The following is a 57,671-nucleotide window of genomic DNA, read 5'->3' on the forward strand; positions in this document are numbered from 1 at the left end:
GCGGGTGATAAAGATTGCCGTGAACAGAGATGACAAGATACCGATGATCAACGTGGTCGCGAATCCTTTGATAGGACCTTCTCCGAAATAGTACAGGATAAATCCGGTGATCAACGTGGTCAACTGACCGTCGATGATAGCGGAGTACGCGTTACTGTAACCCTCCTTGATAGCGAGTTTCAAGCCTTTGCCGGCTCTTAACTCTTCTTGGATACGTTCGTAAATCAACACGTTGGCATCAACCGCCATACCCATGGTCAACACGATACCGGCGATACCGGGCAGTGTCAACACGGCTCCGATGGATGCCAGAATACCGAACAAGAAGAACAAGTTGGCAAGCAACGCGATATCGGCAGCCAATCCGGCGCTCTTGCTATAGAAGAATAGCATGTAAGCCAATACCAGCACGAAGGCGATGATGAATGACCACATACCGGATTGAATAGCTTCTTGTCCCAAAGATGCTCCTACAACCTCGTCAGCGATGATGCGTGCGGGTGCGGGCAATTTACCGGATTTCAATATGTTGGCAAGGTCACCTGCTTCTTTCACGTCGAAACGACCGGAGATTTGAGAGCTACCGCCCTTGATTTCGTTCATCACGTTGGGTGAAGAGGCTACCACTCCGTCAATAACGATAGCGATGCTACGGTTTACATTATCTTTGGTCAAGCGAGCCCAAGTTTTGGCTCCCTCGCTGTTCATGCTCATGGAAACAACCGGTTTTCCCTGTTGGTCGTAATCTTGACGGGCGTCTACAACCGCATCTCCTTCAAGAGGAGCCTTTCCGTTACGGGTCGTGATTTTAATCGCGTGCAACCCGATTAATCCCTCGGGAGTAGCTTTCATTTCCCACAACAAACGGGAGTTGCGCGGGAATAACGCTCTTACTTGCGGCATACGCAAATAAGCGTTGATAGTCCCGGTATCTTTCGCGAAAGCGTAACCGACACATGAACCGGTTCCCAAACCTTCGCGTGTCATGTTAGGTTGCAATAAAGCGAATAACGGGTGTTCTTTCGCGATATCGTTTCGGCTTAAATTTTTCAATGAATCGGCTTCACCCTTGATAGCGTCCAAGATGGCGGATTCTTTATTCTCTTCTTGTTTTACACCCGCTTGACTCGCTGTGTCAGTCACAACCTCAGTTTTGGCTTGTGCTTGCAACACTTCAGCTAACTTCTGGTCTGCTTGGGCAAGGTAGTTGTAAAATGCTTGGTCGCCGGCATCGAATGCTCTGCCGTTATCGTATGTTTCGTAAAATTCCAATGCAGCCGTTCCTTGCAACAACTCTCTTACACGTTGCGGTTCTTTGATACCCGGCAACTCGATGATAATTCTTCCGGAAATATCTGCTTTACGGATGTTGGGTTGTGCCACACCGAAACGGTCGATACGGGTACGGAGAATATTAAACGTGTTGTCGATAGCTCCTTCCGCTTCTTTTCTAACCACGTCGAGAACTTCCTTGTTGGTCGCGCCCACTTTGATTTTTTCTCTCATCTCGTGAGTACCGAAGATTGCCGGAGAAGCTAACTGTGCTCCCGGGGCTATTTTTTCAAAAGCCTCACCGAAAAGGGTAACAAAGTCTTTCGGGCTGGAAACTCTCATTTTAACGGCTTCCTCTATCGCTTGGTTGAAAGCGGGGTCAGTACTATGGTTGGCAAGGCTTTTTACCACGTCAACCACGTCAACTTCCATGGTTACGTTCATACCGCCTTTCAAGTCCAAACCGAGGTTCAACTCTAATTCCTTACATTCCTTGTAAGTGAATTTGGCCAATCCGAGGAAATTGTAAACCGTTTGATTTGCGATTGAATCCAAATATTGCTTTTCTTTAGCCGGATCGCCGTTCGCAAATGCGCTTGCTGCTCTCTCTACCTGGTTCGTTTTATAAGTAAAAAACAACTGATAAAGACTCACCAATGCTAGTGCAACAGCGAGTAGTGTAATCGCTCCTTTATTCTGCATCTGTTAAATAATTTATAATATACTATGTTTCAATTCTTCGCTTTAACACATATTTTAGTGCGCAAAAGTATAACATTTTTTTCAAAATAGCTATACAATTAGGCAGATACTTTTAATGTTAACTCCTTATTTCTATAATCAATGACGGCTTCGTGCTTCACGAGAAAATCACTTCCCAACAATCCGGCAACCCGACGACGCAGGTGTTTGTCGTATAAAGAATTTACGTATTGCAAGTCTATGACTGCCGCGTGTACATTCTCTATCGTGTGTCCGCCGATATGTAAGGTTGTGATATTCACCAGCTCAACCTCATTGATTTCTCCGCACACACCCCCGGAGTTAATCTCGGAAACATCTTCCAGCGGTTCATAGGAAAACGGTGTCAGTTTGTCTATGACCGTCACGGATGCGCCCGTGTCTATAATAAAATCCCCCTCTATACTACCGATTTGCAGGGTGGCGATGATGTGGAAACTATTGTCTTCCAACTCAACGACCTCTATCGGAATCTTTATCTCCATACAATTTCGTTTGCACAAAACTAAACATTTTCGGTGAAATCCAAAAAACGGGGGTGTTAATTTCAAAAAGATTTTTTTCCGGTAAGGGGTGAAACCGGCATAGTCATGGCGGTGAGCTACCTTTTTCTAACCCCGTGGGGTGGTTGTAGGGAGGCTTTTAGGCGGTTGTCTAAAGGCATCGCCTACTGTTCGCCTGATGTTCGCCCACACTTAGCCCACGTTTTAGTGAAAAATATGTTCTTTTAACACGAGCGATAAATCCGTGCAGCCTGTTATCACTCGGGCAAGTGGTTTGCAAGGTATCGGTTTCGCGTGAGGTTATCCCTAGTTTTAGGGGTAGTTGTCGTTAAAAGAGGGTATGTCAAAAGTCATTAAACTCCTCCGTCTGCTTCGCATCCAAGTGAGCCCGGAAGCCGGTCTCGAACCGGCTCTCGCTCGGCAAACCGAGAGCAAGCTCTCTATCTGCCCTCGCTTCTTGATTGCCGAGCGTGAGTTGGTTCGAGTCCGCTTCGGACTCAATACCCCGAAGGGGGGGATGGAGTTTGAAAAATGACTTTTACCACATTCGTATAGTGAGTGCGAGATTAGTTATTATGCCAGTTTATTTTTTGCGAGAAATACATGACGATTGCCAAAATGACGAATAATCCGATGCTTCCGGCGAGTAGGGCATAGGTTTCCAGTTGGATCAGGAAGAATATGTAAGTGTACAGGCACACGAGCAATCCCCCGATCGTGAAGGCTGTTTTCTTGATTTTTAGAATTCCGACCATATAGAGCGAGATCAATGTCGTGGTCGCAAGGGCGGAAAGCAGGTATGCCCACGTGAAGCTGATGTGTTCCGAGGTGGAAACGAGTAACGTGTAAAAAAGACAAAGCGCCAAGCCGACCAGCAGGTATTGAAGCGGATAGATGTTCTTTTTCTGCACGATTTCCACGAAGAAGCAAACGACGAATGTCAAAACAATGATAAGGAACGCGTATTTGGCGGAACGCGTGGATTTTTGGTAATGGTCGACGGGGAATAGTAAATCTACGCCAAAGATGGAAGAGGAAACAATGGAGAGCTCCCCGGGACGGATTGGATTGGAGGGCGTGTAATTCGAGAGGTCGGGTTGGTAAGACCTTAGTACTTGAGAGAAATTCCGGTTTATTTCCAGTACTTTCCACTTGCTCGTGAAACCGTTCGGGGTTACTTCTCTCTCCGAGGGTAGGAAAGCTCCCGAGAAACTTGGTGTCGGGCAATTGGAGTTCAGTGCCACGTTTGTCGTTTTGCCTACCGGGGCGAAAAGTATGGATGCCGATCCTTTTGTTGTCAGTTTCACGGAGAAATCAATTGTCTTGTCCGGGGTGAGCAGGTCGCTGACGTTAAGATGAATGGATGTTCCCGTGTAAACGATACTGTTGGGGTTGACGCCCGGTTCCATGTTGTATTTTTGTCCGTTCCACGTGAGGGCAACTTGTTCGCAGATGCCTCGCAGGTCGCTTACTCCAAGATTGAGTGTCGCGTTTTCGTTCCACTTGATGTCTCGCGAGAGGTTTGTTTCCAAAAGATCTTTCGAGATGAATTTGCCTTTGAGTTCAAGCGAGGAATTGTAAACGATAATCTCATACAATCCTCGTTTGAGTTCTTGTGTTTCGATATCACCCGTGATGTCCAATTGATCCGGGAGATAGTTGATGTAGCCGGTTTTGTTTTTTCCCTTTTCGTCTTGATAAGTATAGCTTAGGGTAAGAACGGGACCGATGATTGTCTGCGGGCCGCTCCATTTTTGTTGCACCTCGGTTGTTGCTTCTTTCGCGGTGTTCTCTCGCTCGCTGATAAGGTTCTGGATCATAAACATGGGGATAATCAGGATAACGATGAGTACCCCGATAAGTAGGATTTTCAAGGTAATGGCGTCCCGGTTCTGTGTGTGTCTCTCTTTGTGCGGAAGGTTTGTTTGTTCGTTCATGGTGTTTTATTTTTAGTTGTTACTTGAAAAGAACTTTGAATTTCAAAGTAAATAAGGTAAAAAAAATTATATGTTTTGACTCTTTAGAAAATCTTCCAAGGCATTCAAGTGTTTGGTGAATGCTTCCCGTCCCTTTTCCGTCACCGCGAAGGTCGTGTTGGGACGCCGCCCGATAAATTGTTTTCTGCATTCGATGTACCCGAGTTCTTCAAGACTGCGGGTATGGCTGGCAAGGTTCCCGTCCGTGAGGTCGAGTAGGTTTTTCAGCGTGACAAAATCTACCGATTCGTTCACGATCAACACGGACATGATTCCCAGTCGTGCCTTGCTTTCGAAGGCCTTGTTTATATTTTCGAGTACTTCTTTCATTCGTTGAAGTTTGCTCTTTGTGGTTGCGATGTCTGGTGGCGTTCTACTTTATAATAAAAGTATATGCCTGCCAAAATATGGAGTAACCCGAACCCGATAACCCAAAACACGAGGGCATTGTTCACGACAAAGCTGTCAACGAGTCCCAACAGGATTTCCGCGTAACCCAAGTAGCGGATATCCGAGTAAGTGTACTTGGAGCAGTTGACAAGAGCCAGACCGTAGAATATGAGCATGATGGAAGAGGTCAGCCCGTAATAGTGTTGCCATATCAGGGAGATGCAGAAAACGCCCCCGGCGAATAACGGGAGAAAGAAATTCCAAAGCAGGCGATGAACCGATTTGTCCGTGAGGATGTTTCGGTTGGCTTTTTTTGCCTTGCAATAGCTCATGCAAAACACGGTGACAAGGGAGGTCAGTAATACGGCGATTGCGATAAGGCAGAGCAGCGTGAGGCGTTGGGACGCGTTGATTTGCTCGTGTGTGGTCAGAACTGAGTATGCCAGTCCCGTTGCAGTGCAAGCGTATATACCCACGAGTATGGATGATAAACCACTTATGGAGAGGAATTTCGTGGATTTTTCCATGAGATCCTTGATGTCGTGCAAGGTATCGAGTGCTTCGTTGTTTTTCATGTTTTAAAAGTTCTTTGTGATGCAAAGTTAAAGATAAATTTTGAATATCGTGTATGAAATGCGTGTATTTTTTATAGATTTGTATTAACCGGATAATTTATATGAAGTTATGAGAAAGTATATCGCGTTGATTTTTTTAGTTTGTTGCTTTTTGGAAGGAGTGGGGCAGAAGGCCGAGAAAATAACTCTTCCGGGGAGCGGGTTGGATAATTTTTATCGGGTTGACACGGGTGTCTACCGGGCAGACCAGCCTTCGGCGGCTGATTTTGTTTTACTCGAACGATACGGCATAAAGGAGATATTGAATTTGAGAAACTGGCACAGTGACGATGACGAGGCAAAAGGAACCGCTTTAAAGTTGCACCGCTTGAAGACACGTGCCTCGAAGATCGATGAGGAGGATATCGTGAAGGCGTTGCGAATTATAAAGAACCGGAAAGGGCCGATATTGATTCATTGCTGGCATGGTTCGGATCGGACGGGTGCCGTGATAGCGATGTACAGGATTGTTTTTCAAGGTTGGTCGAAAGAGAATGCCATAAAGGAAATGACGGAGGAGGGATTCGGTTTTCACAGGCAATTCAGCCAAATTATAGATATGATAAATCGTGCTGATATCGCGGCAATAAAACGGAAACTAGAGGCGAAACCCAAAATAAAAACCGTTCCGGCGCCCCGGAACGGTTCTCTAACAGAATGATCGTGAAGTACTATTGTTAGTTAAATAATTTCATGTCGTCGAGTACGTTCATTACCGTTTTTACTGCTTTTGCAGATTGTGCCAGTAATTCTTGCTCGTCTTTGTCGAGTTTAACCTCGATAATTTTCTCGATACCGTTTTTGCCCAAGATTACGGGAACTCCAAGGTAAATGTTGTTCATCCCGTATTCTCCGTTCAATAAAGCGCATACCGGGAATACTCTTCTGTGGTTGCATACGATAGCCTCAACCATTTGAGCGGCAGCGGCTCCCGGCGCGTACCAAGCGGAAGTACCCATTAATTTCACCAATTCGCCGCCACCTACTTTCGTTCTCTCGATGATAGCGTGCAGCGTGTCATGATCCATTAATTCCGTTACAGGGATACCGCCAACGGTGGTATATCTCGGAAGCGGAACCATGGTATCCCCGTGACCGCCTAATAACAATGCTTGGATGTCTTTCGGGGAAACATTCAATGCCTCGGCCAAGAATGCTCTGTAACGTGCGGTATCGAGGATACCTGCCATACCGAATACGCGGCTGGAATCGATCTTTGCCGTCAAGTAAGCGCAATAGCACATTACGTCGAGCGGGTTGGACACGATGATAATTTTAGCGTTCGGTGAATGCTTGATAATATTTTCGGTTACTGATTTTACGATGCCGGCGTTAGTTGCAATTAAGTCGTCGCGGCTCATTCCCGGTTTGCGGGGTAGTCCGGAAGTAATTACTACTACTTCAGAATTGTTGGTCGCTTCGTAATCGTTGGTCACACCTTTGATACGGGTATCATAAAGATTGATCGGGGCTGTTTGCCACATATCCAATGATTTTCCTTCTGCAACGCCTTCTTTGATGTCCAAAAGAACAACCTCATTCACGATGTCCTTTTCAGCGATGCAGTTCGCGCATGTTGCACCAACGTTTCCTGCTCCTACAACTGTTACTTTCATTTCTGTAATTTTTTATTGTTATACGTTTCGTTTTTTGGCTATTTGTTTGCTTTTTGCGCTGTCAAATGTAAGCCTTATTTTTTATTTCAACAATCTTTATGCCGAAAAATTACAGAATTTTTTCTGCAATGAAAAGAAGGTTTATAAAGTTCATAAAGTTTGTAAGGTTTATAAGGTTTGTAAAGTTTGTAAAGTAATAAAAAGGAGGGGTACTTCGTGAACCTTATGAACTTTATAAACTTTACAAACTTTATAAACTCAATGAAGTTGTTGCCATAGGCGGCTTGCAACAGCGTGCATTTGTCCTAAAATTCCGGTCGGTTTGTAACTTCCATTCTGTAATTTTTTCTGGAATGACAGGTACCAGAGGGTGAGTACGATTCCCTTGAGTACGCTGGAGATGGAGATGCTCCACCAGATACCGTTCAACCCCAGAATCGGGAAGGTCACGAGATAAAAGGCAAGCGGGATTCTTGCCCCGGTGAGCAGAATACCCACGATTGCCGGGGGTGTGGTACGCCCGCAACCATTGAAAGCTCCGGCCGTGACCTGTTCGATTGCCGAGAAAACTTGCGAAACGGCAAGGATTTTTAAATAGGCGCTTCCGGCAATTAGGGTTTGCGGTTCGTTGATGAAAATGCTGAAAATTTCTTTGCTTAGAAAGAGAAAAGCTGCCGTGGCAACGAGAGCGATTCCCCCGGCAAGTTTTAGCGTGTAGTGATACCCTTGACGTATCCTGACAAAGTCGCGTGCCCCGAAGTTCTGTCCGGTGAAGGCTGCCAGTGCCGTCGAGAATCCCGCGGCAGTCATCCACGTGATGGCCTCTATTTGTGCCCCGACACTTTGCACGGCAACCCCGATATGTCCCCATTGTGCCGCCACGGTGGCAAGCGTCAGCGAGAACATGGCAAACAAGGCGCTTTGCATACTGACGGGGAAACCCAGAGAAAATATCCGCTTCACGAAACGGGCACGCAAGCGGGTGAGATAATGGAGTTTGCCGATAGAGGATTCGCGGAAGTAAAGATTGCGTATAAAGATCGCGAACACGACCAGTTGCGAGAAGGTAGTGGCAACTGCCGCACCCGCCGAACCCATGGCGGGAATAAAGCCGCACCCGTATATGAGCAAGGGATCGAGTACAATATTAAACACCAAGCCCGTCGCGACGATTTTCAAGGGTGTTTTGCTATTGCCTTGCCCGTTGTACAGCCCGCTGTACGTGTTGTTGTTGAACGTGAAGAATAATCCCGGGGTGATCAATCGCATGTAATTGACCGCGAGCGAGGAAATATTTTCTTCCAGATGAAATAATCCCACTAGGGCAGGAGCCGCGATGAATATGAAACAAGCGTAGAATAAAGCGATAATTGACGAGAGCATGGCTGCCTGATTGGCGTATACGCGGGCTCTTTTGCCTGTACGTGCGCCAAGAGATTGAGAGATGGTAACCTCGACGCCGACTTTGCTGATAAACGAAAGTGCATTGCACAACCACGTGAAGAATCCGGCAACACCCACGGCTGCCACGCTTTCGCTTCCCAATCGCCCCAACCAGATCATGTCTGTCATGCTGTAGGCCATTTGGACGAAAGAGGCTGTGATCAAGGGAATTGCCATACTCCATATCCCTTTGCTGATGCTTCCGTGTGTCAGGTCGTTTACTTTTGTCATGCTCTTGTTTTTTGGCTTGCAAAAATATAAACCTTTTGGCAATTTCCTCTCACTTTTTTATACTTTTGCGGAAAGATGTAAAAATGATTAATATGAAAAATATCGCAATTATTGCAGGAGGAAATTCTTCGGAGTACGGGGTGTCGCTCCAGTCGGGAAACAATATTTATAACGAGGTGGATGAAACCCGTTATAATAAATACCTTGTTATATTAAAGGGGCGGGATTGGCACGTGAAGATTGGTGATGTGACTTACCCGGTGGACAAGAATGATTTTTCCTTCACGAAAGACGGGGAGAGGATTGCGTTTGATTTTGCCTATATCACGATTCATGGCAACCCCGGTGAAAACGGGTTGTTGCAGGGATACCTCGATATGATGGGCGTACCCTACGGGGGATGCAACGTGCTGGCTTCCGCGTTGACTTTTGATAAACACACGTGCAATGCTTATTTAAAGAGTTACGGGGTGAACGTGGCCAATTCCGTGATGCTGAAACGGGGGATGGCGTATGACGTGAACGAGATCATAGAGGAAGTCGGTCTGCCTTGTTTCGTGAAGCCGAATGCCGAGGGGTCCAGCTTCGGGGTATCGAAGGTGAAAGAGGCGGGACAGTTGGAGAAGGCGTTGCGGGAAGCATTCGCTCTTTGCCGGGAAGTGCTGATTGAAACGTTTATTGACGGGAAAGAGTTGACATGTGGTGTCGTGAAAGCCGGGGAGCTGGATTTTGCAATGCCCATAGCGGAAGTGATCCCGAAGAAAGAGTTTTTTGATTTCGAGGCAAAATACGATCCCAAGATGTCCGACGAGATTATTCCGGCACGTATTTCTCCCGAGTTGACCCATCGCATCAAGACGTTGTCGTCGATGATTTACGATATACTAAGGTGTGACGGTATCATCCGGGTGGATTATATCGTGCGTGATGACGAGATATTCATGCTTGAAGTGAACACCACGCCGGGAATGACTTCCAATAGTTTTGTGCCTAAAATGGTGCGGGCTATGGGCGGAACGTTGCGGGATGTGTTGACGAAGATTATTGAAGCCAAATTGAGTAATTGAATTTCCGCCTTAAATGATAATGCCTCCGCCCACGACATCCGTGCCCTCGTAGAGTACGGCACTCTGACCGGGAGTGATGGAATCCATGCCTTCGTGGAACTCTACCCGTAGCCCGCTCTCCTCGTGGTAGACGGATGCTTGGGCGCCCCGGTTGCGGTAACGGATTTTGGCATTCACCTCGAAGCCGTCCGGTAGAGAAGCGTATTTCATGAGGTTGATATCTTTTGCCCGGAAACCTTTACCTGTCAGTTCTTCACGGGTGCCTAGCACGACTTCGTTTTTCCGCGGGTCAATGGCCACGACGAACATGGGATGTCCGAGGGCAATGCCCAGCCCTTTGCGTTGCCCGATGGTGTAGTTGGGGAAACCCCGGTGCTCACCCAAGCGTTTGCCGGATGTATCGACAAATAGCCCGGGACCGTATTTCTCCGTGAAGTTATCCACGTTCTCGGCAAGGAAAGCGCGGTAATCGTTATCCGGGATAAAGCATATCTCTTGGCTTTCAGTTTTCTTGGAAAGTTTTTCATGGCCTTTGGCGAGAGCGATTTGCCGGACTTCCGGTTTTGTCAGTTCACCTAAAGGAAACAGCGTTCGGGCAAGATTCTCTTGTGTCAGTGTCCACAGGAAATAGGTCTGGTCTTTAGTTTCGTCCACTCCTTTGCGCAAGAAGTAACGTCCGTTCTGTTGACCGATGCGGGCGTAATGTCCGGTAGCGATGTAGTCACACCCGAGTTCGTCGGCCATTTCGATCAATTTGCCCCATTTGATCGTGGAATTGCAAAGTACGCAAGGATTGGGCGTGTGTCCTTGTAAATATTCGTCGATGAAATTCCGTATCACCAGATCTTTGAAATCCTGACGTATATCCAATATATGATGTTCAAAGCCCATTTGCTGTGCCATGTGTTTTGCCTCGAAGATCGCGTTTACGCTGCAACACCCTTTTTCCTTCTCCATGCAGGCTTGCGAGATTTGATCGTACACCCGGTAGGTAACCCCGACCAACTCGTATCCCTGATCTTGTAATAACATGGCGGCAACCGTGCTGTCAATCCCGCCGCTCATGGCCATTAAAACCCTCATAATTTTAGATTTAATGATTTTAGATTTTAGATTGCTTCTCCTTGTTCGTGCGCTCAACTACCACTGTATAGGTGAAGTGGAGGGGACATTTTCAATTATTTACTCATAAATCTTGCCTCGCTGTGGTAATCATCTTTTTCGATGTCGATATCGGGTTCGATGAGTTCGCCGGAGCCGGACAAGGTGAATTTCAAGTATTTGATCTGTTTCCCTCGGGATAACCATTGTTGTTCGTAGAATGTTTTGATACCTAGTATTTTATCATCCAGTTCGCTCGCGTAAAGGTCGTCCGTGTTGACAAAAGCGGTCAATCCGTTCAGGCGGATAAGTTCAGCCGTGTATTGATACAGGAAAGGACTATCCGTTTTGAGGTGGATGATTCCGTCTTCTTTCAGCATCTTTTTATAGAGCGAGAGGAAGCGGGTTCCCGTCAGGCGCTTGCGGGCCTTTGCCATTTGCGGGTCGGGGAACGTGATCCATATTTCGGAGATTTCCCCGGGGGCGAATACCGACTCAAGCATCTCGGCATGCGTGCGCAGGAATACCACGTTTTTCATGCCCTTTTCTTGGGCTATTTTAGCCCCGGTCCACATCCGGGCTCCTTTGATGTCCAACCCGATAAAATTCTTCTCCGGGTAGAGTTCTCCCAGTCCCACGGCGTACTCGCCTTTGCCGCATCCCACTTCCAGTACAATCGGGTGGGCGTTGCCGAACACTTGTTCTCCCCATTTCCCTTTTAGCTTGTAATCCGTGCGGAAAACCTCGTCATGTTTCGGTTGGAACACGTTATCCAGTGTTTCCATTTCCGCGAATTTTGCCAGCTTATTCTTCGCCATATCCCAATCGCTTAATTTTCTAATTTAGTTATCTTAACCCCTATATTTTTTATTCCTTTCAATTCCTTTTCTTTCATGCGGTGACCGATCTCTACCGTGTAGATACCCGCGGAATCCAAGTGAAGTATTTCTTCCGAGGTTTGGGTTACGGTTTTCAATCCTCCCAATCCTTGTCCCACCCATTCGCCGTCCTTATCCGCCAAAGTGATGTCCGAACTTAGGTTGATTGTTGTCAGGTGCGGGTGGGAGATGGTGAGCCAACAACTCAGACCATGTAGTTTATAATCCGTCGAGTGCCGTACGCATGTGCTTAACACGTAATCGCCCGGTCGCGTGATGTTGAATTCAAATTTGTAATTACTATCCCGGTTCCATGTCTCGCGGGCGATGGATTTGTAATTTCCCGCGTCGGGGGTAATGTTACAAGCCATGCAACACGATAAAATGAATAAAGTGTAAATACCAAGTTTCTTGCTCATCACGTTCGGTCGTTATTGCTCGTTTTTAATAGTGTTTCCAGTTCCGCGATCATCATTGCCGTGGCTCCCCAGATAAAATGATTATCAATCTTGTAGCCCGGTGCGACAATCTGTCGGTCGTTCCGGTAAAGCGAACGCGAAGTTTTATTCTTGTCGTCAAATAAATCATTTAACGGGATGACTATCACTTCCTCCACTTCATCTTCCGAGAGTACAAAATTAGGTATTTTCGGGATTGTTCCAACAATGGGTGTTATATTAAAGTTGCTTAACGGGATATACACGTCGCTCAAACTCCCGATAATCGTGACGTCTTCGGGGTTTACCCCGATCTCCTCGTGACACTCCCGCAAAGCGGTATCACGTGCATTCGTGTCTTCCGGCTCCGTCTTCCCACCCGGCAGGGCGATTTGTCCCCCGTGATATTTCCCCACCGAAGTACGTTGTATAAAAGGGATTGCCCAATCCTCCCGGTAAGGCATCAGCAGCATGAGCACGGCGCTATTCACGGGGGAATGCTGATGTATTTCTTCTATTCCCTTAACGTGATTAGGTTCGGGTGTCATGAGGGCGTGTGCCGCCGCTCCCGGTAATTCTCGTGCTAGAACTTTTTGAACTGTTTCAATTGTCACCGTTAATCTAAAATTTAAAATCTAAAATCAGTATGGTTTTTGTACCGCACTCAACACCCTTAAGATGTTATCTCCCCACAACTTGTGCAATTCTTCCGGCGTGTAGCCTTCGCGGAGGAGTTCCACGGTGAGGTTGATAACCTCGTTGGCGGCACGGCAGCCGATAAGTTTTTCCGTGTCGTCGCCGTCGAAGTCCGTGCCGATGCCCACGTGGTCGATGCCCACGAGGCGGACGATGTGGTTGATATGAGCCACGGTGTCCAGAATGGTCGGGTTGGGTTGCGCGCTCAGGAACGAGTTGTACAGGCACACCTGTACTACGCCTCCCTTGTCGGCGATGGCTCGAATCTGGTCATCTGTCAAATTGCGGGGGTGATCGCGTAACGCTCTCGCGGACGAGTGGGAAGCGATAATCGGGGCTTCGCTGGTTTCCAGCACATCCTGCACGGTTTTGGCGTTGGCATGCGAGATGTCCACGATAATTCCCAAGCGGTTCATCTCTTTCACGACTTGCCGTCCGAAATCACTCAACCCGTTGTGTTCCGGTTCGCCTTTTGCCGAGTCGCAAATGTCATTGCTGCCGTTATGGCACAGGGTGATATAAGTGACTCCCATTTTCTTGAACATCTCGAGGTTCGCGATATCCTTCCCGATAGCGTACCCGTTTTCGATGGCAAGGAATATCGCTTTCTTTCCGGCATTCTTCAGGTAAAGCAGGTCGTCCTCGTTATAGGCAATTCCCACTCGCGACTGGTTCAGTTTCACTTGTTCCGATATCTGGTACAGGATGTCGACAGCCTTTCGGGTGGCGGCACGCGAGGCTTCCTCGTCCCGGCTGTCTTGATGCAGGTAAGCTACCATGAAGACGGCGTCCTCTCTTCCTTCCTGCATTTTGGGGAGGTCTACTTTCACGTCCTCGTGGCGTTGTCCGAAGTTGAAACCCGGGGTGAATTTCATCGGGGTATCGCAGTGTGTATCGACAATCAAGCTGTTCCGGTGGATTTCTTTTGCCTTCTTGAACAGGGTGGCCTCGCTCACGAAATAGTGGAAAAGTTTCATCATCCGTTCGTCGGGGCGTACCGCCATTTTCTCCGGGTGCCATTGCACGCTGAAGACGCGGTGTCCCGGCATACCTTCCATCGCCTCGATAATCCCGTCGGCAGAGGTCGCCGTCACGCGGAATCCGGGGGCGATGTCCTTGATGGCCTGATGATGGTAAGAATTAACCGTGATGGAGTCTTCTCCCATGATTGAGTGGAGTATCGAGTTATTGATGATATTCACCCGGTGCGAGCCGTATTCCCGGCTGATTGTCTGGCTGTGTTTTAAAGCCGGTTGCTCGTGTTGCGAGTAGATATCCTGATAGTTGGTACCCCCGAAAGCCATGTTGATAATCTGGTGTCCGCGGCATATCCCGAAGATGGGGATTTGTCGGTCGGATGCCAGTTTTACCAGCGTCAGGTCGAATTGATCTCTCGCGGCATCCACGTCCCGCAGGGGAGGGATGGGGTCTTCGTTCCCGTACAGCGGGTTGATATCGCCCCCGCCCGTGAGCATAAGCCCGTCGAGCGTGTCTATCGTTGCCCGCAAGCTCTCGATGTCATTATGCACGGGTATTAGCACGGGAATACCGCCCGCTTGCAGGATGGAAATCACGTATGAATGTTCTATACAGGAGTTCCCGTTCTCGAAATTTGCCGTGATACCGATAACCGGTGCGTGGGCTTGTGTCTGGCGATCGTCTATCGCCTTGTATAAGGTATCCAGATTTGCCGGATAAATAATGTTATTCATAGAAATGCAAGTTACAATTGAAAATTGAAAATGGAGAATTGAAAATGTAAGTATTCGCCATAAATCTGAAATCATAAATCATAAATTATAAATCATCGGTCACGGGAATTTTAATTCGCCCCCGTTCGGTTGCACGATAAGTTCCGCGTTCGTTCCCAGTATCAACGGGTAATTGCCTCGGGTATGCCCTGCCGGTAGCCCGAAGCAAACCGGGTACGCGTAATCTTTCACGGCATCGTGAATGATGTGGTACACCCTTTCCTTAAATTCGGGGTCGTCATTCCGTCCGAATTCCCCGACCGCGAGTCCTGCCAGATGTTGGAACTTGCCCGCGTATTTCATGCATCGGATGCTTCGGTCAATCCGGTATATATCGTCTGTCGGGTCTTCAAGGAAAAGAATCGTGCCCCGCGTATCGCGTTCGATGCGCGTGTCGTGCAAGCTGTGAATCCATGTCAGCATTCCGCCGATAAGTTCCGCTTCCGCGAGTCCCGTGCGGTTCAGCGGGTGAGGTTTCGTGGCGTACGCCGAAATAATACCGAACAGGAAATTCCGGAGTTGTGTCAACGCTTCCGGTGTCGTTTCTTGGAGGTTCGAGGGCATGGAAGCGTGAAGGCTTTCGATGCCTAACGAGTGTAACTTCGAGTGCAGCACGGTAATGTCGTTCATGCCGATTACCCATTTCGGGTTTCCCTGAAACACGGAATAGTCGGCATCCTCGATGATGCGGAGTATCCCGTAATCTCCCGCCATGCACCAGATAGCCCTGATGTCCTCGGCGTCAAGCGCGGCTTGTAGGTCTGCCAAACGTTCTTCATCAGTCCCTGCCATTCGTCCGTCCCGCGCCAAGACGTGTTCCCCGGGAACGGGAATCAGTTCCCACGAGGCGAGTAATGCCGCGGCGGCGTCCAGTTGTTCTTTTGTCGTGATGCCCGAGGGGGAAACAAGCGCCACCTTATCCCCCGGCTGCAGGTATATAGGTCGTAACATAATAACGATAGTTTGTTTTATTGTACGAAGGTACGGTTTTAATTTGGAAATGTAATCATTTAGGAATTTGAAAATGGCAGGGATTTAGTGATTTCTTGTATAGCCGGCACTCTCTTCCCGCGGTATCGGGATGATTATTTCTGTAATCCAATATCGCGTGCCTGATCTGCAAGTGGTCTTTGTCACTTTTATTAACACTCTTCCTACTATTCATGTATTGCCGATGTATTGCGCCCTTTGGCAATAGATCGGCAATACATGTGCAATAGATCGGCAATAGATAAATGAGGTGATGAGTGCGGGAGAAGGCGTGGTTCAAGGGGTATGACGTGTGTTAAAATAAGTGAATAATAACGTAAACCGGGTAGTTTAACCTCGAATTGAATATATTTTAACAAATATTACGCCCGTTCGCGGTTGATATTTTCACTTAACGGCAAGATAATATAACTAAAATATAGGTTTATGTTGGAGTAATACTCTATTAATGGATTGTCTGGCGGGCGAAAAAACATTCAAAATGCCTGTTTAATCAATTTGTTTCCCATCCGGTGTAAGCTATCCCGTTTGGCGCGTTCGCTTTCGCGAAAAAGATTGCCCCGGTACGAAATTCACAATATTTTCGTAACTTTGCCACTTCGTAGAGTGAACGGTATTTTTTTACTTGGCTTTATGAACTTTATAAATGTTATAACTTTACAAACTTGAAATAGAAATATATGAGCAAGTTCAAGAGAAATTTGGTTACCACGGCGTTGCCTTACGCTAACGGTCCCGTGCATATCGGGCATCTGGCAGGTGTTTACGTGCCCGCTGATATTTACGTGCGTTACTTGAGAAAGAAGGGTGAGGAGGTTGCGTTTATCGGCGGCTCGGACGAGCACGGGGTACCTATCACGATCAAGGCGCAGAAGGAAGGGGTAACCCCGCAGGATATTGTTGATCGTTATCACAAGATTATTAAGGATTCATTTGCCGAGTTGGGGATCTCTTTTGATATATATTCCCGCACGAGTTCGAAGACGCATCACGAGTTGTCGTCGGCGTTTTTCAAGAAACTTTATGACGAGGGGAAGTTTATAGAGAAGACTTCCATGCAGTTCTATGACGAGAAAGCGGGGCAGTTTCTTGCCGACCGTTATATTATAGGTACATGCCCCCGTTGCGGGAACGAGCGGGCGTATGGCGACCAGTGCGAGGCATGCGGCACGAGCCTGAACGCTACCGATCTGATAAACCCGGTATCCGCTATCACGGGGAATAAACCGGAATTGAAGGAAACGAAACACTGGTATCTGCCTTTGGATCAATACGAGGGATGGTTGAAGGAGTGGATTCTGGAGGAGCACAAGGAATGGAAGCCGAACGTTTACGGGCAATGCAAATCGTGGTTGGATAGCGGTTTGCAGCCTCGCGCGGTGACCCGTGATTTGGATTGGGGTGTGCCTGTCCCGGTAGAGGGTGCCGAGGGGAAAGTGCTTTACGTGTGGTTTGACGCCCCTATCGGTTATATTTCCGCCACGAAAGATCTCACGCCGGAATGGGAAAAATACTGGAAAGACCCGGAAACGCGCATGATTCATTTTATCGGTAAGGATAATATCGTGTTCCATTGTATTATTTTCCCGGCGATGTTGAAAGCCGAGGGATCTTATATTTTGCCGGACAACGTGCCTGCCAACGAGTTCCTGAATCTGGAGGGAGATAAGATTTCCACGTCCCGCAACTGGGCGGTTTGGTTGCACGAGTATCTGGTGGATTTCCCCGGGAAACAGGACGTGTTGCGCTACGTGTTGACTGCCAATGCACCGGAAACGAAGGATAACGATTTCACGTGGAAGGATTTCCAAACCCGCAATAATAGCGAGTTGGTGGCTATCTACGGGAATTTCATCAACCGCACGCTGGTGCTAACGCAGAAGTATTTCGATAATATCGTGCCGGAACGGGGTGAATTGACGGATTACGACAGGGAGGTGCTTGCCGAGATACCGCGAATCATCGAACGCGTGGAGAAGAGTTTGGATACGTTCCATTTCCGCGACGCTTTGAAGGAAGCGATGAATCTTGCCCGTCTGGGTAATAAATATCTTGCCGATACCGAACCTTGGAAAGTGATCAAGACGGACGAGGCGCGGGTGAAAACCATTTTGAATATCTGTTTGCAGATTTCGGCTAATCTTTCCACTTTGATGGAACCGTTTATGCCGTTCTCTTCACGAAAGTTGCGCGAGTTCATGAATATCGACGCGATCGAGTGGAGCAAGATGGGGGACGGCGTGATCCAAGCGGGACACGAGTTGGGGCAGGCAGGATTGTTGTTCGACAAGATCGAGGACGACGTGATTCAAGCGCAGGTTGATAAACTGCTTGCCACGAAAAAAGCGAACGAGATGGCGTCTGCCACGGCTGCTCCCGCGAAGGAGAACATCAATTATGATGATTTTATGAAGATGGATATTCGTGTGGGTAAGATTATTGCCGCCGAGAAAGTGGCTAAGACGAAGAAGTTGATGAAATTGACTGTCGATACGGGTATCGATCAGCGGACTATCGTGTCGGGCATTGCCGAGCATTACGCGCCGGAGGAGGTGATCGGGCGGCAGGTGAGCGTGCTGGTGAATCTGGAGCCGAAACCGTTGAAGGGGATCGTGTCACAAGGCATGATACTGATGGCGGAGAATGTCGACGGGACTCTTTCTTTTGTTACTCCCGATAAGGAGGTGAAACCGGGATCGGAGATACGATAGTCGCCTTTGGCGAGTTGCAGGTTACAGGTTGCATTTGCCTTCGGCAAGTTGCAGGTTGCTCCTCTAGCGTTCAAGACTGTATTTTAGTTCTCCCTCTGTTTATAGAGGGAGTACCCCGAAGGGGGGAGGGAGTTTATTCATTTTAGATTGAATGATTTTAAGATTTTAGATTAACTCCTCCGTCACTTCGTGCCACCTCCTCTATAAACAGAGGAGGAGTTGGAATACAGTCTTGAACGCTAGAGGAGCAACTTGTAACTTGCCGAAGGCAAATGCAACCTGTAACCTGCAACTCGCCGAAGGCGATACTAATGTTATAAAATTTCAGAATAGGGAGGTGAATTAGGATTTTGTTAACTTCGGTTCACGAGGGGGTGTGATGGTGTTATGTGTTGATTATCAGTTGTATTTGTATTGAAATGTAATTCTTAAAAAAATAGTTGTCATTTTTAAGACTAACAAATATTTAACCTTACCTCAACTAAAGTATAACAGTAATAATCTCATTTTCATGGAGTAATGCCTTACCTTTGTATCGTAAGAAATTACAAAAGCCAATATGGCAAGAATGAATAAGAATAATAATTTAAAAAAATAATGATATGAAAAAGTATATTGTATTAGTTTGCATCGGAATGTTAGCATTGTTTGTAGGTGGAATCAGTTTAGCAAAAACTCAGACTAACGGAATCGAGTGTGCTTACGCTAAGCAACAGAATCTTAACGCTACTTCCAAGGTCGTGAAAGTACAGAAAGTGGGAAAAGATGTGATTTACGGTCCCGTGAGTTTGCCCGAGGTGGTTGTAAGCACGAAGAGGAAAGCTTGAAACGGCTTTTGTAAAGAATAGGAAAACGAGGCTTTTGACAGGCCTCGTTTTTTATTGCCCGAATATTTGCCTTGCGTGTATCGTTGCATTTATTTTGGATTGACAAAATAATCCTTATTTTTGTATCTGAATACTAGATGACGAACCGGATGCAGGCTATAAACATTCATTCAGAGGAGTTTTTGGAAGATTTGAAACAAGGAAGACAAGAGGCTTTCCAAGCTTTGTTCATGTCTTTTCATAAACCCTTGTGTTTTTTTGCCGCCCGTGTCGTGAGGGATGGCGAGGAGGCGGAGGATATCGTGCAGGAGGTGTTTCTCTCGTTTTGGAAAATGGAGCGGGAGAGTTTCCCCAATTTGAAAACGATTAAGACTTTTCTTTATAATAGCGTGCAGAATCGTTGTTTGAATTATTTACGGAATTTGGAGATTCGGGATCGGAATTACCGGAATCTGAACCGGGAGGAATTGGACGAGGATTATTTCCTGTGCCAGCAGATTCGTGCTGAAATTATCGCGGAGCTTTTCGGGGCAATAGACGAATTGCCGGAGAAGAGCAAGGAGATTTTCAAGAAATCGTATATCGACGGGCAGGAGGATAAGAAGATTGCCGAGGAGTTGGGAATTTCGTTGAACACGATTAAAACTCAAAAGCAACGGGCAAAGTCTTTTCTGAGGGTACGTTTGGGGGATTTATTCGTTTATGTAGGGATGTTCTTCCCGGGAATCTAAAATATTTTTTACTTCCGTGTCACCCATTTGCCGGACGAGTGTGTTTCTGGTGTAAATGAACGTGAAAGATGGGAATAGAAAAGGAAATACATGAATTGATTATTGCTTATCTGCGGGGAGATATTTCCACGGAGGAACAGGTTGTGTTGCGGGAATGGTTGGCGCGGGATCGTCGTCACGGAGAGTTGTTGGAGGAGTTGAAGAGTAAGGACGTGCTCCGGCGGGATGCGGTTATTTATGCCTCGTTCGATACGGCAGGACGATGGAAGAGGTTGCGGCAGGAGATGAATAAGGTGCCTCGCGGGAAATCCCGACTATTGCTTCGTTGGGTGGCGGTTGCCGCGGTGTTTGCTGTCGCGGTTTTGACCGGGGTGTTTTATTGGCAGGCGTATGACAGTCCGGGGGTGGAAGTGGCGGAGAGTGTACGGATTCTTCCCGGAAGCTCGCACGCCGTGTTGATCACGGAGAGCGGAAAACAAGTATCGCTTTTGGGAATGAAGGATACCACGCTTGTGTTTGCCGGAAATGAACGCGTGGAGATCAGTGAAGACGGTCGTTTGAAATATCATCTGACTACAGCTTCGACTGTACCGGAATGGCATACATTGAAGATCCCGCGGGGTGGTGAGTTCCAGATTACGTTGGATGACGGGACGGAGGTTTGGTTGAATAGTGATACCGAGTTAAGATACCCGTCTCATTTTGTCGGGACGGAAAGACGCGTGCAATTGACAGGAGAGGCTTATTTTAAAGTCGCACCGAACGAGGAGGCTCCTTTTATAGTAGATACGAGGGGAATGGATGTAAAGGTGTTGGGGACTTCTTTCAATTTATCCGTGTATCCGGATGAAAAGGTATGTCACGCTACTCTTGAGAAGGGGCGGATACAGGTAAACGATAAGGAGAACGGGAAGCAGGTGGTGTTGAGCCCGGGAGAGCAGGCGGTGTTGTCGGGAGAGATGTTGGAGGTGCGAACGGTGAACACGAGGTTGTACAGTTCATGGATAAAAGGACGTTTTTCGTTCGCGAGCGAGGATTTGGAAGGGGTTATGCGAACATTATCGCGTTGGTATAACGTGGAGTATGTTTTCTCGAATGTCTCGATGAAGGATAAACGTTTCACGGGAACTATACCGAAATACACGGAGATCTCTCAAGCGTTGAAGATGATAGAGATGACTTCCGACGTGCAATTCAAAATACGGGGAACGACGATTATTATACAATAAAAAACAGGAAGTGCGGCTAACACGTCCTGTCTTAAGTGAGAAATTGATTTTATCACAAACAATTTAACATTACAAAGTTATGAAAAAAAAACCGAATGTAAGAGCGGGGGAACCTGCTTTTAGGAAAATTTGTACAGTTATGAAACTATGTCTTGTTCTATCTTTACTGGCGGTATTGTCCGTGTCTGCACGCGGTGTGGCGCAGAACGTGAAACTGTCTATGGAGAAAAAGTCCGTGAGTTTATTGAATGTGTTGAATGAACTTGGGGAGAAGTCCGGTTATGAGTTTTTCTACAATGATGACGAAGTTACCGGGGTAAAGGTGTCCGTGTCCGCGAAGGACGCGACGGTGCAGGAGATTCTGGACCAAGTTTTGAAAGGAACGTCATTGACTTATCACATCGTGGATGACGTGTTTATTATTACCCCGAAGAAAGCCACGGATGAGAAAAAGAATGTATGGCGGATTTCCGGGGTGGTGAAGGATAATAAAGGTGAGCTTCTGCCCGGAGTGACGGTAGTGATAAAGGGTACACAGACCGGAACGGCGACAGACGCGAACGGAAAGTTCAAAATAGAGTTTTTGGATGCTGAAAAGAAATCCGTTACGCTGGTATTCTCTTTTATCGGAATGGTCACTCAGGAACGGGAGATAAAAGAGTACGTGAAGGAGGGACTTGAAATAGTCATGCAACCGGACGAGGAAGAACTGGAGGAAGTTATTATTACCGGTATGGGGAATAAGGCTAAAAGCAGTTTCACGGGTTCGGCAACTGTCGTTAGCCGTAAGCAGTTGATGAGCGTGGGGACAAAGAGTTTGTTACAGAGCTTGGCGGCTTTTGTTCCGGGGCTGCAAATCGTGAAGAATAATGATATGGGGTCAGACCCGAACACGAGACCGGAGATTCTGATTCGCGGTCGAAGCAGTTTCGAGGGCTCTTCCAATGTACCGACCTTTATCGTGGATGGGGCTGAGGTCGATTTGGATTATGTTTTCGATATGGATATGAATGACGTGGAAACGGTGACCGTGTTGAAAGATGCTTCGGCTTCCGCGTTATACGGTTCTAAAGCGGCAAAAGGCGTGGTGGTTATCACGACAAGACCTTTGCGTGCCGGAAAGTTGAGGGTTTCTTACAGCGGAACTTTACGGACTTCGATACCGGATGTGCGGGATTATGATTTGTTGAACGCGGCGGAAAAATTGGAGTACGAGCGTTTGGCAGGGGTGTATGATGATAGTGGAAAATCGCAATACGAGAAAGATATTGAGTATAATGAAAAATTCAAGCGGGTACGGGAAGGTGTGAATACGGACTGGTTGTCCAAGCCGTTACGTAATTCTGTTTCACAGAATCATAATTTGAATGTTGCCGGGGGGGATGATTATATCCGTTATACTCTGGGGGCCCGTTACGGTTCGGAACAGGGGGTGATGAAAAAATCAAAACGTGATCGTTATTCTTTGAACTTCAGGTTGTCGTATAATAAACAGGATAAGGTTTACGTGTCGAACACGACGACGATTACCTCGGTGAATAGCGAGGAATCACCTTACGGCACTTTTAATAAATATGTCGAGTTGAACCCGTATGATCGGGCTTATAATTTGGATGGAACGTTGAATAAGGTGTTGAGTTTTGGTGTTTCCAATCCGTTGTTCGAGGCGACGCTGGGTAGTTATGATCGAAGTGAACAATTTTATTTGAATAATGTGCTTGATTTGCGTGTAGAGGTGTTGCCGGGTTTTCGGGTGGAAGGTTTTTTCTCGCTGAATAAGTCAAAAGATGATACGGAGAAATTTACTTCTCCGGAGTCGTACGAGTTCAGGAATAAGGATGCTTCGGAATCCGGGAGAATAGAGGTGTCGAATAATAAAGCGATGACTTATGAAGGGCGTGTTACTCTGTCTTATAATAAGATGTTCGGGACGGGAACATTGTTGAACGCGATGGGGGGCGGGAATGTACAGTCCTCGGAAAGGAACGGTAATGGTTACGCGGGGGTGGGACTTTATTCGGATAAGCTGGGACATCCCGCTTTTGCCACAAGGTATCCGGAAGGTGCGACCCCGAGCGGAAGTCAGGATTTGGAACGTTCCATGGGATTGTTCCTGAACGCTAACGTGATTTATGATGACCGTTATTTTGCCGATGCTTCAATCCGGTATGAAGGGTCTTCCAAATTCGGCGAAGATCAGCGTTTTACGCCTTTCTGGAGTTTAGGGTTGGGGTGGAATATTCATAAAGAGAAATTTTTGAATATGTCTTCGACGGATAGGATTAAGTTGCGCGGGAGTTTGGGATACACGGGTAACGCTTCTTTTTCTCCCTATCAGGCAATGACAACGTATAAATATGATGCAGGTTTGGATTATGATAAGGGGATAGGGGCGATTCCCATGGCTATCGGCAATCCGGATTTGAAGTGGGAGAGGGCGTTGACTTATAATGTCGGGTTGGATGTCGTTTTGTTTAAGAACCGGTTGGATTTCACGTTGGAATATTATAGCAAGACAACGGATAATTTGCTGTTGGATGTGGCGAAAGCTCCTTCCGTGGGAACGACCACGGCAAAAGAGAATATGGGTAAATTGTTGAATACCGGTATCGAGTTCCAGACCCGGGTGGTTGCGGTTTCCAATAAAAGTTGGAATTGGTCGCTATCGTTGAATATGCAGCATAACGAGAATAAAATTAAAAAGATCAGTAATGCCTTGGAGAAGATGAACGAGGAGTTGAATACGGCGGAGGGGACGTTGTTGCCACCCCCTGTTTACGTGGAAGGAGAGTCATTGAGTGCCGTGAAGGCCGTGAAATCCGGGGGTATTGATCCGGCTACCGGGCAGGAGGTTTTTATTGATCGGTTTGGTGTCCCGACTTTTATTTATAATTATTGGGATAAGCGGACGTACGGGGATTCGGACCCAACGGTGTCCGGGACGTTGGGTACCTATTTGACGTTTAAAGGTTTCGCTTTGAATATGTTGTTTAATTACGAGTTGGGTGCGACGGTTTATAACCAGACGTTGGTGACTCGGGTTGAAGGTGCCAATCCGCGACGGAATGCAGATAAACGGGTATTCCAAAGTCGCTGGAAAGAGGTGGGGGACCGGGTGAAATATAAGAATATCGCGGAGCAGACAACTCCCGATATTACCAGTCGTTTCGTGCGGGACGAGTATATGATTAATATGCAGAGTTTGAGTCTTTCATATGATTTTACCCCGGAGATTTGTCAAAAACTTTATTTAAGCCGTTTGAGGGTGGAGTTTTTGATGAATGATGTGTTCCGGGCTTCAACGATCAAGCAGGAACGAGGGTTCTCGTACCCTTTTGCCCGGAGTTTCGAATTTTCGCTTAGTGCAGCATTTTGATACGAACTACTAAAACGAATAATATGAAAAATAGAAGATATATTTGGATGGCAATGCTGGTACTGTTCTCTTTGGGCAGTTGTAACAGCTTTTTGGATATCAAGCCGGAGGGTGAGCTAGTGCAGGATGAACAATTTAAAGATGTGCAGGGATACCGGGACGCAATGTACGGGATCTACGCGTCTATGGCACAGGGGGAGTTGTACGGGATGATGATGAATTGGGGATTGGCGGATGTTCTCGGTCAGCAATTCGGGGATGAATACGGACAATTTGCTGATGCAAGTGACGGGTGGGCTGGAAGTAAATATGCTTATATTAAATATGCCTCGATTTATGATTATAAGGATCAGCGGATGGAAAAGCAAATTGAATCTGTCTGGACGAAGTTGTACGAGTGTATTTCTTACGTGAATAATGTGATTGTCAACATAGATAGAGAGGATTTGAATAAAGATCCTGATCTGAAGTTAATCAAGGGAGAGGCATACGCGGTGAGAGCTTTTTTACATTTCGAGGTGATGCGTCTGTTCTGTGATAATTACCGGATGAATCCCGACGCGGGTGGTGTTCCTTATGCCTATACTTTTGATTTAAGTAGTAAAAAAGTATACACGTTGGCGCAATGTTATGACAATGTATTGGCGGATTTGAGTGAGGCTGCCCGTAGTTTAGCCGGGGATGGCGATATTTATAATACGACAACAGTAGATTCGTATCGTAGAAAACGTTATTCACATTGTAATTTGTACGCGGCGTGGGCAATTAAGGCCAGAGTATTTTATACCAGAGGGGATTTGGATAGTGCCGCTTATTATGCTGAAAAGGTGATTGCTTCCCCGGGAGTGGGCTTGACGGAACGACAGAACTTTGAGCATGTAAAACGCTACGGTACGCACACGGAATTAATTTGGGGGTTATTTACCAACAAGATGTACACGGATTATAAAGAATTGTTCTTGCAGAGTGCCGTTACCTTGAATGCAACGTTGCGGGCGGATATAAAGGCTTTATATGAGGTGTCGCAATTCACGGCAGATAGTAAGGATTTGCGTTACACGAGTTTTTTTCAGGATAAAGGGTACGAGGGGCATTTCTTTATTCGATTATTAAGCCCGACGGAAGGGGCGAGTAATAAGCCGACACAGTATTTTAACGGAACTTGTCTGGTACGTTTGCCTGAAATGTACTATATTTTAGCTGAGGCTAATTATTCGAAAGATAAAGAGAAGGCTCTTGGTTATTTGAACGCGGTTCGCGGTAGCCGGGGATTGGCTGACATTGAAGCTTCGTTGGTGGATTCTCAAGATAAATTTCTGAAGGAGATGACGAGGGAACGCACGAGGGAATTTTACGGGGAAGGGCAGATGTTCAGTTTTTACAAGTGTCATAATTTGGGTTTTCGAGATTTTCTGGATAAAGTGGATGTGGTTCCGTCTAAAGATGTATTCGTTCTCCCGTGGCCCAAGTCCGAACAGGAGTATGGAGTTACTAACCAATAAAATGTAAAGAGATGAGAAAGTTATATATATTGTTGATTGTGTTTACAGTCTCTCTGTTTATAGGGTGTGATGAAAATGGAGAGAGCGGGTATTATGAGGATAAAGACCGGATTTATTTTGTGAAGGACAGTCTTGTTTGCCGGTTGGGGGAGATGCAGATGGATGTGGAAACTTACACGGTGAAGGTTCCGGTGAAGGTGTTGGGGCAACCTCTCGGGGAGAATCGAATGTTTAAAATAAACGTGAATCAAGAGTTGACAACAGCCCCGGGAGATTCTTATACTTCATTGTCGACAGAATTTGTGGTGGACAAGGATTCCGTGAACGCGTATATCCCGATAGAATTGTTGAGGAGTAGGATAGACCCGATGGTGGACACGGTGTACCGGATCGTGTTGGATCTGGAGGCAAATGATATGTTTGGGTTAGGGGTACAGGAAAAATTACAAAGTAAGGTTGTGTTTAGTAATTATTTGCAGGAACCTGATTGGTGGTATGCTTTAGAGGCTATGTACTGGGGAGCTTATAGACCGGAGAAGTACCAGAAGATGATGGAGTTCTGGGGAGGAGCGATAAGTTTTGAAGACTACATGAATAGTATGATTAAAGTGATTCTGTGTGGGAAAAAGATGTATGATTACTTTAAGTTGCATCCCGAGTATGGCATGGAATTTCCCGAATCGGCACCATGGCCTTACGAGTAGTAGATTTTTAATGGATTAAAAAGCGAGATAGATGAAACAATTGATATTAATAGCAGGTGTGTTGTTTTCGTTGATAGGTTGTTTGGACGATCAGACGAAAATGGGTGAAAATGCCATTTCTTATTTGTCGTTTAAGACGGAGTTGGATACGTTGTATTACGCGGAAAGAAACGTGGAATTCGAAATTGAAGCCCCGGAAACGAAACAGGAAAGTCAGGATAAGGCTTTATCGTATGAATGGCAGATCAATTATGACGTGGTTTCCACGGAGAGAGTTTTGAAACATGCTTATGATAGTTGCGGACTTTTCCCTTGTCGATTGAAGGTGTATAATGAGGACGGGGCTATTTTCAAAGAATTTAAATTACGGGTACCTAATCCTTATGACGAGGGACTTTTACTGTTAAGTAAGTATGACGGGCGTTCCATGATTTCTTTCCGCAATGATAATTGGCCGGAAAGAGGGTTTGAAAAGGATGTGTACGCGTCGAATAATCCGGGAATACCTTTGGGTACTGAGCCGGTTGCCGTTGCTTGCTCTCCAACGGAATATTATACTCCCTATATTTACGTCGTGACCGAAAATCCTTTTCGCTTTTTGAAATTGGATTATTATACGATGGAGGTGTTGGATGAGGTATCTTACCCGGAGGAGCGGGTGGACCGGATGTTGGAAAAGGATCATTGTTTGTATATTATGACTGATGGAAAGACGTTGGATTATGATTGTCGTAACGCGTATTTCCGAAATAATCTTCAACAGGGATTAACAGGAAAGTACGGGAATTTTCCGGATGCGGAGTTATCCGATAAAGCTGTCGTTTATGGAGGAAAGTGGAATTGGTACTTGCTGGTATTCGATATGAAGAATCAGCTTTTGTTCAGCGCGAGGGATATCGAACCTTATCAGATCAAAGTGGGGGATGAAGTTGTTGAAGCGAGTGAAATATATGATATGCTTCTTGGTGTGAGCGAGGAGGATATACTTATTTTGTTGAAAGATAAGAACGGGGAAAATAAGGTGGTGTACCTGAATATTTCCTTGCAATACGTGGGTTGGTCGAAAGTGTCAGTTTGGGATTTTAAATCGATTTATCCGGCTGCGGCAGAAATAAATAAGCAGAGTGTGTTCGCATCAAGCACGAAGGAGAATATCTTGTATTATTCGGTCAGGAATGAAATTTACCGGTATAATTATTTGTCCTCGGGAAATTTCCCGACGAAATCGGATTATACGGTCGGAGTTTCCGGTAGTTTGATTAAAAAGATTATACTGAATGATGATAAATCCGAGATGTATGTGGCGGTGGATGCTCCGAGTGGGGAATATCAAGGTGCTGTTTATTGTTATGATATTGAAACGAAAGAGTTGAAATGGAAAGAAGAGAACGTTGCCGGAGAGATCGTGGAAATGTTGTATAAACCTAGAAATCGTAACTATAACGAGGACTGATTGTTAATTCTGAATTATTGAAAGGATGTTGACGAATAAATCTATTCGTCCGGTAAACTGTTATATAAATCATAGTATGGAAGAACCAATTTTGAAAGTGGAAAACCTGTCGCACCGTTACAGTGTGCAGTGGGCGATACGGGACATTAATTTTGAAATTACGCGGAATGGTGTTTATGGTTTGCTCGGCTCCAACGGAGCCGGCAAATCCACCACGATGAACATTATCTGCGGGGTGTTGAAACAAACCGAGGGTAACGTGTTTATCAAAGGGGTGAATATGCGGGAGAATCCGGTGGAGGCAAAAAGGCATATCGGGTTCTTGCCGCAGAAACCGCCTTTGCACACGGATCTGACGGTGGAAGAGTACTTGTTGTATAGTGCCCGGTTGCGCCAGATATCCAGAGCGGAAGAGGATAAAGCGGTTACGGAGGCATTGGAACGATGCGGAATCGGTCATTTCAGGAAACGGGTGATTCGGAATTTGTCCGGAGGGTATCAACAACGCGTGGGAATTGCACAGGCGATTATTCATCGTCCGGATTTCGTGGTATTGGATGAACCGACGAACGGTCTGGACCCGAATCAGATTCTTGAAATTCGTCATTTAATTAAAGAAATCGCGGAAGATTGTACCGTGATTTTATCTACGCACATTCTATCGGAAATTCAGGCAACTTGTAGCTATATTCGTATGATCGGGCAGGGGACATTGGTGTTTTCCGGGACAGTCGATGAATTTGATAATTATATCTCACCGAGTACGGTGTTCGTGACTTTGGTGGAAGCTCCGCCAATAGAGGAGTTGCAACAGATTCCGGGAGTGGTGGGAGTGGAAGAGTTGGGTGGACCGAATTATCGGTTGCGATTTAGTGATTTGCCACAGGAGGTCATCGAGAAAGTGGTAAAAACGAGTGTGGTTAAAGATTGGCGTTTGACAGAGATTCGGATGGAAAAGACGTCTTTGGATGATGTGTTTGCCGAATTGTCAAAAAAGAAGAATTAAAAATAGAATGTTATGAGAAATATATATGATATAGCGCGCGCTGAGTTGCAATCTTTATTCTATTCTCCCATCGCGTGGTTGATATTGATTATTTTCACTTTTCAGAGTGCCGGACTGTTTGGCGGGCATCTGGCAGGCGCGATTATGCCTAAAGAGTTGGGGTATTCGATTTCCGATCTTACGTTTAAGCTTTTCGTGGACCAATGGAGTGGTGGGATTTTCCCCGTGATACAGGGATACCTGTACCTGTATATTCCATTGTTGACCATGGGGCTGATGAGCAGGGAATTAAGCAGTGGTTCGATCAAGCTGTTATATTCTTCTCCCGTGACGAATTGGCAGATTATTTTAGGGAAATATCTGTCCATGATGATTTACGGGTTGGTGATGATGTTTGTTTTGGTAGTCTTTATTCTGATTGCTTATTTTTCAATCAAGGACTTTGATCTGCCTATGGTGCTCTCGGGGTTGCTCGGGTTGTATTTCTTGCTTTGCGTGTACGCGGCGGTAGGGCTTTTCATGTCTAGTTTAACTTCCTATCAAGTGGTGGCTGCCGTGTTGACGCTGACCGTGTTGGGATTGTTGAATTACGTGGGGAGAATGTGGCAGGATGTAGAGTTCGTGAGAGAGATTACCTACTGGCTTTCCATTTCGGGACGTGCGGATGAATTTATCCGGGGGTTGATTTGTAGTGAAGATTTTCTCTATTTTATTATTGTGACGATGATGTTTTTGACTTTGGCCACGATTCGTTTGCAAGCAGCCCGGCAGAAGCAGCGGTGGACAAAAACGGTAGGCAAATACGCTGGAGTTGTTTTAGTGGTGGTCGTGTTGGGGTATTTTACTTCCCGCCCCTCTTTGATGACTTATTATGATGCTTCCTCTACCAAAAGGAATACGTTGACGGAGCATAGTCAGGAAGTGATATCCAAGCTGGATGGGGGATTGACGATAACCACGTACGTGAATTTGTTGGATGGTAATAATCTTTATTACGGGGTTCCCGGGGCTGTCAAGTATGATCAACAGAATTTCCGTCATTATATTCGGTTTAAACCGGAAATCAAAATGAAGTATGTTTATTACTATGACACTCTTTTGGGGGTAGACCCGAGTCGGTACGCGGAAAGGAAAACATTGAAGGAGAGGGCGTATGAAACGATGAAGATTTACAATATAGATTCCACGAAAGTGTTAACCCCGAAAGAGATTAGGGCTAAGATTGATTTGGTAAAAGAAGATAATTGGTTCGTGCGGGAGTTGGAACGGGAGAGCGGGGAGAAGACTTTCTTGCGGATATTCCGGGGGATGGACAGGATGCCGAAAGAAGCGGAGATCACGGCTGCCATGAAACGAATCGCGATGAAACTGCCGACGGTCGGGGTGTTGACAGGACACGGAGAGCGGAATATACATCAGGCGGGAGATCGGAATTATACTTCTTTCGGGGAGGATAAACATTTCCGTTATGCCTTGATGAACCAAGGATTCGAGATGCAGGAGATTTCTTTGGAAAAAGAGATTCCGGAGGAAATTAATATTTTGATCGTGGCGGAGATGCGTAGTTCCTTTACCCCGGTAGAACGGGAGAATTGGGAAAAATATATCGCTCGCGGGGGGAATCTGATGATATTGAGTGAACCCGGACGAGGAAGTATCATGGGCGAGGTGTTGGCTGATTTTGGGGTGCGGTTGATACCGGGAACTTTGGTAAGACAGACGAAAGATTTTAGTCCGGATTTGATTGAAGCCCGTCCGACTCAAGCGGCTGCCGGGTTGGTTTATTATTTTGATGCCATGCGTGCGCAAGGTTACTCCGTGACGATGCCTTCGGTTTCAGCTTTGGCATATGATGGGAACATGGGATATAACGTGACACCGTTGTTTGAAACGGATTCTTTGGTATGGAACGAATTGCAGACGACGGATTTTATAGATGATTCCGTGACTTTCGATCCCGGAACCGGAGAGGCTCAACAGAAGTATGTAACTTCTGTCGCTTTAACCCGTCAGATATGGGGGCATGAGCAACGTATTATGATTTTCGGTGATGCCGATTGTATTAGTAACGCGGAGCTAAGCATGGGACGTCAGGGGATACGGTCCGCGAACTATACGGTAATCATGGGTGGCTTCTATTGGTTGTCCGACGGGGAAGTCCCGATTGACGTGCGCCGGGAGTCCCCGCGTGATAATGATTATAAGGTGAGCGGGGCTGTTGTCCGTTTCTGGGATATTTTCTTATCTTGGATTCTACCGGGCCTGATGCTTGTTACGGCTCTCTTTATTTGGTTGCGTCGAAGAGGAAGGTAGAAATGATGTAGTGTGCTATGATGGGTGACCGGGACAGTTTTTCTTGTCCCGGTCATTTTATTGATAAAAGTATTTTAATTATTTTCTCGTTTTAGGGAGAGGGGGGATAATGGTTTAAAAAATAAAACTCTCAAAAAAAACAATAAATGATATAAAATGCTTTTTTATCATTATCTTCGCCTTCAAATTAATGCTATGTAGTGAGGTATTAAAAGTGTTGTGATACAAGAGTAGTAATTCAAAAAAAGAATTTATGCGTAACGTATTATTGAAGGTGTTAGGTGTAGTCATTTGCCTGTTATGTATGTCGTGGGAAGTTGTGGCAGAGGGGATTGTCAAGGGAAAAATTGTTGATATGGAAACACGGCAGGCGCTTGTCGGTGCCACGGTTTACGTGGAGGGTGTTTCTGCCGGAACGGTGACGGACACGACCGGGTATTTTGAATTGAAGTTAAAAAAGACAGGGGAAGTCGTGTTGCGGTTCCGTAATGTGGGTTACACGGAATTGAAAAAGAAGGTCGTTGTCGGGGATAAAACAATCCATTTAGGTATTATCGAGATGGAGCCGGAAGTGATCGGCTTGTCCGACGTGGTGGTGACGGGCTCGTTGGCGATAGACCGGAAGACCCCGGTTGCCTTGTCCGTGATCACGGCTTCGGATATCGAGAACAAGTTGTCGACACAGGAGTTTCCGGAGATATTGAAAGCCACGCCGAGCGTGTATGCCACGAAGGAAGGTGGTGCTTTTGGTGACGGGCGTATTAATCTCCGGGGATTCGAGACGGAGAATATTGCCGTCATGGTGAATGGCGTACCGGTGAATGAAATGGAGTGGGGCGGGATTTATTGGTCCAACTGGTCAGGTTTGGCTGATGTAACCCGTATGATTCAAGTGCAACGGGGATTGGGAGCTTCCAAGGTATCCGTGCCGTCTGTCGGGGGATCTATTAATATCGTCACTAATTCAACCAACGCGAAGAGCGGGGCGTCTGTCGCGTATAGCGTGGGGAATGACGGGTACAATAAAGTAGCGTTCAGTGCTTCTACCGGGTTGAGCGAGAAGGGCTGGGCGATGTCTATACTGGGCTCAAGGACTTGGGGCGATGGTTATATACAAGGAACCGATTTCGTGGCTTATTCTTATTTCATTAATATTTCCAAGCGATTGGGGGATAATCACGAGTTGTCACTGACCGCGCTGGGTGCTCCCCAATGGCATAACCAGCGGAATAGGAATGATAAGATGAGTGTCGAGGCTTGGAAAGAATTGAATGATACGAAATATAACCCGAGTTACGGTTTCTCAACTTGGATGGAAAAGAAGGTACGGAAGGTATCCGCTTATAACAAGTATCACAAACCGCAGATTTCTTTGAATCACCTTTGGCAGATAAACGAGAAGTCAAGCCTTTCGAACGTGTTTTACGTGTCTTTGGGTAGAGGCGGCGGATATGGAGGGCGGGGTAATAAGGCTCATAAGAATGACTGGTATGGTACTTATGGCGGGAAGCCTACCACGAAGTTCCGGAATGCGGACGGCACGTTTAATTACACGGGTATCTATGAACTGAATGCGGCAAGTGTAACCGGTTCGGAGATGATTATGGCAATGAGTAAGAACGAGCATAATTGGTACGGTCTGATTTCTACCTATACGACAAAGTTAGGGCAGTATTTTGACGTGTATGGCGGTATAGATTTGCGCTATTACAAGGGGAAACACTATAATGAGATAGTGGATTTGTACGGCGGGAAATATTTTATTGACGATAGCCGTATGAATGTAAAATATAAGGCTGATGATTATTTATGGCAAAACGAGGAGTTGAAGAAGGGGGATATCGTTTACCGGAATTACGACGGGTATATGATGCAGGAAGGATTTTTCGCGCAAGGGGAATATAACCGGGACGCGTTGAGCGTGTTTGTCGCGGGTTCTCTTTCAAATATTACCTATTGGCGGAAAGACCATTTTTATTACTCGAAAGCCGATGCTAAGTCGGATAAGGAGAACTTCTTGGGATATACTATAAAAGGAGGGGCAAATTATAATCTGACGGAGAATCACAACGTGTTCGCGAATATCGGGTATTTCTCCCGGGCTCCTTATATGCAAGGAGGTGTGTTCTTGCAACAGGACGTGAGCAACGAAACTAATCCGGACGCGGTGAACGAGAAAGTGTTTACTTTTGAATTGGGGTATGGGTTCCGTTCCGTTTGGTTGGATGCTAACGTGAATTTGTACCGTACCTCGTGGATGGATAAGACGTTGGCTAATTTCTTTGAAAAGAATGGAGAACGTGTACGGGTGAATCTGACGGGATTGGATGCGTTGCATCAAGGGATTGAGTTGGATTTCGAGTTGCGTCCGCTGAAAGATTTGAAGATTACCGGAATGTTTTCTATCGGGGATTGGTATTGGAACGGTGACGGTAAAGGATATGCTTATAATTCGTCCGGACAGCCGGTGGATAAGAATGGTCAGCCGGTGAGTGAAATCGGGGGAAAGGATCATGCTCAAAATATAGTTAAATTGGATGATGTTCGGGTGGGAAATTCAGCACAGACTACTTTTGCCTTGGGGGGACAATACCAGTTCTTGAAGGGATTGCATGTCGGAGTGAATTATTCTCATTTTGCTAGAAATTACGCGAAGTTTACACCTTCTTTAGCGTATGACCTGGGAGCGGAGAAGGCATTCGAGTCACCTTGGAGAATGCCGTCTTACGGGGTATTGGATGCGAATATCAGTTATCGTTTTCCCGTGGGAAAACTGTTCGGGGTGATGATTTCCGGTAACCTGAATAATGTCTTGGACAAAGAGTATATTGCCGATGCCGAGGATGGTAAAGATCATGATGAGGCATCCGCGAAGGTGTTCTACGGTTTCGGACGTACGTTCTCGTTAAGATTGAAAATTACATTTTAGTTCCAAAGTCCGTAAGGTCTTTAAAGTCCATAAAGTCATAAAATGTTGAATTATTTTATAATTTTGTGGGCTTTAAAGACCTTATGAACTTTATGGACTTTATAAACTTTTGACTATTATGGCTTTCATGAGTATATTGCAGCGTTTTAGGGTGTATTTGCGTCAGATTCTTGATCCATCGGATGAGCAGGAGCGGGAGGAAGATACCGTCGAGTCGATACGAAAAGGGATCGTGTTCCGGGGAACGAATCTGTGGGTATTGATTTTTGCGACGTTTATAGCTTCGTTGGGATTGAACACTAATTCCACGGCCGTGATTATCGGAGCCATGCTGATTTCTCCGCTGATGGGACCGATCATGGGAATCGGGTTAGGAGTCGGTATCAATGATTTCGAGTTGATTAAAAAGGCGTTCCGTAATCTGATGATAGCGACGATTTTCAGCGTGTTGACCTCTACCTTGTATTTTTTGTTGTCGCCGTTGAACGAGGCTCGTTCGGAGTTATTGGCACGGACGACTCCCACGATATACGACGTGTTGATTGCCTTTTTCGGCGGTATGGCGGGCATTGTGGCTTCTGCCACGAAGTTGAAAGGGAACGTGATCCCGGGAGTGGCTATTGCCACGGCATTGATGCCGCCCTTGTGTACGGCGGGGTTCGGGTTGGCGAGTGGTAACCTGACCTATTTCTTCGGGGCTTTCTATTTGTTCACGATTAACTCGGTATTTATCGCGGTTGCCACGACCTTGGGCGTTCGTTTGATGCATTTCTCGAAAAAGAAGTTCATGGATAAGGAGCGGGAGAAGAAAGTACACCGTATCGTGTATTCGATTATCTTCCTTACGATGGTGCCGAGTTTGTATATTACTTACAACATGGTGAAAACGAATATCTTCGAGACGAATGCCAGTCGTTTTATAAAGAATGAATTTAATTTCCCGAATACTTTGGTTGTCGATAAGATAGTCAAAGCGGAGCAACCGGAACGGCGGATTGAAGTTTCGTTAATCGGGAAAGAGATTTCGGAAGACGTGATTGTTTCGCTGAAAGAAAAGATGTTGCAATACGGGTTGGGTGATATTCCCTTAATCATTCAACAGGGATTCGGGAAAGAGGATGCCGGGTTGCAGAATGACGTGAGCAATATGTTGTTGCAGGATTATTATATGCAGAATAAACAGCGGATTGCTTCGCAGGAACAGGAGATTGTACAATTGCGTTCCCGCTTGGAGTCTTATCTGTTATACGACACGATCGGGCGGCTGATTAGCCCGGAAATAAAAATCCTTTATCCTTCGGTAAAGAATATTGCCATTTCCAAAGTGATTCGCAGCAGTGTCGATTCTTCTTATACCGACACGTTGACCATTGCAATTGTCGCCTTGGAAAAGCCTTTGGCTGTGCCGGAGGAAGAACAGTTGACGGCTTGGCTATCCGCGCGGGTTGGCGTGAAAACGCTGAAATTGATTAAAGAGTAATCGCTCCCCGGATAACGTATCGTACGGCTAAAAAGCTGGGTATAGTACAAAACATGATCCAGAGGAAAAAGTTCTGGTATCCCGCGAGTTCCTGAATGTAGCCGGAAATCATGCCCGGAAGCATCATGCCGAGAGCCATGAAGCCGGTGCAGATGGCGTAGTGGGCGGTTTGTTGCTGTCCCTTGCTGAAGAGCATCATGAAGTAGGTGAGGGCGGTGAAGCCGAAACCGTAGCCGAACTGTTCGACAGCGACACAGGTAGAAATGAGCCACATGGCGGATGGATGGGCAAATGCCAGATAGACGTAGACGAGGTTGGGAAGGTTCATGGCGGCGGTCATCCACCAAATCCAGTGCTTTAAGCCGTTTTTTGCCATAACGATACCGCCGAGGATGCCGCCGACAGTTAAGGCGATTAACCCGACCACGCCGTAGATGGTGCCGACTTGAATGGTGTCCAGTCCCAGTCCGCCCACTTCCGGGTGATCCAGCAGGAAAGGAGAGGCTATTTTCACGAGTTGGGATTCTGCAAAACGGAATAACAGGATAAATGCCAATGCCGCCAGTATGCCTTTTTTTTGAAAGAATGTGACAAAGGTTTCAAGGAAGGCTTTGAGCGGACTGCCGTTTTTCACGGGGACGTCGTTCTCCGGTTTTGGAAGTATAAACTGATGATACAAGAAGAGTAGGACAAAGAGGGCTGCCAATAGATAGAAAGTGATTGACCAAGCCCGCGGGACGGCAATCTCTTCGGGAAGAGTGGCGGAATATGTTTTTTCAAGCCAGCCGGCAAGCATAACGATGAGTCCCTGTCCGGTGAGCATGGCAAGGCGGTACGCCGTGTTGCGGATGCCCACGAAGAAGGCTTGCTTTTTGGTATCCAGACCGAGCATGTAAAAGCCGTCGGCAGCGATGTCGTGAGTGGCGGAACTGAAAGCGAGCAACCACATGAAAGCTAAAGAGTAACGAAAAGCATGGGGACCGGGTAAGGTAAGTGCCACCCCGGCAAGACCGCCCCCGATAAGGAGTTGCATGGATATTACCCACCAGCGTTTTGTCTTTACAATGTCTACCAAAGGGCTCCACAGGGGTTTGATCACCCAAGGGAGATAGAGCCAACTCGTGTAGAGGGCAATGTCCGTGTTATTTACCCCCAGTCGTTTGAACATGATGACCGCGAGAGTCATGACGACGACATAGGGAAGACCTTGTGCGAAATATAGGGAGGGTATCCAAGACCAACCGGAAGTATTGATTTTTGATTTCATGATTTACGATTTAAGATTTTAAACTCTCTTCCGGCTTCGCCGTATTGAGCTCTCGCTCGAACTGGCTCTCACTCGGTAACGTGAAAACAAGTTTCCCCGCTACTCTCGCTTACTCGCCAGTTTCCCTCTATAAACAGAGGGAGAGCTGAATTACTCACCGTTTTTGGGATGAGTCCCCAGCTCCTCCTCTGTTTATAGAGGAGGTGGCAGCGAAGCTGACGGAGGTGTTTTCATTTTCAATTTTCAATTCTCCATTTTCAATTGTTTTGATTTTAGTTCCGGGGAAATAATGTGTCAGTATCTCTTTGTAATTGTATCCTTTGGCACTCATGACAGCAGCACCGATCTGACAAAGACCGACGCCGTGTCCCCAGCCGGCACCTTTGAGGGTGAAACGGACGGGAGTTCCGGAAGAGTCTTTTTCTGTTTCGATAATAAAGGCAGAGCTGTATAAATGTGACGGCGAGAGGGCTTTTCGAATGATAAGTTCCTTGCCGATAACCATGCTTTTTTTCGAACCGGAGATGCGGAGGCGGATGATACGTCCCGATACGCCTCGTTGCAAGGGTTCGAGGGCGTGTATGGTGCCGAAATCAATACCGAGTTTGCTCTTCACGAGGGCGGATAATTCCTCGGTTGTGTAAGAAATCTGCCAGCGGAAGAAATCCTGTGTTTCTTGGTCGTAGTCATTTAATACGTTGGAGAGTATTTGTTTGTCCCGCGTGTTGCAGAAAACATCCGGGGCAGAGGTAATCCATGCTTTGGCATGTTCCTCCCGTGAAAGATCCGGTACAGGGGTGAGGGAGGCACTGTCAATGACATTCGTGAGGTACGGGTGATTGACGGGTTCCCACGTGTTGTCGAAACGCTCGGATACTCCCCCGCAACATTTGGAGAAACGGGCGTCACAAATCTCTTCTCCATAAAGAAGTACTTCCCCCCGGGTAGCCTCTATCGCTTGTTGCACGGCAGGGGTATATGCTTTGCTGATTCCTTGGTAACGTTGGCAATGATCGTCGGCACATACGTCGAAATGGTCATGGTCTTCCCGGTCGAACCAGCGGATATATTGGTTTTCATCTCGAAGACAAGATTGATAATCTGCGGTGAGTCGTTCCTTTTTTACTTTTTGGGCGATCAACCAACTGCGAGAGATAACGGCATGGGCTTTTAATAATTCAAGCGAAGAGGTGGCACTCATCTCGGAAGAAATGACACTCAGTAAATAATCTTCGAGCGGGAGAATATTGACGGCAGTCAGGTATTGTTGTTCGTCTAATATTTGTAATGCACCTTTGAACTTCTGGTTTTCCGTGCGTTCCCAATGAAAATGGATACCGATAACGACATCGAGTAAATCGAAATCGGCTTGCTCGTGCTCATCGGGCGTGAGCGTGAAGCCGGAAGATATGGTTTGCTGTCCCGCGGAAGTTTGTAAGATTAATACCTCCTCGTTTTTTATAACGGAACATTCCCCCGTGTAAGTTTGCTTCTCGTTCCGGTAGATACCGTTTAGACGGAACTTGATGCAGGGGGCGAAGAGGATACCGACAGATAAATTCATGAATTTACGATTTTAGATTTATGATTTTAGATTTATGACACACGTGCTTGCGCTTTTAAGACATTCGTAAATCGTGAATCATAAATCGTAAATTATTAAATTGTTCATCAGTTAAGGTCAGTTGGCCGAATAAGTCCCGCAGGAGGGGAACGTCGAGGCGGTTGAAGTCAGCTTCGCGGGGGGAGATGATTAATCCGGCGAAGTCCACGCAACCGGGGCTGAACAATATGTTATCCGCTCCCTCGGCAAAGAATTGCCATGGACGATGTTGACGGCGGGGGAATATGACGATTTGCCATTCCTCGTTCTTGTGCCAAGCGAAAAGATTAATCATGGGTTCCGGATCATTGGGAGTGACCTTGCCGATCATGTTTAAAATCTCATGGAAATTTCGTTCAAGAAGCTCCTTGTCGGCGGAACGGATGATGATGTTTTTGCGGATATAGTTTTCAATGCTTTCTACGATTAAGGTTTTGTCGGGAGTGGTAAATAAGATTTCTTTGCTACAATGGGTTATATCCGTTTCCAAAGGCATTTCATAACGAGGCGCCAGTTGGAAGTGAAAATGATCGGGAGCGGAGGCTCCGCTTCGGGGACCATTGTAAAAGATGGTATATTCCGGATAAGCGCGGGCGATGTTCAGCATATCTCCGAAATGCCCGGCAATGAGTTGCGGGATATGCTGTTTTGCCGGAACCGTGTAATGCCGGGAGAATATGGGATAAGGGTTCACCCGTATATCAAATGTCGGGTTATAATCAAAACTCTGTTGTTCCGGTGGCATATTCTCTTTGCACAAGAAACAAGCTCTCGCTTTAAGAGAGGCCTCGTCTATTTTTGCCGCGGCAGACAGTATCCTGTCCGGGTTGTGTTGTACGCGTATTTGGAAATCTCCAAAGTCTACCGAGCGATAAAGCACCTGTTTTAAACGGTCGTAATTGTTGCTCGCTGTTGCCCAAACGGCTAATTGGTCTTCTAAGAATGGATCAAAAAACATGCTGATTTTAGATTTATGATTTTAGATTTTAGATTCCAGCCGCACAAATTCAACTCTTGTTTTGTTCATTTTCAATTTTCAATTCTCCATTTTCAATTGTTTGTCTCGCGAATAATTCTATCGTTCTAATCTTGTCTTTATAGAAATTGTGTTGATTTACCCGTTGAATGTCGAGGTCTGCATCGGAATTACCTTCCCAGCGGCGGCACAGGTATAGCGGTTCGTATATACGCCCGATCCGGTACTCCCGTGAAATGGCCAGAGCGGTAGCGTAATCTTCCCCGTAGCTGACATTCGGGATTTTTATTTCCCGGAGTAAAGGGGTATAGAAGGCTCGCGGAGCCCCTAATCCATTTACGCGCAGGGCGTTGTTGCGTCCGTTGTCGGGAGTCCATTCCTTGTGGTCGATGATTCCCGGTGGAATTTCTTCCAGATTAAAATTGACCATACGGTAACTGCCGATGACCATAGCGCATTGTTGCTCGCGGAAAGTATCGACAATGGTTTGCAATACCTTCTCGTTGATATAGAGGTCGTCACTGTCCAGTTGCACGGCAAAACGTCCGCAAGCCGGATGCATGACGGCGTGCGTCCAGCACCCGCCGATACCCAAATCCGTGCGTTCCGGGATGAGGTGAATCACTCGCCGTTCTTTTGAGGCGATGTCGGATATGATTCGGGTGGTGTTGTCCGTGGAATGGTTGTCAATGACAAGGATATTATATTTGAAACCGGTTTGTTGCGTGAGGACGGAGTGAATGGCGTCGGCAATGGTTTTCTCCCGGTTGCGCACGGGAATAATGACCGATGCTTCCGTCTCGAATGATTCGCGGGTCAGGTCAATGGCTTTGAATCGCGGGGAAAGATAGGCTCCTACCATTTTCAGGTGAGCCGTGCATGCCTGTTCCATTTCTATCTGTACTTCCCGGTTCCGGGGATTCACGTAATCAAATTGCTTCTCCCCGGAACGCCGGGTGTCCTGTTCTATCTCCGAGTACAGAAATTCGGGAATCCTGAAGATTTGCCCTTCCCGGGAGAGGCGCAGGCGCAGGTCGTAAAGTGCCGCGTACCGGTAATTCGTGTCCATTTCTCCAACGACTTTTTTGAACGTTTCTGTTTTTACAAGAAGCACGGAACCGAAATCGAAATCGTCACGAAGGCTCCCCGTCTGATATTCTATGGTCGGGTGGGGGGTGGGGTGTCCCTCGTGTTCCGCGTAATAATCTGAATAGAGCATGACAGCTCCGGTCGCCCGGGCGATTTGAACAAAACGTTCCTCGGCGTATGCCCCAAGCCGGGGAGAGGGAGATTTCGTGTAAAGAAAGAAATAGGGAGTATACACGGAATCAGCTATTTGCTTTAATGTTTCGGTGTTTTCAAAATATTTGCTGCTGACGCAAGAAATCTTTGACATAAAGAATACTATTTAGGTTGAACTCAAAGATATATTCTTTTTGCAGGAAATGAAATATTTTGTTCGATTTTGTATGAAAATTAATATCTTTGCGTCGTTACTAAAAAGAAGATGTTGGAATTCCTCTGGAAAAAATATCAATATTTGAAGCATGGATGCTTGTTCTTTTTGTTGTTGTGCATAAGCTGGACGACGACAGGCAAGAATCTTGGCCCGGATTCATTGATATTGATAATCAGTTCTTATAACCCCGAAACCTCGCAGACATCCCGGAATATATCCGAATTTTTGGATGAATACAATGCTTCGAGCGGTAAATCTTCGGTGGCAATAGAGAACATGAACTGTAAGAGTTTTTCCGAGGCTTGCTCTTGGAAATCCCGGATGAAAGATATTTTGGCGAAATACACCGGCAAGAGTTTGCCCAAGGCGATTATCTTGCTGGGGCAGGAAGCATGGACATCCTATCTTTCACAGGATTCACTGACCTCTTTTCATATTCCGATTATAGGGGGAATGGTGAGCCGGAACGCCGTGTTGCTGCCGGAGGATGGGACGGATCTCGAGAATTGGGAATCGGAGAGTGTGGATGTTGTCAATGATAGTTTAAAGAATTTCCGTATTTTAGGATTCGCTTACGAGTACGATGTCGAAAAAAATATTGAGTTGATTCTGGATTTCTATCCCGACACGAAGCATATTGCCTTTATTTCCGATAATAGTTATGGCGGTGTTTCTTTGCAGGCTCTTGTAAAAGAGGAAATGCGGGAAAAGTATCCCGATTTGGATCTAATTTTATTGGACGGTCGGAAACATACCGTTTATTCGATTACCGAAAAAATCTCAACATTACCCGAGAAGACCGCGATTTTATTGGGAACTTGGCGAGTGGACAAGAATGACGGGTATTTCATGCGGAATGCCACGTATTCGATGATGATGACGAATCCGGGTTTGCCGGCTTTTACCGTTACTTCTATCGGTATGGGGTATTGGGCTACCGGGGGACGCGTACCGGAATACAGGACTGTCGGTAAGGATATTGCCCGTTTGGTCATAGGGTTGGAAAACCAGTCCGATTCGGTATTGTCCGAACAGGGGTTACAGATTATTCCCAATCAATATTGTTTTGATTACGAGAAATTGAGGAAGGGTAACTTTTTGAATAAAGAGGTGGCAAAGGGTGCCCTCTTCTACAACAAGAAGTTATCTTATTTCGAGGAATACAAGTATCAAATCATAGGGGTTGCGCTGGCATTTATCCTGTTATTGCTGGGATTCGTGTTGGCGATGTATTTTTACCTTCGCACGAAGCGGTTTAAGGATGCTTTGGTTGAAGCGCAAAAGGATAATACCCTTATTCTGAATAACGTGAACACGGGAATTAAATTTATTAATCCCGATTTCACGATCAAGTGGCATAATGGGGTTGATTTTACGGCTCTTATGGAATGTGTATCCAATTCGAAAGGGGAGGTTTGCTATAAAGCGTTACGGGATTTGGAGCAGCCTTGCCCGTACTGTCCGGCCGTTACGGCGATGAGAACGGGTAAGGTGGCGGACACGATTGTGAAACAGGGGAATTATTACATTTATATTCTGGCGAATCCGGTATTTGACGAGGAGAAGAATTTACTGGGAGTGGTAATGCGTCTGGAAGATATGACCAAGCAGAAGCAGATAGAGATTGAATTACGTCAGGCGAAAGAGAGGGCGGAGGAATCGGATCGGTTGAAATCAGCGTTCTTGGCTAACATGAGCCACGAGATTCGTACCCCGTTGAATGCTATCGTCGGTTTCTCCGGTGTGCTGGTGGCGGATGACTATGATGTCGCTACCCGTCGTGAATTTGTAGAAATTATACAGAAAAATTCGGATCTCTTGCTTCGGTTGATTAATGATATTCTGGATATATCCCGGTTGGAAACAGGGCGTTTGAAATTCTCGTTCGAGGAAACAGAACTTGTTTCGTTGTGCCAGAGCGTGTTGGCAACGACGAGTTATGGTAAGAAAGATGGTGTCGAATACGTGTTCAAAGCTCCATGTGAACAATATATGTTGCGGACAGACGTTCAGCGTTTGCAGCAGATATTGATAAACTTATTATCCAACGCCAATAAATTCACGACGCGAGGAAGTATCACTTTAGCTTTCGAGGTTGACGAGAAAGAAGATTGTATTTATTTCAGCGTGACGGATACCGGTTGCGGTATCCCGGAAGAGAAGCAAAAGAAGGTGTTCGAGCGTTTTGAAAAATTGGATGAATACGTGCAGGGTACAGGGCTCGGATTGGCTATTTGTAAATTGACAATCACCATGATGGGCGGTGATATCTGGATTGACAAGAACTACACGGAGGGAGCCCGTTTTGTCGTGCGGCATCCCTTGAATGTGAAATTGGTTTCGGAAGAATAAGTCTTTAACTATCTTTGAATAGGGGTGAAACTCTACTGTCATGCGGCTTTCTTATGACTATTGGGTGACTATTGGGCGGCATCGCCTACATATCGCCTACATATCGCCTACTGTTCGCCCACGTTTTAGCAAAGAATATGCTTTTTTAACACCCGCTTATGATTTGCCCCGCTTATGATTTGTCCGGCAGGTTGGAAGATCGTTTTATCTTTCGCTCAAGATATACCCTAGTATAACGGTTGGTATACAACAAGTGAGGAGTGGAGGGGGAGTGGGCTAAATAGTGAAAAAGTGTTTTGTTTTTGTAGAAATGTTTGTATATTTGTAATGCGTAACATACTCAACGGCGGGGAAACCTGCCACAATGTGACAGGCATTTTTTGTGCCTGTTATCTCCATACGGCGGTTCCGTACCCCCGTGATGGAGTGTTAATGCATCCACAGCCGTTGAGGTGTTACGCAACGGGACAGGCGGAACCGTCTTTTTTTCTGCCAATAAAAAAGAAAGCTAATGGGGAAAGCAAATGATCGGCGTACCCGTGTGAAAGGTCTTTCGGGATACAAGACAAATGTACGGAAACTTGTGATTAAGGAAATTATTGCTAACTTTGTTTCAAAGGTCTGAGATAAAGGGTTATTTTCGAACATGTAATATACAGGGGTCTTATGCAATCGCGGAAGTCGGATATGGAGCTTATTCATGCGATTCGTGAAGGTAGCGCGGCTGCTTTTCATGAGTTGTATTCCCGTTATTCCAAAATGGTGTATCGTCATATTCTTGTTCGGGTAAATTCTTCTTTTGACGCGGATGATATTTTTCAAGAGTTTTTCGTCAAGTTTTGGGAGAAAAGGAGTTCTCTGGAAGTAACTTCTTCCGTGCAGGGGTATTTGATGGTTTCGTTGAAGAATCATATTCTAAACACGATAAAATTGGAACAAATCCGGGATAAACATCACGAGTTGGCGCAGGGTGAGAAGGAGGAAGCGGATGATTACACGTGGGTGAAAATTGTGGCGGAAGATTTGAATGACAAGTTAAAAGAGGTCGTCGAGGGATTGCCGCCTCGGTTGAAGTGTGTGTATATACTTAGTCGGGAACAAAATTTGTCAGTGAAAGAGATCGCTGGTAAACTTTCCGTGTCGGAGCAAACCGTTAAAAATCAATTGACTGAGGTGCTTCGGCGATTGCGAAATGAAATGATGCAGAATAATTTTTTATTTTAGAATAGTACTACCTGTCGCTCCGATTTGTCATATAATAAAGGACAAGAATTTATGAGCGTAAACGAAATATATGATTTATTGAAAAAATACCGGGAGAATGAATGTACCCCGGAGGAGAAAGAACGTATTATTCGGTGGTATCAGCAGTTTGAGCAGGAAGCCGAGCTATTGCCTGAAATTCCGCAGAGAAAGTTGGATCAATTGTGGAGTTCTATTGAAAACCGGGTAAACGGAAGGAAAGGACGACGCATCGGGTGGATATACCGCTGTGCCGTTGCCGCGGTTATTTTATGCTTGGTCGCGGGGGGCATTGCTTACTACAATCAAGGAGCGAAGAAAAATGGAGTGGAATTGGTTCAACAGGAGATACTTCCGGCAAAGGGAGTTGTCGTTTTGCAATTGAGTGACGGGCGTCAAGTCCCGTTGACGGAGGCGGTGACGATTAGGGATCGGGAGGGGATGATTATCAAGAATGATTCGACGAAAGTGCTGGATTATACTTTGGCGGGGGACGGTGCGGTACAGCCGGTGTATAATACAATCACGGTTCCGGCGGGGGGAGAGTATCGGGTACTTTTGTCGGACGGTTCGTGTGTCCGGTTAAATTCGTGTTCGTCGTTGACATACCCGGTACCGTTTCACGGTGACGCGCGGGAAGTGAAATTAAAGGGAGAGGCTTTTTTTGATGTCGTGAAAGGTGTGAAGCCGTTTATTGTCAAGACCTCGAGTATGGATGTGCGTGTGTTGGGAACTTCGTTCAACGTGTCGGACTACGAGGATGACTATCAAGCCCAAACGACTTTGCTGGAAGGGCGTGTAACTGTAAAAGAATATGAAATTACGCCGGGTATGATGCTTGCCTATTCCAAGCGGGACGGGCAGGTACGGACGGAGGAAGTGGATACCGATCTTTACGTGTCATGGATGAAAGGGAAATTCCGGTTTGAGGATATGCGTCTGGAAGATATTATGACCAAATTGAATCGTTGGTATGATTGTGAAGTTGAATACGCGGACGCCTCTTTGCGCGGATTACGTTTTAGCGGTGCCGCGGAGAAAGACCGACCGGCGAGTTATTTATTAGGGATGATCGAAACCGTCACGGACGTGAAGTTCAAGGTTTCGGGCAAGAAGATTTTAGTTATGAATAAATGAAAAACAGGGAGTTCTCACCCTCCCCGTTTAAATAATCAATAAACAGCATTCGCGAAGCGTGTCGACCAAACTCTTTTCGTGAATGAGTTATAAACTATAATAACAAAGGTATGAAAAAAAAATGGATGTGTAAAATTTTGAGGTACATGCGGAATCTATTTTTATTATTATTGATTTCAGCCTCTAGTGTATGGGCTAGGGTAGGATACTCGCAGGGAAAACAGGAAACTTTTAACGTGAAGAGCGGTACGATAGAATCGATCTTCAAGCAGATCAAGAAACAGAGTCAGTACGAGTTTTTCTACAACACGTCGATTCTGGACGTGAAGAAAGACGTTGCTTTGACATCGACGAGCGGCACGTTGGAAGAGATTTTGGAACAGGTGTTGGGTGATAAATACGTCTACACGGTCAGGGATAATTATATCCTGATCTCGGAGAGAAAGACGGTATTACCGGACGAAGTAAAGAAAATCACGATAAAGGGTGTCGTGAAGGATAAAAAGGGTGAAACGCTACCGGGCGTGTCCGTTCTGTTGAAGGGTACGGCTATCGGGGTGGCAACAGATGTAAAGGGTGAGTTTACGTTGACCATTCCCGAGCAGGATACGATCGTCTTGCGGTTTTCTTTCATCGGGATGAAGATGAAAGACGTGGTTTACAAGAAGCAGGACAAACCGCTCACGGTGGTGTTGGAGGAGAGTTCGACGGAGATGGACGAGGTGGTCGTTACCGGTTATCAGGAGATTAAGAAAGAGCGGATGACGGGATCGGTAGAGGTGGTTACCTCGAAAGATATCGCCAATAAAGGGTACACCAGCGTGGAGGACGTGTTGAAGGGACAAATGGCGGGAGTCGCGGTAATGAATCTTTCCGGACGACCGGGAGCCCAAGCCCGTATACGGATTCGGGGTATCAATTCGCTGACCGGCGATACGAATCCGATCTGGATCGTGGACGGGATGCCGCTCACGGGAAATGTTCCCGAGGTGAGCATGGGTGGTACGGAGTTCGAGGAAACGGTGCTGACGAGCGGTATCGGTAATATCCCGCCGGATGATATCGAGAGTATCACCGTGTTGAAGGATGCTGCTGCCACTGCCATTTACGGTTCCCGTGCGGCGAACGGGGTTATCGTGGTGACGACGAAGCGGGGAACTGCCGGGCGGTCGTATATTAATATACAAGCCTCTTACGGTTTGAGCGAAGCCCCGGATAATCGCCTGAAGATGATGAACACGAGGGAGAAAATCGCTTTCGAACGGGGTATATATGAAGATTTCCCGGGATTGAATATCGGGGGACGGGTATATCAGTTGTTGAAGAACGTGGATAACGGTTTGATTTCAAAATCGGATGCCGAGGCGGAAATTGAGAGGTTGAGTAAAATCAACACGAATTGGTTCGATAAGATTTTCCGGGTGGCGCAGACGCAGAATTACAGTATCTCACTTTCCGGCGGTAACGAAACGACACAGTATTATGGTAGTCTTTCTTACCTGTCACAAGAGGGTGTGATGCCGAACAACAAGTACGAGAGCATGGGTGCCTCGATGAAATTGACTCATGATTTTAATAAATTCCTGAGGGTTCATTTCGATGTGCGAAGTAGTTTGCGTAATGACCGTAGTTCCGCCTCTCCCGTGAACCCGCTGGATTACGCGACTTATGCCAATCCTTACGAGCGTGTGTATGACGAGAACGGGGAGTACGAGTACGACCGTAGTTCTTATTCCACTTTGAGCGCCATAAAGGACGGGTACAAGTATGATTTCAATATCTTGAAGGATATGAACGAGAACACGACGAAATCAAGATATTTGAGCAATCAGGTCAGCTTGAAACTCGAGTTCAAGATTCTGGAAGGATTGATGCTTTCTTCCATGGGGACATTCTCGAGTTCGAACAATCACTCGAAGAAGGAATTGGTTCCCGGCTCGTATGCCTCGAAAGCCTCTTCATGGCTCGCGGGATTGTACTCGGAGGGGGAGGTGCCGGACGAGATGAATAACGGTATGATTCGGGAATCGACTTCCCGTTCTCAGCAATGGACGATTCGCAATCAGTTGGAATTTGCACGCGGATTCTCCGGTGAGGATCATTATATCAATGCTTATTTCGGGCAGGAGGTTTCTTCTTCAAAAGGATACGGTTTCACGAGCATGATCCCGGAATGGAGTGATGTCTACGGGGTGGCTACTTATCCTGATTTGACAGGATGGACGTTGAAATCGGCTTTTAAAAATTCGTTATCGAGTCTGGGATCTCATTCCGAAACGCAGGATAGAAGTGTATCCTTGTTTATGACGGGATCTTACAGTTATAAAGACCGCTACGTGTTTCAAGGAAGTGCCCGTTTGGACGGGGTGGATATTATCGGGACGAAGAATCGTTTCTCTCCGCTTTGGAACGTGAGTGGCAAGTGGAACCTGCATAACGAGGCTTTCATGAGTCGATTCGGTTTTATCAATCAGTTGGCTTTCCGGGTTTCTTACGGTTTTGTCGGAAGTATCGACCGCAACGCTTTGCCTTTCTCTGTTTTGCGTAAGGTAGATAATTTCTCGTACAACGGAGAGAAGATTATGGATTGTTACGATCCTTCCAATCCGTCGATCAAGTGGCAACGTCAGGAGAACCGGAATATCGGGTTCGACGCATCGTTGTTTAATAACAGGATAAATCTGGTCGTGAATTATTATAATAATGATACGCGAAATCTGTTGGACGATAAGAAGATAGCGGCATCCACGGGACGTCTTTTCGTGGCGGCGAACGTGGCATCGGTGAATAATAGGGGATGGGAGATTAGCTTGAGAACCCTGAACGTGCGGACGAATGATTTTAGTTGGGTTACTTCCGTGAACTTTACAAAGAATAAAGATAAGGTTACGGATACCTACTATCAAGAGTTGAGCGAGATTTCCGCCAGCACAAATTCTACTTTTGAATCTTTGTATAGTTTGTATATTCAAGGACAACCCGTGAAGGCGTATTATGGCTATAAATACGCGGGCGTAGACCCGTACACGGGAAATACGTTAGCTTACGTGGATGGGTTTGATGATGACGGTAACCGATTGGGTACATTGAACGCGGAAGGGAAGTACGTGTATAATATGGATAATGATTTGACTACGCAATTAGCTAACGCTTCCCGGGGATATTTGGGACGGAGTGATCCGCCTGTTACCGGAGGTTTTACGACTCAATTCAATTACAAGAGGTTTAGTCTTTTCGCCCAATTCACTTACATGACGGGGCATCTGGCCCGCTCGTTCCAGTATTACTCCGGCGGGACGGCTTATGCCGCGGCGAAGAATGTGCTGAAGATTGAAGCGAACCGCTGGAGAAAGTTGGGAGATCAAACCGATATTCCCAAGTACGGCACGAGTAGGACGGAGTATTTATACCAGTTATTTGATTTCCGCTTCGAGAAGGGAGATTATTTGAAATGCAACAATATTTCTTTCGGGTATAATTTGGAACCGGAGTTATGCGCTAAATTGCGGATCACCCGGGCTCGCCTTAACTTTAATATGTCTAATGTTTTCACGTTGACGAAATTCAGGGGAATAGACCCGGAGACGAAAGGTGCTTTTACTTACCCGAGTGCTCGCTCGTATACTGTTTCGTTGTCAATAGGTATTTAATTTGAAGGTTATGAAAAGAAATATATTTTTATTGTTTGTCATGGTGTTTTTCTGCGGGGCGTGTGCTGACTTTTTGGATATGCCTCCTAAAAATACGAAAGTAGTTTATACTATCAGTGATGTCCGGGATGCTATGTCCACGTTGTTGTTCGCGACAACATCCTCGAGTTATTGCAAGGGATACGTGAGTAATGGTGTACGGTTTAATGATGAATACGTGCAGTACCCGTTCACGAGGCGTAATAATGTATCGTCCATTTTATACACGAACGATTTGGATATGGTTAATTTCCTTTTTGACGATTTTGCCAATCCTGCCCGCGGTGGTCAGAATTTTGTAAAGGAATACGGGGAGATTAAGAATTGGGAAGGATATTTATTTCCAAGTGAGCTATGGAAGGAGGTCTTTGTTTCTATCGGGTACATCAATATGGTGTTGAAAGATTTGGAGAATGTGCCGGATTATAATAAAACGGATGGCGAGAGGATATCGGGAGAAGCGAGGGTGATCAGAGCTTATTATTTACTTCGGTTGAATCAGTTGTTTGCTCCATATGACAAAAACGAGTACGGTATCCCCTTTAATTTTGATGCCGATGTGGTTCAAGGCGGGAAAAGATGGAAACAGACGGATTTGTACGCGAAGCTAATCGGGGAGATCATGGATGTTCTCGCGTATGAAACAGTGCCTGACGAAGCTTGGAATATATTTTTTAATAAAAGGATAATATACGCTATTCTCGCTCAAACATATCAATTTAAAGCAGAGTCTTGTGCGGCGGAAGATGATGATTGGAGTAAGGCGGAATATTACGCGAAGGAGGCTAGAAAAAATGAACGTGTAGAAAATACGGTAGACGAACAATTCGAGTTGACGACGGTTCCTTTCGGGAAAGGTACGACGAAACCGCATAAGTTCGCTTTATTGCGTTTCGCGATATACGCTTACGGGGGGAATGATTATGCTCCATGGGGAAGACCGGAACAGTTGTTGGTACAATGTCCTTCCGAGGAATTGTACGGCTTGTATGATGCGAATGATATCCGTCGGGAGGTGTATTTTAAGGAGATTGATGGTAAAATATACGTAACGAGGTGGCAGGCGACGGATGATCATAGCGCTAACGATGTGCATGTTTTATTCCGTTATTCCGATTTGATGTTGATTGAAGCGGAAGCTCTTGCCCGTCAAGGGAAAGATGGGGCGCTGGAATTACTGAACGAGTTCAAGCGTAGCAAGATTCCGGGATACACGGGTTATACCGGTAATGACGTGATTGGTGAGATCCTGAAAGAACGTCGTAAGGAGTTCGCTTACGAGGAGCAAATGAATTGGCTGGATATGAAACGGACGGGGGTAAAAGTTACGCGTCAGGCAAAAGACGAGGCGACGAACGAAGTGAAAACGTACACTTTGGAAAGTGATGATTACAGGTACACGTTCCCACTACCTGCCGATTATGAGTTGATGTACAATAATATACCCCAGAATCCGGGTTGGAAGTAATAAATGTAAATGAAAATGTTATGAGATATATAATCGTTTTTTTAATCACGATGTTGTTTTTGACCTCGTGTGAAAAAGAAGAGAGTGTGATTTTTGATTTGAATATTTCACCGGATGAAATTTCAAGAATCGAGTTACGCGGGGATCATAAGACGTTAGTGCCTAACGGAGTCAATAAGATGGGTTTCCGTACTTTCGTGTATGCCAAGAGAAAGGTGATGGCGTATGGTCGGGATGAAGACACGAAAGAATTTTACGGGAAAGAGATCGAGGAAGAGTTTTTGGTTCCTTCGGATCAGTTACCGGCGGACTACGTGAAAGTGTATGACGGGAATGGTAAGGTGGTGGAAGGTAATTATTATTCCACGACGACGGATGCCCCGGGGACGGTGTTACAATTTTACGCGAAAGGGGGAAATCTTGAAAGTAATCGGTTGGATATCACGATTCGGGAGTTGCCGGACGAGAGTTACGAGGAGATCGTGATTCCGGTTGTTTTCCATATACTCGTGCCTCCTGCCACGGCTGCTCCCGGTTATGATTTGAGCGTGGAATTTTTGGAAGGGCAACTTCAACGGGTGTCCGATGCTTTTAACCGGAAGATCACGACAGACCCGAATGCCGGAAACGCGAAGGTCGTGTTTAAATTGGCGACCTATGATTACAACGGGTTGAAAATGCAGGAACCCGGAAAGAATATCGTGGATATTTCGGCAGCCGATTTCACGGCAATGGGAACTTCCTCCACGAAGACTACCCAGTATTTGGCCTATATTTTGAATAAGAAGAAAACGCTTATCTGGGACCCGAATAAGTATATGAATATCTGGGTCGCGAGATTCACGACTTCGACTTCAACGACGGGTGCTTCGACGTCGTACAGGATGTTGGCTCCTTCGGTGATACATTCCGACTATGATTTGGAATCTATCCCGGGATTGACCATGAAACATATGGATAGTTTCACGGTAAATGATGTAACGGATTGTCGTGATGTCGGATTTATGGTGAATTTGGCGGCTTTGTTGTCCCCGTCAACAGTGCAAGGGAAGAATGAATTTAGTCTGGCAACTCCGGTGGCGGAGTATTTCGGGATACTTCAGACGAGGTGTGACAAGTATAGTTATTTGAACCCGGATGGGGATAGCGACTATTGTCCGGATACTTATAGTTTTGACTATGGTTATTATCCCACTGTTTATAAAGGAAATAATCTGGACGGTCAACCGGAGAATGATCCGACCCGTCCCATGGAGTATTTCACGTCCTTTAATGTGCTGGATATGTATAGTTACAAGAATTCTCTCTCTGTCGATCAAGTGAAAAGGTTGAGAATGGTACTGGAGCGATGTCCTTCCCGTTGGGCTTACAAGTCCGATTGGGCATTTACCGGGGGAGATTGATGTATTTTTAGGAGGTATTGATAGTTGAGATTTGAACTCTCTCCGTCGGCTTAGCTGACGGAGAGAGTTTTTAGGAATAATTTGTTGCCGGAATAGTACTTTCGGGTGTTTACAACTGTCTTTTATTTGATGTGATTACCGTGTATTAAAACAGATGTATGATGAGAAGAATATCTTTTATTGTTTTTTGTTTGAGTTTATTGTTCGGGTGTGGTGAACAACAGAAGTTTATCGTTTTGGGAGAGGTTGATGGAATGGAGGGGGATACACTTTTTCTTGCGGCTCGAAATATTGAAGGCCAATGGGATACGTTAGGTGTGGCGGTTGTCGGGTCCGGGATATTTAGATTTGAAGGGAGTGTCCCGCGGCCTTTAATTGCACAAGTACAAGGGAAATCAAGACGTCAGGTGTTGCCTTTGTTTTTGGAGAATCAATCTTTTCATATTTATTTGAATAAGGGGCAATTCGAGCAATCGGAAGTGAACGGGGGCGGGCTTCAGAAGAGTTATAATGAATTTATGATGCAAAAGGCGGATATATATAAAGAGATGCCCGAGTTGGAAAAGGCTTTTGCAGAGGCACGAAAAGCGGGGGAGCGGGAGACTTGTCGGCAGTTGATAGAAAGAAATGATGAGTTGGATTCTATTTACGGGGAAAGTGAATTCCGTTTTTTGAAGGAACAAGGGAATAGCTTACCCGGATTGTATGTCGTGTTCAAACAGAACCCGAGAATGAGATTCGAGCGATTGAAGCCGATGTATGATTTATTGAGTGACGAGATGAAGGATACTCCTTACGGGAAGATTATCACTCAACGTTATTTGGATGCGAAAATAACAGCGAAGGGGGAAATAGCTCCCGATTTTACATTACTGACACCGGAAGGGGATTCGTTATCTCTTTATTCGGTGAAAGCGAAGGTGAAAATACTGGATTTCTGGGCATCGTGGTGTGGACCTTGCCGTGCGGAGAATCCTAATATGGTGGCAATATATCACGAGTTCAAGGAGCGGGGATTGGAAATTATCAGCGTGTCATTGGATTCAAACCGGGAGGCTTGGTTGAAAGCGATCAAGGAAGACGGCTTGACGTGGAGGCACGTGTCGGACTTGAAAGGTTGGCAATCGTCTGCTGCACAGTTGTATAAGATTAGTGCGGTTCCTTCTGTTTTCGTGTTGGATGCTACCAATAGGATTGTGGGGAGTTACGTGAGAGGGGAAAATATAAGGACTTGTGTACAAGGTTTATTATGAGGTACTTGGCATGAAAATATTGAACGCAAAAAACGAACGATTAATGAGTTTCAAAATTATCTAATTTTTAAACATTATCCAAGAAGCTTGGATTTTTTTTCTATCTAATTATCAATGTTTACGAGTTCTGTCCGAAAGATTAAGAATATCTCTTTTTTTAGCTCATTAATCGTTCGAATATTTATCTAAAAAGAGAGGATTGTGCCGGATAGAGCGGACATTGAAATTGTAAATGATATAAAGAAAGGGAGTGTTGCTGCTTTCCACGAGTTGTATTCCCGTTATTCCGATATGGTTTATCGGAATATTCTCGCTCGTGTAAATAATTCCTTTGATGCGGATGATATTTTTCAGGAGTTTTTTATACAAGTATGGGAGAAAAGGAATTCTTTTCTGGTTACTTCTTCCGTGAAGGGTTATCTTTTGATTTGGTTGAGAAATCATATACTTAATTCAATAAAACAGGAACAGGTGCGTGATAAGTATCAGGGAAAATGCGCACCGGAGGAAACAGATGATTACACGTGGGTAAAGATTGTATCGGAAGATTTGAACGAGAATATACGACGGATTGTGTCGGGTTTCCCGTCCCGGCTACAATGCGTGTATATGCTTCGTCACGAACAAAATTTATCCATAAAAGAGATTGCCGAGAAATTATCAGTTTCGGAGCAAACTATTAAAAACCAGTTAGGTGATATACTTCATAGACTTCAACATGAAGTGAGACAGAAAAATTTTTTATTTTCTTTTTAGTACTTTTTGCTCCCCGGAACTGTCTTATAGGAAAAGAAGGTGAAAAATGGGGACAAAAGAAATATATGATCTTTTAAAAAGATACAGGGAGCATCAATGTACGCCTGAAGAAGAAGAACAGGTTATGCGTTGGTATGATCAATTCAATGATGACGTCGAGAACCTACCGGAAATACCCGAAGGTAAATTAGCCCAATTGTGGTATTTCATTCATCGAAGGATAAGCAATATCACCCAAAAGCGTCGTGTACTTGTATTTTCTCGATATGCCGCGGTGATTGCCATATTATTTATCGTGGGGGCGGGTGTATTTTATTTTAACGAAACACGGAAACAAGAACAACCGGGGTTAGCAAAACAGGATATATTACCGGCAAGAGGAATTGCGGTGTTGCGATTGAGTGACGGTCGGGAAGTACCTTTGGATAAAGTGTTTGTTATCCGGGATAAAGAGGGTGCGATGATTAAGAATGATTCTTTGCAGATATTGGATTACACTTTAGCAGAAAAAAGATCGGAACTCCTTTATAATACGATCACTGTACCCGCGGGAGGGGAATACCGGGTACTTTTGTCCGATGGGTCGAGCGTGCGATTGAATTCTTGTTCTGCGTTGACTTATCCGGTAGCTTTTGCGGGGGATGTGCGGGAAGTGAAATTGACGGGGGAGGCTTATTTCGATGTGGCTAAATCGGATAAACCTTTTATCGTGAATACCGCGAATATTGATGTACGGGTACTGGGTACTTCTTTTAATCTTTCCGATTATACGGCGGATCATGAGGCTTCAGTAACATTGGTTGCCGGGAAAGTATCTGTGCGGGGACGTGATGAACAAAAAGAGTTTAATATTACCCCGGGAATGAGGTTTGAATATAATAAAGAGAACAAGCAGGTAAAGTTGGAAGAGGTTGATCCGGAGCTTTATATTTCATGGATGTTGGGGATTTTCAAATTTGAGGATATGCGTTTGGAGGATATTATGGTCAAACTGAATCGTTGGTATGATTGCAGCGTGGCTTATGAGGATAGTACATTGCAGAATTTACGTTTTACAGGAGCCGCGGAAAAAGATCGCTCGGCAAGTTATTTACTTGAATTGATAGAAACAATCACGGATGTGAAATTCGAAATAAACGGAAAGAATATTTTAGTAGAACATAAATAAAAACAGGGAGCTCTCACCCTCCCTGTCTTTATGGATAACAACATTCACGCAAAAGTTTACAGACGATGTACGTGAATGAGTCATGAACTTTAATTACAAATGTATGAAAAAAAAATGGATCAGTAAAATTTTGAGGTACATGCGAAATCTATTTTTATTATTATTGATTTCAGCCTCTAGTGTTTGGGGTAAAGATTGTTATTCCCAAGGGGCACAGGAGATTTTCAATGTGAAGAGCGGGACGATCGAGTCTATCTTTAAACAAATTAAAAAGCAGAGTCATTACGAGTTTTTTTATAATACGTCAATTTTAGACGTGAAAAAGAGTGTTGCGTTGGATGTGCAAAACGGAACATTGGACGAAATTCTTGAACAGGTTTTGGGGGATAAGTACGTGTATCAAGTGAAAGATAATTATATCTTGATCTCGGAAAGAAAAATGACGATACTCGATGAGGTGAAAAAGATCATCATAAAAGGTATCGTGAAGGACAAGAAAGGTGAAACATTACCGGGTGTATCCGTCGTGTTGAAAGGGACTACGGTCGGTGTGGCTACAGATGTAAAAGGTGAGTTTACGTTGACTATACCGGAGCGGGATTCTATCGTGTTGCGTTTTTCTTTTATCGGGATGAAGATAAAAGACGTGGTTTATAAAAAGCAGGAGCCGATCGTGGTTATTCTTGAAGAGAGTGCAACGGAGATGGAGGAAGTGGTGGTAACCGGTTATCAAGAGATCAAGAAAGAGCGGATGACGGGATCGACGGAAACGATAACGTCAAAGGATATTATGAATAAAGGATATACCAGCGTGGAAGAAATTTTAAAAGGTACTATGGCGGGTGTTTCAACGATGAGTATATCCGGTCGTCCGGGAGCACAAGCAGAGATTCGAATCCGGGGTATAAACTCTTTGACCGGAAGTTCCGATCCGATGTGGATTGTTGACGGGATGCCTTTACAAGGAGATGTGCCTAAAGTTAGTATGGGGGGAACTGAATTTCAAGAAACCGTACTGACCAGTGGTATCGGGAATATAGCTCCGGATGATATAGAGAGTATTACTGTGTTGAAGGATGCTGCTGCAACGGCTATTTATGGAGCCCGTGCTGCAAATGGCGTGATCGTTATTAAAACAAAACGCGGAACTGTCGGTCAATCTTATTTGAATATTCAGGCTTCTTTTGGAGTGAGTGAGGCGCCGGAAAATCGTTTGGTGATGATGAATTCTCGGCAAAAAGTTGATTTCGAGAGAAGTATTTACGAGGACTTTTCGTCTTATCGTTTGGGCGGACGCGTTCAACAGTTACTTCGTGATGCGGATAACGGGTTGATTAGCCGTTCTGATGCGGAGGCTGAAATTGAAAGGTTAAGTAGGATTAATACGGATTGGTTCAAAGAGATATTTCGGGTTGCACAGACTCAAAATTATAGCGCTACGCTTTCCGGAGGGGATGAGCGGACTCAGTATTACGGAAGTCTTTCTTACATGACTCAGGAAGGGGTGATGCCGAATAATAAATATGAAACGGTGGGTGCGACACTAAATTTCACGCATGACTTCAATAGATGGTTACGGATTTATTTTGACGCTAGGAGTTCATTGCGTAATGACCGTAGTTCTGCTTCTGCTGTAAATCCTCTGCAATATGCCACGTACGCTAACCCGTATGAACGTCTTTATGATGAAAACGGAGATTATGCATATGATAGAAGTTATACTTCAGCATTAAGTACTATCCGTGACGGGTATTTGTATGATTTCAATATTCTCAAAGATTTGAACGAGAACACGAATAAAACCCGTTATTTGAGTAACCAGTTGAATCTTAAATTGGAATTTAAGATTATCGAGGGGTTGATGTTTTCGACGATGGGAACATTGTCAAATTCAAACAATCATATGATGTCCGAACTTTTACCCGGTTCAT

41 protein-coding genes (2 of these 41 running past the window's edge) are annotated in these 57,671 nt (G+C 45.7%); 24 read left to right on the forward strand and 17 right to left on the reverse strand.

Translation table 11 applies throughout. The features are described 5' to 3' along the window. The 5 genes from secDF to ACK8P8_RS08305 form a co-directional block, all read right to left on the reverse strand. Positions 1-1,974 carry the 5' portion of a protein translocase subunit SecDF gene (gene secDF / locus ACK8P8_RS08285; protein ID WP_369859045.1) on the reverse strand. 1,026 nt of this gene lie to the left of the window's left edge, so only the first 1,974 of its 3,000 coding nucleotides appear in the window; its start codon is at positions 1,972-1,974; its stop codon lies off the left edge, out of view. Between the two features lie 98 nt (positions 1,975-2,072). Further along, complete coding sequence (locus ACK8P8_RS08290) at positions 2,073-2,498, reverse strand: retropepsin-like aspartic protease (protein ID WP_099294289.1); 426 nt, start codon at positions 2,496-2,498, stop codon at positions 2,073-2,075. A gap of 584 nt (positions 2,499-3,082) precedes the next feature. Beyond that, a complete protein-coding gene (gene creD / locus ACK8P8_RS08295) occupies positions 3,083-4,453 on the reverse strand; it encodes a cell envelope integrity protein CreD (protein WP_227216779.1) in 1,371 nt (456 codons plus the stop codon). Positions 4,454-4,519: 66 nt separating this feature from the next. Beyond that, positions 4,520-4,822: a winged helix-turn-helix domain-containing protein gene (locus ACK8P8_RS08300; protein WP_099294283.1), complete on the reverse strand. Its 303-nt coding sequence runs from the start codon at positions 4,820-4,822 to the stop codon at positions 4,520-4,522. Then, positions 4,819-5,457: a hypothetical protein gene (locus ACK8P8_RS08305; protein ID WP_099294281.1), complete on the reverse strand. Its 639-nt coding sequence runs from the start codon at positions 5,455-5,457 to the stop codon at positions 4,819-4,821. The genes ACK8P8_RS08300 and ACK8P8_RS08305 overlap by 4 nt, the downstream gene beginning before the upstream one ends. A gap of 109 nt (positions 5,458-5,566) precedes the next feature. Between ACK8P8_RS08305 and ACK8P8_RS08310 the strand changes: the two genes are divergently transcribed. After that, the gene (locus tag ACK8P8_RS08310; RefSeq protein ID WP_369859044.1) at positions 5,567-6,157 is read left to right on the forward strand and encodes a dual specificity protein phosphatase family protein; all 591 of its coding nucleotides are present in this window, start codon (positions 5,567-5,569) and stop codon (positions 6,155-6,157) included. 16 nt (positions 6,158-6,173) lie between these two features. On the opposite strand, the gene mdh is transcribed toward ACK8P8_RS08310, so the two are convergent. After that, positions 6,174-7,112: a malate dehydrogenase gene (mdh, locus tag ACK8P8_RS08315; protein ID WP_099294277.1), complete on the reverse strand. Its 939-nt coding sequence runs from the start codon at positions 7,110-7,112 to the stop codon at positions 6,174-6,176. A gap of 258 nt (positions 7,113-7,370) precedes the next feature. Next, on the reverse strand, positions 7,371-8,786 hold the full coding sequence (locus ACK8P8_RS08320) for an MATE family efflux transporter (RefSeq protein WP_186978295.1): 1,416 nt from the start codon (positions 8,784-8,786) through the stop codon (positions 7,371-7,373). 92 nt (positions 8,787-8,878) lie between these two features. Here ACK8P8_RS08320 and ACK8P8_RS08325 point away from each other — a divergent pair, with 92 nt between their 5' ends. Beyond that, positions 8,879-9,853: a D-alanine--D-alanine ligase gene (locus ACK8P8_RS08325; protein ID WP_227216777.1), complete on the forward strand. Its 975-nt coding sequence runs from the start codon at positions 8,879-8,881 to the stop codon at positions 9,851-9,853. A 9-nt stretch (positions 9,854-9,862) separates the two neighbouring features. Here the strand turns inward: ACK8P8_RS08325 and mnmA are convergent, their stop codons facing one another. From mnmA to ACK8P8_RS08355, 6 genes are all read right to left on the reverse strand, one after another. Next, positions 9,863-10,936, reverse strand: a complete 1,074-nt coding sequence (gene mnmA / locus ACK8P8_RS08330; RefSeq protein WP_410025748.1) for a tRNA 2-thiouridine(34) synthase MnmA — start codon at positions 10,934-10,936, stop codon at positions 9,863-9,865. Between the two features lie 95 nt (positions 10,937-11,031). After that, complete coding sequence (gene trmB / locus ACK8P8_RS08335) at positions 11,032-11,772, reverse strand: tRNA (guanosine(46)-N7)-methyltransferase TrmB (RefSeq protein ID WP_410025749.1); 741 nt, start codon at positions 11,770-11,772, stop codon at positions 11,032-11,034. Positions 11,773-11,783: 11 nt separating this feature from the next. Beyond that, positions 11,784-12,251 (reverse strand): gliding motility lipoprotein GldH, encoded by a 468-nt coding sequence (locus tag ACK8P8_RS08340; protein WP_099294267.1) that lies wholly within the window; start codon positions 12,249-12,251, stop codon positions 11,784-11,786. Further along, entirely contained in the window at positions 12,251-12,883 is a 633-nt protein-coding gene (locus tag ACK8P8_RS08345) for an NUDIX hydrolase (RefSeq protein ID WP_099294265.1), read from the reverse strand. Before ACK8P8_RS08345 ends, ACK8P8_RS08340 begins: the two co-directional genes overlap by 1 nt. A gap of 27 nt (positions 12,884-12,910) precedes the next feature. Further along, positions 12,911-14,677 (reverse strand): membrane dipeptidase, encoded by a 1,767-nt coding sequence (locus tag ACK8P8_RS08350; protein WP_410025750.1) that lies wholly within the window; start codon positions 14,675-14,677, stop codon positions 12,911-12,913. A gap of 99 nt (positions 14,678-14,776) precedes the next feature. Next, the gene (locus tag ACK8P8_RS08355; RefSeq protein ID WP_410025751.1) at positions 14,777-15,667 is read right to left on the reverse strand and encodes a S66 peptidase family protein; all 891 of its coding nucleotides are present in this window, start codon (positions 15,665-15,667) and stop codon (positions 14,777-14,779) included. 719 nt (positions 15,668-16,386) lie between these two features. Between ACK8P8_RS08355 and metG the strand changes: the two genes are divergently transcribed. The 12 genes from metG to ACK8P8_RS08415 all read left to right on the forward strand — a co-directional run bounded on the left by metG (position 16,387) and on the right by ACK8P8_RS08415 (position 35,967). Further along, positions 16,387-18,417: a methionine--tRNA ligase gene (gene metG / locus ACK8P8_RS08360; protein WP_186978286.1), complete on the forward strand. Its 2,031-nt coding sequence runs from the start codon at positions 16,387-16,389 to the stop codon at positions 18,415-18,417. Positions 18,418-19,019: 602 nt separating this feature from the next. Beyond that, positions 19,020-19,244, forward strand: a complete 225-nt coding sequence (locus ACK8P8_RS08365; protein ID WP_099294257.1) for a hypothetical protein — start codon at positions 19,020-19,022, stop codon at positions 19,242-19,244. A gap of 149 nt (positions 19,245-19,393) precedes the next feature. Beyond that, complete coding sequence (locus ACK8P8_RS08370) at positions 19,394-19,975, forward strand: RNA polymerase sigma-70 factor (RefSeq protein WP_292269520.1); 582 nt, start codon at positions 19,394-19,396, stop codon at positions 19,973-19,975. Positions 19,976-20,043: 68 nt separating this feature from the next. Continuing rightward, positions 20,044-21,204: a FecR domain-containing protein gene (locus ACK8P8_RS08375; RefSeq protein WP_410025753.1), complete on the forward strand. Its 1,161-nt coding sequence runs from the start codon at positions 20,044-20,046 to the stop codon at positions 21,202-21,204. Between the two features lie 139 nt (positions 21,205-21,343). Then, positions 21,344-24,580, forward strand: coding sequence for a SusC/RagA family TonB-linked outer membrane protein (locus ACK8P8_RS08380; RefSeq protein WP_410025755.1), 3,237 nt, complete (start codon positions 21,344-21,346; stop codon positions 24,578-24,580). A gap of 23 nt (positions 24,581-24,603) precedes the next feature. Next, a complete protein-coding gene (locus tag ACK8P8_RS08385; protein ID WP_186978282.1) occupies positions 24,604-26,082 on the forward strand; it encodes a RagB/SusD family nutrient uptake outer membrane protein in 1,479 nt (492 codons plus the stop codon). An 11-nt stretch (positions 26,083-26,093) separates the two neighbouring features. Beyond that, entirely contained in the window at positions 26,094-26,786 is a 693-nt protein-coding gene (locus ACK8P8_RS08390; protein ID WP_186978280.1) for a DUF4843 domain-containing protein, read from the forward strand. A 31-nt stretch (positions 26,787-26,817) separates the two neighbouring features. Further along, entirely contained in the window at positions 26,818-28,239 is a 1,422-nt protein-coding gene (locus tag ACK8P8_RS08395; protein ID WP_410025757.1) for a hypothetical protein, read from the forward strand. A gap of 76 nt (positions 28,240-28,315) precedes the next feature. Continuing rightward, on the forward strand, positions 28,316-29,245 hold the full coding sequence (locus tag ACK8P8_RS08400; RefSeq protein ID WP_186978276.1) for an ABC transporter ATP-binding protein: 930 nt from the start codon (positions 28,316-28,318) through the stop codon (positions 29,243-29,245). A 12-nt stretch (positions 29,246-29,257) separates the two neighbouring features. Then, the gene (locus ACK8P8_RS08405; protein ID WP_186978274.1) at positions 29,258-31,558 is read left to right on the forward strand and encodes a Gldg family protein; all 2,301 of its coding nucleotides are present in this window, start codon (positions 29,258-29,260) and stop codon (positions 31,556-31,558) included. 253 nt (positions 31,559-31,811) lie between these two features. Continuing rightward, complete coding sequence (locus ACK8P8_RS08410; RefSeq protein WP_099294247.1) at positions 31,812-34,487, forward strand: TonB-dependent receptor; 2,676 nt, start codon at positions 31,812-31,814, stop codon at positions 34,485-34,487. Between the two features lie 118 nt (positions 34,488-34,605). Next, positions 34,606-35,967 carry a TIGR00341 family protein gene (locus ACK8P8_RS08415; RefSeq protein WP_099294246.1) on the forward strand — a complete coding sequence of 454 codons (1,362 nt, stop codon included), beginning with the start codon at positions 34,606-34,608 and terminating at the stop codon, positions 35,965-35,967. Here ACK8P8_RS08415 and ACK8P8_RS08420 read toward each other — a convergent pair. The 4 genes from ACK8P8_RS08420 to ACK8P8_RS08435 all read right to left on the reverse strand — a co-directional run bounded on the left by ACK8P8_RS08420 (position 35,957) and on the right by ACK8P8_RS08435 (position 41,209). Beyond that, entirely contained in the window at positions 35,957-37,234 is a 1,278-nt protein-coding gene (locus ACK8P8_RS08420) for an MFS transporter (RefSeq protein WP_099294245.1), read from the reverse strand. The two genes, ACK8P8_RS08415 and ACK8P8_RS08420, sit on opposite strands and share 11 nt — an antisense overlap. Positions 37,235-37,388: 154 nt before the next feature. Beyond that, positions 37,389-38,798 (reverse strand): SpoIID/LytB domain-containing protein, encoded by a 1,410-nt coding sequence (locus tag ACK8P8_RS08425; RefSeq protein WP_410025758.1) that lies wholly within the window; start codon positions 38,796-38,798, stop codon positions 37,389-37,391. A 55-nt stretch (positions 38,799-38,853) separates the two neighbouring features. Then, positions 38,854-39,795, reverse strand: a complete 942-nt coding sequence (locus ACK8P8_RS08430) for a DUF4922 domain-containing protein (RefSeq protein WP_410025760.1) — start codon at positions 39,793-39,795, stop codon at positions 38,854-38,856. 49 nt (positions 39,796-39,844) lie between these two features. Further along, on the reverse strand, positions 39,845-41,209 hold the full coding sequence (locus ACK8P8_RS08435) for a glycosyltransferase family 2 protein (RefSeq protein WP_410025761.1): 1,365 nt from the start codon (positions 41,207-41,209) through the stop codon (positions 39,845-39,847). A 111-nt stretch (positions 41,210-41,320) separates the two neighbouring features. Here ACK8P8_RS08435 and ACK8P8_RS08440 point away from each other — a divergent pair, with 111 nt between their 5' ends. The 10 genes from ACK8P8_RS08440 to ACK8P8_RS08485 all read left to right on the forward strand — a co-directional run. Then, complete coding sequence (locus ACK8P8_RS08440) at positions 41,321-43,624, forward strand: sensor histidine kinase (RefSeq protein WP_369859036.1); 2,304 nt, start codon at positions 41,321-41,323, stop codon at positions 43,622-43,624. A gap of 687 nt (positions 43,625-44,311) precedes the next feature. After that, complete coding sequence (locus ACK8P8_RS08445; protein WP_369859035.1) at positions 44,312-44,848, forward strand: RNA polymerase sigma factor; 537 nt, start codon at positions 44,312-44,314, stop codon at positions 44,846-44,848. A gap of 51 nt (positions 44,849-44,899) precedes the next feature. Further along, on the forward strand, positions 44,900-46,003 hold the full coding sequence (locus tag ACK8P8_RS08450; RefSeq protein WP_369859034.1) for a FecR family protein: 1,104 nt from the start codon (positions 44,900-44,902) through the stop codon (positions 46,001-46,003). Between the two features lie 146 nt (positions 46,004-46,149). Continuing rightward, positions 46,150-49,653: a SusC/RagA family TonB-linked outer membrane protein gene (locus ACK8P8_RS08455; RefSeq protein ID WP_410025762.1), complete on the forward strand. Its 3,504-nt coding sequence runs from the start codon at positions 46,150-46,152 to the stop codon at positions 49,651-49,653. A gap of 10 nt (positions 49,654-49,663) precedes the next feature. Continuing rightward, a complete protein-coding gene (locus ACK8P8_RS08460) occupies positions 49,664-51,160 on the forward strand; it encodes a RagB/SusD family nutrient uptake outer membrane protein (RefSeq protein ID WP_303179744.1) in 1,497 nt (498 codons plus the stop codon). A 20-nt stretch (positions 51,161-51,180) separates the two neighbouring features. Further along, entirely contained in the window at positions 51,181-52,563 is a 1,383-nt protein-coding gene (locus ACK8P8_RS08465; protein WP_227216758.1) for a zinc metalloprotease, read from the forward strand. 158 nt (positions 52,564-52,721) lie between these two features. Then, on the forward strand, positions 52,722-53,816 hold the full coding sequence (locus tag ACK8P8_RS08470; RefSeq protein WP_369859032.1) for a redoxin domain-containing protein: 1,095 nt from the start codon (positions 52,722-52,724) through the stop codon (positions 53,814-53,816). A 201-nt stretch (positions 53,817-54,017) separates the two neighbouring features. Beyond that, on the forward strand, positions 54,018-54,572 hold the full coding sequence (locus tag ACK8P8_RS08475; protein WP_369859031.1) for an RNA polymerase sigma factor: 555 nt from the start codon (positions 54,018-54,020) through the stop codon (positions 54,570-54,572). Positions 54,573-54,618: 46 nt separating this feature from the next. Then, positions 54,619-55,740 (forward strand): FecR family protein, encoded by a 1,122-nt coding sequence (locus tag ACK8P8_RS08480; protein WP_369859030.1) that lies wholly within the window; start codon positions 54,619-54,621, stop codon positions 55,738-55,740. Between the two features lie 139 nt (positions 55,741-55,879). After that, on the forward strand, positions 55,880-57,671 hold the 5' portion of the coding sequence (locus tag ACK8P8_RS08485; RefSeq protein ID WP_410025763.1) for a SusC/RagA family TonB-linked outer membrane protein. The gene runs 1,703 nt beyond the window's last position; the window shows 1,792 of its 3,495 coding nt (coding positions 1-1,792); the start codon lies at positions 55,880-55,882; its stop codon lies beyond the right edge, outside the window.

This window comes from Butyricimonas muris (genome assembly GCF_046365375.1).
In the GTDB taxonomy this organism is placed as follows: domain Bacteria; phylum Bacteroidota; class Bacteroidia; order Bacteroidales; family Marinifilaceae; genus Butyricimonas; species Butyricimonas muris.

Bases quoted from the DNA above. Each gene is read 5' to 3' on its own strand.
- ACK8P8_RS08290 (WP_099294289.1), bottom strand. From the start codon at position 2,498: ATGGAGATAAAGATTCCGATAGAGGTCGTTGAGTTGGAAGACAATAGT.
- creD (WP_227216779.1), bottom strand. From the start codon at position 4,453: ATGAACGAACAAACAAACCTTCCGCACAAAGAGAGACACACACAGAAC.
- ACK8P8_RS08300 (WP_099294283.1), bottom strand. From the start codon at position 4,822: ATGAAAGAAGTACTCGAAAATATAAACAAGGCCTTCGAAAGCAAGGCA.
- ACK8P8_RS08305 (WP_099294281.1), bottom strand. From the start codon at position 5,457: ATGAAAAACAACGAAGCACTCGATACCTTGCACGACATCAAGGATCTC.
- ACK8P8_RS08310 (WP_369859044.1), top strand. From the start codon at position 5,567: ATGAGAAAGTATATCGCGTTGATTTTTTTAGTTTGTTGCTTTTTGGAA.
- mdh (WP_099294277.1), bottom strand. From the start codon at position 7,112: ATGAAAGTAACAGTTGTAGGAGCAGGAAACGTTGGTGCAACATGCGCG.
- ACK8P8_RS08320 (WP_186978295.1), bottom strand. From the start codon at position 8,786: ATGACAAAAGTAAACGACCTGACACACGGAAGCATCAGCAAAGGGATA.
- ACK8P8_RS08325 (WP_227216777.1), top strand. From the start codon at position 8,879: ATGAAAAATATCGCAATTATTGCAGGAGGAAATTCTTCGGAGTACGGG.
- mnmA (WP_410025748.1), bottom strand. From the start codon at position 10,936: ATGAGGGTTTTAATGGCCATGAGCGGCGGGATTGACAGCACGGTTGCC.
- trmB (WP_410025749.1), bottom strand. From the start codon at position 11,772: ATGGCGAAGAATAAGCTGGCAAAATTCGCGGAAATGGAAACACTGGAT.
- ACK8P8_RS08340 (WP_099294267.1), bottom strand. From the start codon at position 12,251: ATGAGCAAGAAACTTGGTATTTACACTTTATTCATTTTATCGTGTTGC.
- ACK8P8_RS08350 (WP_410025750.1), bottom strand. From the start codon at position 14,677: ATGAATAACATTATTTATCCGGCAAATCTGGATACCTTATACAAGGCG.
- ACK8P8_RS08355 (WP_410025751.1), bottom strand. From the start codon at position 15,667: ATGTTACGACCTATATACCTGCAGCCGGGGGATAAGGTGGCGCTTGTT.
- metG (WP_186978286.1), top strand. From the start codon at position 16,387: ATGAGCAAGTTCAAGAGAAATTTGGTTACCACGGCGTTGCCTTACGCT.
- ACK8P8_RS08365 (WP_099294257.1), top strand. From the start codon at position 19,020: ATGAAAAAGTATATTGTATTAGTTTGCATCGGAATGTTAGCATTGTTT.
- ACK8P8_RS08370 (WP_292269520.1), top strand. From the start codon at position 19,394: ATGCAGGCTATAAACATTCATTCAGAGGAGTTTTTGGAAGATTTGAAA.
- ACK8P8_RS08375 (WP_410025753.1), top strand. From the start codon at position 20,044: ATGGGAATAGAAAAGGAAATACATGAATTGATTATTGCTTATCTGCGG.
- ACK8P8_RS08380 (WP_410025755.1), top strand. From the start codon at position 21,344: ATGAAACTATGTCTTGTTCTATCTTTACTGGCGGTATTGTCCGTGTCT.
- ACK8P8_RS08385 (WP_186978282.1), top strand. From the start codon at position 24,604: ATGAAAAATAGAAGATATATTTGGATGGCAATGCTGGTACTGTTCTCT.
- ACK8P8_RS08390 (WP_186978280.1), top strand. From the start codon at position 26,094: ATGAGAAAGTTATATATATTGTTGATTGTGTTTACAGTCTCTCTGTTT.
- ACK8P8_RS08395 (WP_410025757.1), top strand. From the start codon at position 26,818: ATGAAACAATTGATATTAATAGCAGGTGTGTTGTTTTCGTTGATAGGT.
- ACK8P8_RS08400 (WP_186978276.1), top strand. From the start codon at position 28,316: ATGGAAGAACCAATTTTGAAAGTGGAAAACCTGTCGCACCGTTACAGT.
- ACK8P8_RS08405 (WP_186978274.1), top strand. From the start codon at position 29,258: ATGAGAAATATATATGATATAGCGCGCGCTGAGTTGCAATCTTTATTC.
- ACK8P8_RS08410 (WP_099294247.1), top strand. From the start codon at position 31,812: ATGCGTAACGTATTATTGAAGGTGTTAGGTGTAGTCATTTGCCTGTTA.
- ACK8P8_RS08415 (WP_099294246.1), top strand. From the start codon at position 34,606: ATGGCTTTCATGAGTATATTGCAGCGTTTTAGGGTGTATTTGCGTCAG.
- ACK8P8_RS08420 (WP_099294245.1), bottom strand. From the start codon at position 37,234: ATGAAATCAAAAATCAATACTTCCGGTTGGTCTTGGATACCCTCCCTA.
- ACK8P8_RS08425 (WP_410025758.1), bottom strand. From the start codon at position 38,798: ATGAATTTATCTGTCGGTATCCTCTTCGCCCCCTGCATCAAGTTCCGT.
- ACK8P8_RS08430 (WP_410025760.1), bottom strand. From the start codon at position 39,795: ATGTTTTTTGATCCATTCTTAGAAGACCAATTAGCCGTTTGGGCAACA.
- ACK8P8_RS08435 (WP_410025761.1), bottom strand. From the start codon at position 41,209: ATGTCAAAGATTTCTTGCGTCAGCAGCAAATATTTTGAAAACACCGAA.
- ACK8P8_RS08440 (WP_369859036.1), top strand. From the start codon at position 41,321: ATGTTGGAATTCCTCTGGAAAAAATATCAATATTTGAAGCATGGATGC.
- ACK8P8_RS08445 (WP_369859035.1), top strand. From the start codon at position 44,312: ATGGAGCTTATTCATGCGATTCGTGAAGGTAGCGCGGCTGCTTTTCAT.
- ACK8P8_RS08450 (WP_369859034.1), top strand. From the start codon at position 44,900: ATGAGCGTAAACGAAATATATGATTTATTGAAAAAATACCGGGAGAAT.
- ACK8P8_RS08455 (WP_410025762.1), top strand. From the start codon at position 46,150: ATGCGGAATCTATTTTTATTATTATTGATTTCAGCCTCTAGTGTATGG.
- ACK8P8_RS08460 (WP_303179744.1), top strand. From the start codon at position 49,664: ATGAAAAGAAATATATTTTTATTGTTTGTCATGGTGTTTTTCTGCGGG.
- ACK8P8_RS08465 (WP_227216758.1), top strand. From the start codon at position 51,181: ATGAGATATATAATCGTTTTTTTAATCACGATGTTGTTTTTGACCTCG.
- ACK8P8_RS08470 (WP_369859032.1), top strand. From the start codon at position 52,722: ATGATGAGAAGAATATCTTTTATTGTTTTTTGTTTGAGTTTATTGTTC.
- ACK8P8_RS08480 (WP_369859030.1), top strand. From the start codon at position 54,619: ATGGGGACAAAAGAAATATATGATCTTTTAAAAAGATACAGGGAGCAT.